The organism is Streptomyces sp. NPDC093109 (assembly GCF_040701725.1).
Classification (GTDB): domain Bacteria; phylum Actinomycetota; class Actinomycetes; order Streptomycetales; family Streptomycetaceae; genus Streptomyces.
This window is the reverse complement of sequence record NZ_JBFBEZ010000021.1, coordinates 1-57,671: the sequence shown is the minus strand read 5'-3', so window position 1 is coordinate 57,671 and position 57,671 is coordinate 1. Positions and strand designations below refer to the sequence as shown.

The window sequence follows — 57,671 nt, the reverse complement described above, 5'->3', positions numbered from 1 at the left end:
CTGGAACAACACCGACTACGACGCGCTGCGCGGACAGCCGCCGTACTCGCACCACGCGTTCGAGATGCACTTCGGTCTTACGGACAGCGCCGGCGCCCCCAAACCCCAGCTGCGCGAGGTGCGTTCGTTCGCCGAGCTGCTGGAGCGGGTGGACTTCGGGCGCTGCTTCCGGCCGGACACCGGCACCGCGCTGGTCGTCTCGTCGTATCTGGACACGCTGTACCCGTTCACCCGGGCCGAGGACCGGTCGTATGTGGAGCGCACCGGCCGGCAGGCGTGGATCGCGGCGCGGCTGGCGGACGCGCCGGCGGCCGTGGTGCGGGAGAGCGACGGGATCGCGGACGGCCACCGGCTCTATCTGCTGCCGTCGGCGAAGCAGCTGCTGTCGGCGAGCTGGTACCGGCTGGAGGAGCTGGCCCGGGGCGGCGCGACGGTCTATGTGTCGTACTCCCCCGGCGCCCACGAGGAGCAGCGCGGGCCGTGGTACGCGCATCTGGACCAATTCTTCGGTGTGCGGCACCAGTTGGAGTACGGGCTGGTGAATCCGGTCGAGGACGACGAGGTGACGCTGACGTTCGGACGCCCGTTCGGCACGCTCGCGGCGGGCGACACACTGCGGTTCCGTACGGCGGGCACCGAGCACAGCCGGGTCTTCCTGCCGGTGGTGCCGGACGGCGCCGAGGTGCTCGCCACGGACGGCCGGGGCCGCCCGGCGCTGCTGCTGCGCGAGGTGGGCGAGGGCAGTGTGGTGCTCTGCGTCTATCCGCTGGAGCACATGGCGTCCGTGACCCCGCGGGTCAACCCGGAGGATACGGTCGCGCTGTACGACGCGCTGGCCGCGCACGCGGGGGTGGACCGTCCGGTGACGGTGGCGGACCCCCGGGTGGCGGTCGATCTGCTGGAGCACGCGGACGGGCACCGGTTCGTCTGGCTGGTGAGCCAGGGCCGGGAGGAGGTACGGGTGAGGCCGGCCGTAGCGGCCGGGCTGCTGCTGACCGGGCTGGACGGCACGCCGGCCGACGAGGTGGTGCTGGAGCCGTACGGGGTGCGGGTGCTGCGGCTGGAGCGGCGGTAGCGGGATCCCCGGCGGAGCACCGCCGGGGATCCCTGGCCGGGCCGTCCGCTCAGGAGGCGGCCGGGCTCACCGCCGGTGCCGGGTCGCGGGTGTACCGCAGTGTGCCTGCGGTGGCGAGCGCGAGGACCATCAGCAGGGCGCTGACCCACAGCGGTGCCCGGAAGCCGTACCCTCCGGCGATCGCGAGCCCGCCGAGCCAGGGGCCGAGCGCGCCGCCCACGTTGAACGCGGCGGTGGCGAACGCGCCGGCCATGACCGGGGCGCCGGGGGCCCGGTGGAAGACCCGGGAGATCAGAGCGGTTCCGGTGCCGAACGCGAGCATCCCCTGGACGAGGACACAGCCGACCGCCGCGACCGGATTCCCGGCGGTCAGCGCGAACACGCCCCAGCCGACGGCGAGCGCGGCCGTGCCCGCCACGATGATCCGGTCGGGGCGGGCGGCCCCGCCGGTGATCCGGCCGGCGAGGGTGACCCCGATGAACGAGCCCACGCCGAACAGGGCGAGGATGCCGGGCACCTGGCCCGCGCCGACTCCGGTGACCCGGGTGACCAGCGGTTCGAGGTAGGAGAACGCGCAGAACGTGGCGCCCTGGACGAACGCCATCATCAGCAGCGTCAGCAGCAGCCGGGGAGCGGCCAGCGCGCGCAGTTCGCCGCGCACCCCCGGGCCGGCGGGCGCCGACCGCCCGCGGGGCAGCACCCGCGCGAGGGCAAGCAGCGCCGGTACGGAGACCAGCGCGACGGCCCAGAACGCGGCCCGCCACCCCCACCGCTCCCCCAGCATCGCCCCGGCGGGCACTCCGGCGACACAGGCGAGCGTGACACCGCCGACCACGACCGAGGTGGCGCGGGCCCGGGCCGCGGGCTCGACCATGCCGAGTGCGGTGGCGAGCGCGACGGCCCAGAACCCGGCGTTGGCGAGCGCGCCGACGACGCGGGTCGCGAGCAGGACCCCGTAGCTGGTGGTGAGGGCGCCGGCGACATGGACGGCGATGAACACACCGAGGAAGGCCAGCAGCGCGCGGCGGCGCGGCCAGCGGCTGCCGAGGGCCGCCATCAGCGGCGCGCCGACGACCATCCCGACGGCGAACGCCGAGGTGAGCAGCCCGGCGGCCGGGATGGACACGTCCAGGTCGCGGGCGATGCCGGACAGCAGTCCGGACAGCATGAACTCCGAGGTGCCCTGGGCGAAGACCGCCAGCCCGAGCACGTATACAGCGAATGGCATGAAGAGACCCCAAGTCCCGTGGGACGTCCGAGTGGCAGGACAGTGCGCGCGGTACGGGGTGGGGAGGCGTGCCGGGCCCGCCGGGCGCGCGAAGGCGCCCGGCGGCAACACGGCGGAGTGTCCGGAGAGTTCACGGACGGAGCAGGAGCCCGACGCGGAGGGCGTCGGTCCTGGGAACCCACCCCGGGCGGTCCGGCGACGGCCGTACCACGAGGCTCACCGCGGCCGTGGCGGCGCGCGGTGTCGGCTCAGCGGTGGTGCGGCCACCGGCGGACGGCCGGTGGCCGGCGTCTGTCGGCTTCGGGGGTGGTCATGATCGCCGAACGTATCAGCGGGGAGCGCGCCCGCGCCACCCGTTTACGCGGGCACCGCGCGGACCGCGCGTTCGACGGCGTCCGTGAAGTGGCGCAGCCCGTCGGTGCTGTAGGCGATGAAGAGGTTGGGCTCGATGAGTTCCAGCTCCATGAGGACCGGGGAGCCGTCGTCGGCGAGCGCCATGTCGACCCGGGCGACGAGCGGCCGGTCCTGGCCCGGGATCGCGTCCAGCGCCGCGGTGGCCAGTGCGGTCTCGGCGGGGGTCGGCCGGTGCGTCCGGAGGTCGGGGTGGGCGACCCTGGCGTTGTCGACGACCCCGATGTCGGTGAGGACGGGCCCCTTGCGCAGGGCATGGCTGAGGACACCGCCGAAGAAGACGAGGGCGCGCTCCCCCTCGGCGATCCTGGGGAGGTAGGGCTGCACCATCACGGTCGCCCCCGCGGCGTGCAGCGCGGCGACATGCCGCCGCGCCGCGCCGGTGGGACCTTCGGCGTACCGGGCGGTGTCGCGGGCGCCGGAGGAGACCGTCGGCTTGACCACGTACTCCCCGCGCCCGGGCAGGGCGATGGCGTCGCCGGGCGCGAGGAACGTGGTCGGCACGGTCGGGACACCGCGGTCCGCGAGGTCCCCGAGATAGCGCTTGTCGATGTTCCAGCGTATGAGGCCGGCCGCGTTGTGGAGCCGGGTCACGGCGCCGACCCGGTCCGCCCAGGAGAGGTACGCGGCCGAGCGGTCGCCGTAGTTCCAGGTGGACCGGATCACCACGCAGTCGGCGGCCGACCAGTCGTATCCCTCGGCGTCCCACGGCACGGCGGTGGCGTCCAGGCCGCGGGCGCGCAGCGCGTCCACCATGAGGGGGAGATCGATGTCGTACTCGATCCCCACCGCCGCCGTGGCCAGGACCACGCGTCCCCGTCGCACCGCACGCATCGCCATCTCCTTCGTCATCTCCCTCGCCCGCCATGACACGGGTGCACACACGAGTGCCGAGCGTATGCCTTCCCGATCATGGACATGAAGCGAGTTGTCGCGGCCCGGGGAGGTCCCGGCGCAGCGCGGGGGCGATGTCGCTCTGGAAGAGTTCCAGCGTCTCCCGGTGCTGATCGGCGGTCAGCCCGGCGCGGTCGGCCTGGAGATGGGTCACCTGGTGGCCGAACCGTTCGTGGTAGCGGTGGACCTTGTCGATGATCTGCTGGGGACTGCCGATGAGGGCGGAGCTGCGCTCGACGAAGTCCTCCAGCGTGGGGAAGACCGGTTCCAGGCCCATCCGGGTCTGGAGCGCGAGCCGGGCCTCGAAGAGCGGCCGGAAGGTGCGGAGCGCCTCCTGCGAGGTGCGGGCCGCGTAGAAGCCCGCGGTGCCGGCGCCCACGACGGCCGCCGCCGGGTCGTGGCCGTAGTGTGCCCAGCGCTCCCGGTAGTGGCGGATGAGTGCGGCGTACGGCTCGATCGGGTTCGTGACATTGGCGGAGAAGATGGGGTCGCCCCACTTGGCGGCGAGGTCGACGGACCGTTCGCTGGTGGCGCTGCCGTGCCAGACGCGGACCGGGCGCTGGAGGGGGCGCGGCCAGACCTCGGCGTTCACCAGCGGCGGGCGGAACCGGCCCGACCAGGTCACCTTCTCCTCGCGCCACAGCCGGCGGAAGAGTTCGTAGCTCTCGATGTTGCGGTCCCACTGGTCCTCGGGCGTGACGTCGAACAGGTCGCGCTGGGCGGCGCCGTTGCCCTTGCCGATGATGAGTTCGAGGCGCCCGCCGGAGAGGTGGTCGAGGGTCGCGTAGTCCTCGTAGGCGCGCACCGGGTCGAGGAGGCTGAGGGTCGTCACGGCGGTGAAGAGCCGGATGGTGGAGGTGCGCGCGGCGATGTGGCTGAGGACGACGGGCGGCGAGGAGGAGATGAAGGGGCGCTCGTGGCGCTCGCCGACTCCGTAGCCGTCGAAGCCCAGCTCCTCGGCGAGGACGGCGTTGTCGACGACTTCGCGGAGCCGGTCGGTGGTCGAGGCACTCTCGCCGGTGACCGGGTCGGGGACATGGGTGATGAGGGTGATCAGCAGGAACTTCATGCGGGTGTACGTCCTTCCGCCGGGTGGCGTACGGGGGTGGAGCCGGGAATCGCGTCGAGCAGCTGCCGGGTGTAGGCGTGCCGCGGGGTGTCGAACACCTCGGCGGCCGTGCCGGATTCGACGATCCGGCCGGCGCGCATCACGGCGATCCGGTCCGCGACGGCCCGTACGACGCCGAGGTCGTGGGAGATGAACAGATAGCTCAGGCCCAGCTCCCGCTGGAGGTCGGCCAGGAGGTCGAGGACCTGGGCCTGGGTGGAGACGTCCAGCGCGGAGACTGGCTCGTCGCAGACCACCAGATCGGGGCGGAGCGCGAGGGCGCGGGCGATGGCGACGCGCTGGCGCTGGCCGCCGGAGAGTTCGGCGGGGCGGCGGGTGGCGTGGCCGGCGGGGAGGCCGACCTGCTCCAGGAGTTCGGCCGCGCGGGCGCGGTGGGCGCGGTGGCGGGAGCGGGAACGGTGGAAGAGGTCGCGGGCTCTGCCGGGCTCCGTGTCGCCGTCACCGTCGCCCGGGAAGGCCCGCAGGGGCTCGGTGATGATGTCCTCGACGCTCAGCCGGGGACTGAGTGAGCTGTACGGGTTCTGCTGGACGAGCTGGAACCGGCGGCGCAGCAGGCGCAGTTCCTCGCGGCCGGCGCTGTGGAGGGGCACGCCGTCGAAGGTGATCCGGCCGCCGGTCGGCCGCTCCAGGGCCATCACCAGGCGGGCGGTGGTCGACTTGCCGGAGCCGGACTCACCGACGACGGCGAAGGTCTCGCCGCGTCCGATGCGGAAGCCGACGCCGTCGACCGCGCGGAACCGGAAGGGGGAGCCGTCTGGGCGCCGGGAGTCGAACTCCTTGACCAGATCGACGGCCTCGACCAGGTGCTGTCCGGACGGGTCCTGGCCGGCGGACTTCACCGGCGGCGCCGCCGGGCGGGGGCGCGCCGGGGAGGTACGCGCCGGGGTGGTGCGGCGGCCCGGGATGCTGCCGACGAGCAGCCGGGTGTACGGGTCGACCGGGTCGGTGAGGACCTGTGCGGCCGGCCCCTGTTCGACCACGGTGCCCCGGGAGAGGACGACGATGTGCTGGGCCCGGTCGGCGGCGACGGCCAGATCGTGGGTGACGAGCAGGACCGCCGTGCCCGACGCGCGCCGCAGGGCGTCCAGATGGTCGAGGACCTGGCGCTGGACGGTGACGTCGAGGGCGCTGGTGGGTTCGTCGGCGACGATCAGCCGGGGCGAGCAGGCCCGGGCGATACCGATGAGCACCCGCTGCCGCATGCCGCCGGAGAGTTCGTGCGGGTACTGGCGGGCGCGGCGGGCCGGTTCGTCGAGGCCGGCGTCGCCGAGGATCTCCACGGCGCGGGTGCCGGCCCCGGCGCGGGTGGCGAGGCCGTGGACGCGCAGGGCCTCGGCGATCTGCCGGCCCACGCGCTGGGTGGGGTCGAGGGAGACGGTCGGGTCCTGCGGTACGTAGCCGATGTCCCGGCCGCGCAGGGCCCGCAGGGCGCGGCGCGGCAGCCCGAGCAGATCGGTGCCCTCGAAGGCGGCGGTGCCGGATTCGACGCGGGCGCCCGGTGGCAGCAGGCCCAGGACGGCGAGCGCGGTGGTGCTCTTGCCGGAGCCCGACTCGCCGACCAGGGCGACGACCTGCCCGGCGGGGACGTCGAAGCCGACATCCCGAACAGCGGTGTGGCGGGGGCCGGCACCGGGTCCGTACGACACGGTGAGGCCGCGCACGGACAGGGCGGGCGAGTCCACCGCAGGCTCCGGGCCCGGACTCGGACTCGGACTCGGGGGGCTGGTCATGGCTGCCTCCGCTCACGGGAGATGCGGTTGACGGAGAGGACGACGGCGACCACGACGAGACCCGGGACGGTGGTGAGCCACCACGCGGTCTCCAGATAGTCCCGGCCGCCCGCGACGAGGGCGCCCCACTCGGGCTGGGGCGGGGGTTCGCCGTAGCCGAGGAAGCTGAGTCCCGCGATGGACAGGAGCGAGGTGCCGAACTCGATGGTGGCCAGTACGACGGCGGGGCGGCGGGCGTTGGGGACGACATGGCGGAGCAGGACCGTGCCCGGCCGTACGCCGCCGGCGCGCGCCGCCTCGACGTACCCCGTGCCGCGTACCCGCAGCACCTCGCTCCGTACGGTTCTGGCGAAGCCGGCGACACCGGCGATGCCGACGGCGACGGCGACCTTGACGGAGCCGTGGCCCAGGACGGTGATGATGGCCATGGAGAGCAGCAGACTGGGAATGGCCAGCAGCACATCGCAGAGCCGCATCACGAGATCGTCGAGGATCCCGCCGAAGTAGCCCGCGAGCAGGCCGAGCAGCGAGCCGACGACGACGGACAGGGTGACGGCGACGGCCACCCCGTTCAGGGAGAGCCAGGCGCCGTACACGACGCGCGCGTACAGGTCCCGGCCGAGGTGGTCCGTGCCGAAGACATGTCCCGCGCCGGGCGGCAGCAGCTTGTCGCCGGGGTCGCCGACGAGTGGATCGGCCGAGGTGAACAGGGTGGGCGCGAGGGCCCACAGCAGGACGAGGGCCACCACCGCCCAGGCGAGGGCGAGCCCCGGGGCCGGCGCGCGGCGCGGCAGGAGGCGGCGGAGCGGGAACCGGCGCGGGCGGGCCCCGCCGGGTGCGGGAGTGGAAGCGGCCGGCGCCGGTGTGCCGGGGGCGGCCGGGGCCTGCGTACGGACGCTCACGCCGTCACCGCCCGCAGCCGGATCCGGGGGTCGAGCACACCGTAGAGCAGATCCACGGCGAGGCTGACGGTCACGAAGACCAGCGCCGAGAGCAGCACGATGCCCTGGACGACCGGGACATCGCGGGCGGAGACGGCGAGTTCGGCGGTCTGGCCGAGTCCGCGCCGGGAGAAGACGGTCTCGGTGAGCACCGCGCCGCCCAGCAGCTGGGCGACCCAGACGCCGACCGTGGTGAGCGTGGGCAGCGCCGCGTTGCGCAGCACATGCCGGGTGAACAGACGCACCGTGCCCACTCCTTTCGCGCGCAGCACCTGCACGTAGGGCTCGTCGAGGGTGGCGGCCAGCGAGGCGGAGAGCACCTGGGCCGTGACCGCCGCCAGCGGGACGGCCAGGGTGAACGCCGGCAGGACGAGTGTGTCGAGGCCCTCGTCGCCGAAGGCCGGGAAGAGTCCCCAGCGGAAGGAGAGGAACTGGAGCAGGATCAGCCCGATCCAGAACGTCGGCATGGCGACCCCCAGCGCGGGCAGCGCCTGGAGCGGGCCGCGCAGCCAGGGGGCGTGGACCGTCCGGATGAGTACGGCGAGGCCGACGCCGAGGAGGACGCCAAGCACCAGACCGGCGCCGGCCAGCACGAGTGTGGGCGGCAGGGAGCCGCTCAGCACGTCGGCGACGGGGATCCGCTGCTGGAGCGAGTCGCCGAGGTCCAGGTGGAGCAGCTTCCACAGCTGGTCGCCGTACTGGACGAGGGCGGGCCGGTCGGTGCCGAACTCGGCGCGCAGTGCGGCGATTTGTTCCTTCGGCATGGTCTGCGCGGCCTCCTGGCCGAGCATCATCTCCACCGGGTCGCCGGGGACGATGTAGAGCAGCAGGAACGTTCCGGTGAACGCCGCCCACAGCACGAGGGCGGCGGACACCAGACGTCGTCCGAGGTAGCGGACCATCAGCGGGCCAGCGCCGCGTCGTACAGCAGGATCCGGGAGGCGGAGTCGTAGCGGACGCCGCTCACCCGGTCCGCGATCCCGACGACCTGGGTGAGCTGGCTGAACGGGAAGGCGTAGCTCTGCTCGATGAGGATCTTCTGCGCCTCGGCGGCCAGTTCGTGGCGCTTGGCGGGATCGGTGGTGCGCCGTCCCTGGTCGTACAGCTTCTCCAGCTCGGCGGCCTTGGGCGCGCCGGTGGTGAGCCAGTCCAGGTTGGTCGCCCGGGTGGAGAACATCGAACGCAGGATGTCGGGGTCGGGGCGGCTCACCGAGGTGGAGCGCAGGTCGTAGTCGCCCTTCGGGGAGAGCGCCTGGTACTCGGCGGCGGTGACCTGATTGAGCCTCAGATCGATTCCTGCGCCGCGCAGTTGCTGCTGGACGGCCTCGATCACGTTGGGCTGGTAGAAGTAGAGCAGGCTGACCGCCAGCTTCTTGCCGTCCTTGACGCGGATCCCGTCGGAGCCGGTCTTCCAGCCGGCGCCGTCCAGCAGCTTCTTCGCCTCGGCGGTGTCGGTGGCGAGCAGGGCCGAGGTGTCGGTGAAGCCCGGGGTGGTGGCGCCGAGGATGCTCGTGGCCACTCCGTACGACGGGGAGAGCACCGAGTCGGCGATCTGCTTCCGGTCGACGGCGAGCTGGAACGCCCGCCTGACCGTGGGGTCCTGGAGCGGCCCCGACCGCTTGAGGTTGGGGGCGGCGCCGATGACGATGCCCGGGTTGACCCGGCTGAGCAGGGTGAACCCCGCGTCCTCCAGAGGCTTCTCGTCCTGCGGCAGCAGGGTCGTCGCGATGTCCACCTGGCGGGACTTGAGACTGCCGGAGCGCACACCGGGTTCGGTCACGACGTTGTAGGTGACCGTGGAGAGATGGGCGGCGCCGGAGTGTTCGGCCAGCTCGGAGGGCCAGGCGTACTCCGCGCGCCGGGTGAGGGTGACGCTGGAGTTGGGCGCGTAGGCGGTGAAGGTGAACGGGCCCGAGCCGATCAGGCCCTTGCCGGTGCAGCGGTCGGCGAGGGAGGTGCTGAGGCTCGCCGGGGAGAGCAGTCCGAGGGTGGGCGAGGCGACGGCCATCAGGAACTGGGCGTTGGGCTCCTTGAAGCGGACGGTGAGGTTACGGGCGTCCTTGACATCGGTGCCCGCGTAGCCGAGGAGGTACTGCGCGCCGAAGGGCGACTTGGCGCCGGCGGCGACCACCGCGTCGAAGTTGGCCTTGACCGCGGCGGCGTCGACGGGGCTGCCGTCGGAGAAGGTGGCGCCCTCGCGCAGGTGGAAGGTGAAGCTCTTGGCGTCGGGGGCGGCCTTCCAGGTGTCGGCGAGCCAGCCGGTGAATTCGCCGGTCCTGGGGTCCTGGTCGAGGAGGGAGTCGACGAGCTGACGGTAGATGACGGCGCTGGCGATCAGGGTGGCCTGCTGGGGGTCGAGGCAGACCGGGTCGGCGTCGATGGCGATCTTCAGGGCGCCGCCCTCGGCGGGCTTGCCGGCGCCGGCGCCCTTTCCGCTGCCTCCGCCGTCGCCGGAGGAGGAGCAGGAGACCAGCAGGGTGGAGGCGAGGGCGGCGGCGACGGTGACCGCGCCGGCTCTGCGCAGGCGGGCGGTGAGGAAGGGCATGGCAAGGGTCCTTTCGGCGGGTCCGGGCGGTCCGGACGTCCGTGAAGGGGGTGCGGTGCGGGAAGGTGCGAGGGGCGGCGGTACGGGGGCGCGCGTCAGAGGGCGTCGGGCCCGGCCGGCTCTGCCTGCTCGGCGCGGAGCACGCGGCGCAGTTCGTCGGTGTTGTCGTACGAGAAGCCGCGGGTGCCCGCCTCGATCTCGCCCAGCAGCCGGCCCAGCGCCGTGCCGGCCGTCAGCGGGACGCCGTGGCGGGCGGCGAGGGCGGGGAAGGGGTCGGGGTGGCCGGGGGCGGGGTGTTCGCGGGGGCGGTGGCGGACGGCGAGGTCGCGGAAGACGCCGCTGCGGTCCTTGGGCTGGGTGCGCAGCCACGCCACGAGCCGGTCCAGCGCGGCCTCGCGCACCTCGGCGCTCGCCGCGTCGCCGAAGGCGTACGGCTCGTACGCGTCGAACGCCTCCAGCGCGATGCCGGCGCGGACGGCGGTCTCGGTGCTCTCGCGGGCGACGGCGGCGGCGAGGTCCCGGTAGCGGTCGACGGTCCCGGCGATGGGCGCGTCCACCAGGGTGGTGACGCCGAGGATCGCGCCGAAGCCGCGCTTGGCCCAGCGGTAGCCCGCCAGGTTCGCGGTGGCTGTGACCGGTCCGTACGCCCGCAGGTGGGCGGCGAGTTCGAGGACGCGGCCGTCGGGCGCGCCGCCGTCGGGCAGGCCGACGGCGAGGGCGCCGGGGCCGCCGTCACGGATGATCCCGGGTTCGAGGTAGTCGGCGAAGATATTGACGAAGACGCCCAAGGTGCGCTCGGGGCCCACGTGCTGGGCGATGACGGGTTCGTTGGGGCCGTTCTGCGCGGAGGCGATCCAGCCGTCGGGCGCGAGGCGCGGCGCGGCCCAGGCGGCGGCGGCCTCGGTGTGCTGGGACTTGGTGGCGAGGATGACCCGGCGCAGTCCGGTCGGATGGGCGGGGGCGTCGTCGGGTGTGTGGGCGGCGGCGATGTCCGTACGGTCGTCCGTGCCGTCCGGGCGCCGTACGCGCAGTCCGTTCGCGCGCAGGGCGGCGACATGGGCGGTGTCGGTGTCGATCAGGGTGACGTGGTGGCCTGCCCGGGCGAGGGCGAAGCCGAGGGTGGCGCCGATCGCTCCGGCGCCGACGACGGTGTAGTCGGTGGGATAGGGGGTCGGGTACGGGCCTGGGTGGCTCATGAGGTTCCTTCGTCGAGGAGGGGCCGGGGGTCCCGCTGCCAGTCCGTCGGGGCCGGCCAGTGCTGGGGCAGCGCCGTCGTACCGGCCGAGGAGCCGCCGTCCACCGGGAGATCGGCCCCGGTGATCCAGGCGGCGCCGTCCCCGAGCAGGAAGCGGACGGCGGACGCGATGTGCGCGGGGTCGGCCGGTCCCGGCAGCAGGGAGCCGGAGACGGCGGCGGCGTACGCGGGGGTGACGGGGTTGACGGGGCTCGCGACGGCGACGAAGCCGGGCGAGACGGAGTTGACCCGGATGCCGTGCCCGCCGAGTTCGACGGCGGCGGCCTTGGTGGCCATCACCAGCGCCGCCTTGGAGGTGGCGTAGTGCGCGGCGCCGGGGCGGGCCCGGCGGGCGGCGCCCGAGGCGATGTTGACGACGGCCGGGGTGCGTCCGGCGGCCACGGCGTGCCGGGCGAGCCGCTGGGTGGCCAGCAGCGCGGCCCGTACGTTGATGTGCTGGACCCGGTCCCAGCTCGCGGCGGTCAGCTCGGCGAAGGGGATCGCCGGGTAGATCCCGGCCGCGTTGACCAGGCCGTCCACGGGGGCCGCCGCCCAGGCGCGGTCGACGGCCCCGGCCGGGAAGTCCGGGTCCGCGAGGTCTCCGGCGAGCGCGGTGACGGGGACGCCGTACCGCTCGCGCAGGGCGTCGAGGGTGGTGCGCAGGGCGTCGGCGCGCAGATCGACGCCGGTGATCCGCCAGCCGTGCGAGGCCAGTTCGGCCGCGACGGCGGCGCCGATCCCGGAGGCGGCGCCCGTGACGACCGCGTGCGGGGGTGCCTGCCGGGGTGCTGCTGCCGTACCGCTGCCGCTCATCGGGCGCTCTCCAGGACGTGGGCCGCTATCTGCTGGTGCGTCGCGAACCACACCGGTCCCGACGCGGTGATGTGCCGGAGGAGCTCGTCCAGGAGCCAGGCCCGGGACCGGTGGCCGGAGATGGCGGGGTGCAGGGTGAGCTGGAAGAGCCCGCCGTCGGCGCGGGCGCCGTCGAACTCGTCCGTCCAGATCCGCAGCACCTCGCGCGGCGGGGTGTACGGGCGCAGTCCTGCGTAGCGGGCCATCGCGAAGTAGGGCGCGTCGTCGCGGATCCACTCGACGGGGATCTCGACGATGCCGGTGGGTTCGCCGGCGGCGAGCAGTTCGTACGGTTCGTCGGCGGCCATCAGCGAGGAGTCGTACGCGAAGCCGAGTTCGCGGATGATCCCCAGGGTGTGGTGGGAGAAGTCCCAGGACGGGGTGCGGATGCCGGTGGGCCGGACGCCCGCGAGCCGTTCGAGGGTGTCCAGGCTGCGCAGGGTGAGGTCGCGTTCGTCGGTGTGTCCGAGGTGGGTGTTGCGTTCGTGGATCCAGCCGTGCACACCGATCTCGTGTCCGGCGGCGCGGTAGGCGGTGATCTCCGCCGGGTGCAGCAGCGCGGACACGGCCGGGACGAAGAAGGTGGCGGGGACGCGGTGGCGCTCCAGCAGGGCGAGCAGCCGGGGTACGGCGACGCGGGCGCCGTACTCACCGGCGGCGAGCAGGCCGGGGCTGGTGTGTCCGTCGCGCAGGGCCGGGGTCTCGTGGTCGCTGTCGAAGGAGATCGCCACGGCGACGGCGGCGCCGCCGGGCCAGTGGCTCGGGGTGAGGTCGCGCCCGGCGCGCACGCGTCCGACGGCTTCGCGCCAGACGGACTCGTCCCACTGCCAGGGTTCGGGTGCCTGATCGGTGCTCATCGCCTGTCGTCTCCCTCTTCCACGGAACCGTGTGAGCCGTGTGAGCCGTCGGATCCGTCGGGGCCCGCCAGGAAGGACCGCACGGTGTCCTCCAGCGCGAGCGTGGTCAGCCGCAGGCTCTCGACGTCCACGTGTTCGTCGTCGCCGTGGAAGAGCTTGCGCGTCCGGCCGATGTCCCAGTCGGGCCCGTACAGACCGAAGCCGTACGCGACTCCCCCGGCGTCCCGCACGAAGCGGGCGTCGGTGCCGCCTGCGGTGAGGGTCGGCAGCGGCTGTGCGCCGGGGACCTGTCTGCGGATCGCGTCGCCGATCGCCCCGTAGAGCCGGCCGGCGGGCGACTGCGAGGCGGTGCGCCGGCCGAGCGGTTCGATCTCGACCGAACCGGCCAGATCGACCAGGGCGGCGCGGAGTTCGGCGTCGGCCTCCGCCTCGTCCTGGCCGGGGAGGCCGCGGATGTCGATGTCGACGACGGCGCTGCCGGGGATGACGTTGAGCTTGTCGCCGGCCGTGATGACCGTGGGGGCGAAGGTGAGGTGGGTGAGGGCGTGGGCGAAACGGGCCGCGTCGCCGAGGTGGTGGAGGTGGTCGTCCAGGGTGGCCGGGTCGAGCAGTCCTGCGGTGACCTCGGGCGGCAGCCCGGCGGCGCTCACGTAGTCGTGCCAGCGCTCGTCGGTACGGGCGGCCGGCCGGTGCGCGGCGACGCGGAGCGCGGCCTCGGCGGCGAGCAGCACGGCGTTGCGCGCGCCCCAGGGCATGGAGCCGTGTCCTGAGCTGCCCCGGACCCGGAGCCGGCGCGGGAAGGAGCTCTTCTCGCCCACCGTGACGGTGACGGCCCGGGGTCCGACGCGGGCGCCCGCGCTCTCGGTGAGGGCGTGGTCCCAGGGGATGAGTCCGGGGCGGTGCTCGGCGATCCAGCCCGCGCCGAACCGGCTGCCCGCCTCCTCGTCGGCCACCGCGGCGAAGACCAGGTCGCCGGCGAGCCGTCGGGGCGAGCGGGCGACGGCCCGGGTGACGACCGCCATCGCGGCGGTCAGGTTGAGCATGTCGATGGCGCCGCGGCCCCAGACGACGCCGTCGCGGACCTCGCCGGAGAACGGGTCGCGGGACCAGTTGCGGGCGTCGGCCGGTACGACGTCGGTGTGGCCGAGCAGGGTGAGGGCGGGGACGCGCGGGTCGTACCCCGGCACCCGGAAGACCGTGCTGACCCGGCCGGGGAGGGGTTCGACGCTCGCCACCTCCACCGCCGCGCCGGAGAGGTACTCGGCGAGGGTGGCGGCGTTGCGGACCTCGCCGCCGGAGTCCGGACGCCCGTCGTTGACACAGGCGTTGCGGATCAGCGCCGAGAGCAGGTCGACCGTGTCCTGCGGGGGTGCGGCGGGTTGCCGTTCGGGGCTCATGACGCCTCATCCTGAGCGCGTATCCACACGGGTTCAAGCGGATACATATGTAAACTGTGTGAACTCGCGTGCGCCCGTACGCGTTCATGACGGCCCGCTCGGCATGATGGGGCGGGTGAGGAGGCATCTCGATGAGTCCACGACTGCCGGCGGGCCGGACCGCGGCGGACCCGGCCACCGCCACCGCGGCGCGCGCGTCCACCGCGGCTCCGGAGCGCGAGCCCGCCGCGGACTCCGGGGCGCAGCAGTACCGGCAGTTGCGCAAGGACCTGGTCAGTGGCGCGATCGACCCCGGATCCCTGCTGCTGGAGACCACACTCAGCGCCCGGTACGGGGTGTCGCGCACCCCCATCAGGGACGCGCTCGGCCGGCTGGAACAGGACGGTCTGGTGGAGCGGGTGGCACGCGGCTACCGTGTGCGGGTCGCCACCGCCGAGGACATCCTGGAGATCTACGAGGCCCGGATCTCGCTGGAGGCGACGGCGGCGGGCTCGGCGGCGCTGCGCCGCACCGAGCTGGATCTGGCCCGGCTGACCCACCATCACCAGCGGCTGCTGGAGGCGACCGAGGTCACGGACGTCACGTCGGTCAACGCGTGTTTCCACGAGGCGCTCTGGCTCGCGGGCCACAACGCGACCGTCGCGGGGCTGCTGGACCGGCTGGTGACCCAGATGCGGCTGTTCGACCGGGCGCCGACCGCCGCCCCCGAGAACCGCGAACTCACCCACGAGGAACACGAACGCATCCTGCGCGCCGTGCGCGAGCACGACCCGGAGGCGGCGCGCCGCGAGGTCGCCGCGCATCTGGGCCGCAACCGCGACGTACGGCTCGCGGGGCTGGCCCGGCATCCGCTCTGACGGTCCGCCGGCTCCCGTGCCGCGCGGGCACGGCAGCAGCACATCCATCGAACCCTGTACGGAAGAGGCTCCCGGCGTGACCGACATCCCCGCCACCCCGACCACCCCCACGGCGTCCGAGGCATCCGGCACCGCGCCTGTCACCCTCCTGCACGGCCCCGGCGACGAGCAGCTGCTCGTCGGCGTACGCCACTTCGACCGGCCGTTCCTGTTCAGCGTCGCGCTGGAGCAGGGGGCGGGCTCCAGCGATCTGTGGCTGGACCGCGGCCGGATCGGCAAGGTGCGGGTGGCGGAGTTCCGCAGGCTGGCCGGGCGCGTGCTGCTGGTCCTGCGCAACAAGCACTTCCTGGCCGGCGGGGATCCGGCGGCGGCGCGGGCCGGCGCGGAGTCCTTCGCGCAGTCCGTGGTGTGGAGCGCGCCGGTGCTGCGCGAGGAGGCGGACGGCGTGGCCGTCGTGGACGCGACCGGGCTGGTGCTCGGCGACCACGACCGGGTGGCCGAGCACCTGGCGGAGCGGGAGCAGGGCGCGTACGAGGTCGACGAGGCGGCGAGTTTCCCGCTGGCCGACCGGTCCCGTACCGGCCCGTCGGGGACGCGGCTCGCCGCGCTGGTCACCTTCCGCGGCCCCGGCCTGGGCGCGGCGCTGCGGACGGTGGCGCCCGATCCGCGCGCGCTGAGCCTCGTCCAGCATCTGCGGTTCACCCCGCTGCCCGAGCCCGCGCTGCCGGCCCGCCGCTACCACCCGGGCTCCGGCGGTTACGGGATCGGGCACGAGGACCACGCGCTGGTGGGGACCGGGAACCGGCAGGTGAAGCTCCAGCCCCGGTTCCGGACGGCGGAGCCGGTCGTCTTCCAGGTCGACCCCGCGATTCCGGAGCCGCTGCGCACGGCGGTCGTGGAGGGCGGCAACTGGTGGCGGGAGGCGTTCGCGGCGGCCGGGCTGCCCGACGCGTACCGGGTGGAGGTGGGTGGTCCCGGCTTCGATCCGTACGCGCCGGGGGTCAACTCGGTGGTGTGGGTGCACCGGGCGGGGCGCGGCTGGTCGCACGGGCAGGGGCTCACCGACCCGCGGACCGGGGAGATCGTCACCGGGCGGGTACGGCTGGGCTCGCAACGCGCCGACCAGGTGCGCGCGCTGGGCGAGTCGCTGCTCGCGCCGTACGGCAGGCCCGACGAGGCGGAGCGGCTGGCGGCCGTGGAGAAGCTGGTGCTGGACCGGCTGCGGCAGCTGGCCGCGCACGAGATCGGCCACGCGCTCGGCTTCATGCACAACTACGCGAGCACGGTCCATCCGAAGCCCTCGGTGATGGACTATCCCGCCGCGCGGGTGCGGGTCACCGGCGACGGCGCGCTGGATCTGTCGCAGGCGTACGCCACCGGGCTCGGGCCCTGGGACCTGTTCCTGGTGGCCCACGCGTACGGGGAGTTCCCGGACCGCGAGGAGGACGAGGCGCTGGCCGAACTGCGGTCGCGGGCACGGGAGTCGGGCCTGGTGTACGTGACCGACGAGGACGGCCACGGCCCGGACGCGGCCCACGCCGACGGGGTCCCGTGGGTCACGGCGGGCGGTGCGTTCGACGCGCTGGCGGAGGTTCTCGCGGTCCGGGACATCGCCCTGGCGGGGTTCTCGCGCGGGGTCCTGCCGCCCGGCCGGCAGACCGGCGAGCTGGAGGAGCGCGCCACACTGCTGCATCTGCTGCACCGCCACGAGGCCACGGCGGTGGCCCGGCTCGTGGGCGGCGTGCGGTACGCGTACGGGGTGGCCGGTGAGGCCGGGACGGGTACGGTGCCGGTCGCCGCGGCGGACCAGCGCCGCGCGCTGGAGCGGCTGGCCGAGCTGCTGCGGGCCGAGCGGCTGGCGCTGCCCGTATCGGTGCTGGAGGCGCTGACACCGCCCGCGATCCGCTACGAACGGACCGCGCAGTACCCGGACTCCCGGGCCGGCCGGGTCTTCGATCCGTTCACCGCGGTGGCCGCCGCCGCGTCCCTCGTCGCCGGACAGCTGCTGCACCCGGCCCGGCTCAACCGGCTGGCGTGGCAGCACGCGGCCGATCCGGGGATCCCCGGGGTGACCGCGCTCCTCGACGCGCTGCTGACCGCCACCTGGCACCGCCCCGACGCGGTGCCGGCCGCCGTACCGGCCGGCGGGGCCGTCCAGCGGACGTCCGACTGGGTGGTGCTGCGGCATCTGCTGGCGGCCGTCGGGGACGACGCGACGCACCCGCCGGTCCGCGCCGAACTCCGCTCCGCCCTGCGGGATCTGGCCGCCAGGATCGGCTCGGGCGACGCCCAGGAGCGCGAGGCCGCCGAGCAGATCACCGCGTACCTCACCGATCCGGCGTCGGTACGACTCGACCCGCTGCCGCGGATCCCGCCGGGGGCGCCGAACTGACCGTAACCGGGCCGGAGTTGTCCGGTCAGGGGCCGGGCGGGGCGCGAACCCGGCCGGGGCGCACGGCCGTTGTCAGTCCGCCGGGGTGAACCGGCCCCGGACCTCGGCCGCGAGGCCGGATCCTGTGGCCGTCGCCGCGTAGCGGTCGTCCTTGGCGTCCCGGTCGCCCTCGGCGTGGTCGTACTGGGCGGCGAAGACGTGTTCGCCGGCCGGTACGGTGACCCCGTCCCTGAGCGTCCACCGGTAGACGAGCGTGCCGTCACCGCCGGTGGTCACGGAGGCGGTGAAGTCCTCCTCGGGCAGCGACCGCCAGGATCCGGTGTCCTTCACCCCGCCGGTCGCGGCGATCCGCAGCTCGACGGTGAGCGCGGTCAGCGCGCGTTCCGTGGAGACCGTGACGTTGTTCTGCGCCCAGAAGGCGTTGCTGTTCGGGTCGACGGTGCCGTCCGACCGCAGATAGCCGTCCCGGTCGCCCGGGTCCTGCGGCGCGGCCGGCGGCGAGGTGTCCTTCGCGGGCGGCGCGCCGGTACGGTCCGCCCCGGCGGTCGGGGTCGCCCGGTCCCGGCTGTCCGTGGGGGTCGGGTCCGGGCTGGGGGCTGCCGGGGGCTCCGCCTTCGTGCGCGAGGGCGTGGGGCTCGCGGCCGGGGCGGACGGCGACCGTACGGGATCGGGGCTGGTGGCCACGGTCAGCGGCCCCTCGCCGTCGCCGCCGGAGACGAGCGCGAACGTGCCCGCGCCGAGCGCGCCGACCACGGCTGCCGTCACCGCGGCCACCCGGAGCCAGGGTGCGGGCGGGGGCACGGCCGGGCGGGCCGACGCGGTCCCGGGGGCCGTCATGCCCCGCTCGATCCGCGCCAGCATCCGCTCCCGGTCCGGGGCGTGTTCGCGCGCCGTCTCCCGCAGCCTCTTGCCGAGGTCGTCCATCAGCCCGTCCCTTCCGTACGGTCGGCGGCCACCGTACGGCCGGCCGCCACGGTACGTTCCGCGGCCACCGTCGCGTGCACCCGTTCGGCGGTCTCGGTGGCGCCGGGGCCCAGCAGGCGCCCCAGCTCCGCCATCCCCCGCGAGGTCTGGCTCTTGACCGTACCGACCGTGATGCCCAGGGCGAGCGCCGTGTCCCGTTCCGAGAGATCCAGCGCGTGCCGCAGCACCACGCAGGCCCGTTTGCGGAACGGCAGCCGCCGCAGGGCCGCCTGGACGTCCAGGACGGCGGGTACGTCGGGGCCGTCGTACCGTTCTGCGCGCTGGGACCAGAAGAGCGAGACCCGCCGGCGCTCCCGTACGGCGCTGCGGATCTGGGAGCGGGCCAGATTCGCCACCACGCCGCGGGCGTACGCGACGGGGTGGTCGGCGGCCCTGACCCGGTCCCAGCGGCGCCACATCGCGAGCAGCGCGTCGGAGGCCAGGTCGTCGGCCGTGCTGGCGTCGCCGGTCAGCAGACAGGCCAGCCGGGAGAGTTCGGCGTAGTGGCGCTCGAAGAAGGCGTGGAACTCGGCAGCGGTGGCGTCGTCGACGATTGTGTCCACGGAGCCGCTCCTTGTCTGTTCTCACCCGCACCGGTCGTCCCACCGTCGCGAGGAGCGTGAGCGTAGCAGTGTGTACGGGGGGAGCAGTGTCCGGGGACCGCTGCTCCGGGTACCGGGGGGCGAATGCCGGACAGGCGTGGCGGGCCCGGAGTCCGGTCCCGCCACGCCCTGTTCGTCCCGCTCACCGTGTGCCGGTGTGTTCCGGTCCGGCCACCGGACGTGTCACCGGTGCGCGAACCAGCCCGCCGCCGGTGTCAGCCTGTTGTCGTAGCCGAACAGCGCCTGGTTCTCCCAGGCGTTGCCCGCGGTGGCGTCGTCCGGGTCCCAGCCGCTGCCCTTCACGGCCGTCCACGCGGGCTCCCAGTAGACGATTCCCAGGCCCCGGCCGCCGGGGACCGCCTCGACGACGTTCATCACATCGCGGAGGTTGGCCGCCTGCCCGGCCGGCGTGGCCGGGTAACCCGCCGCCAGCTGGGAGGAGTTGGCGATGACGTTCTCATGGGAGTCATGGTTGGCCAGCGTGTGCGCGTACGAGGTCTCGGCGACCAGCACCGGCTTGCCGTAGCGCGCGGCCACATCGTCCAGATTGACCTGGAGGCTGGAGAGCGGGCCGTGCCAGTAGCTGTAGTACGAGAGCGCGATCACATCGAACGGCACGGAGCGCGCCACCGCCTGGTCGAACCACCAGCGGGTGCCGCTGTTGTCACCGCCCTCGGCGAGGTGCAGGGCGACCTGGGTGGAGGAGGAGACGGCCTTGGCCGCCTGGGCGCCGGAGGTGAGCAGACCGGCGAGCTGGGTCCAGTTGTTGATCGAGCCCTCGGGCAGGAGCATGCCGCTGTTGATCTCGTTGCCGATCTGGACCATGTCGGCGGTGGTGCCCTGTGCCTTGAGCGCGTTGAGAACGTCGTAGGTGTGGTCGTAGACGTCGGTACGCAGCTGGCTGTAGGTGTGTCCGGACCATGCGGCCGGCTTGATCTGGTGGCCCGGGTCGGCCCAGCGGTCCGAGTAGTGGAAGTCGATCAGGACCTTCATGCCCTCGGCCTTGGCCCGCTTGGCCATGGCCAGGACGCGCGCCTTGTTGTTGTAGCCGTCGGCGGGGTTGACCCAGACCTTGAGCCGGACGTAGTTCATGCCGGCGTTGCGGAGCAGGTTCACCGCGTTGCCGCTCGCGCCGGTCGCGCTCTGGTACGTGGCGCCGAACGCCTCGTTCTTGGGGAGGGTGGAGAGGTCACCGCCCTTGATGGCCAGGCCGGTCGAGCCCGCGGCGAAGGTCAGGTCGTCGAAGTTGGCCCACTCCCCCGCGTGCGCGTCGGAGTTGAGGCTGACGGTGCAGTTGCCGCCGCTCACCCGGATCGAGGTGACGATACGGATCCACTGGCCGTTGGGGGTGACCGGCAGGTCCGTGCGCTGTTCGGCGCTGCCGCAGTTGCGCAGGGCGATGTAGGCGGAGTTCTGGCCTCCGCTGGAGCGGACCCGGGCGCTGAGGGTGTAGTTGCCGTCGGTGAGCCCGGTGAGGGCCTGGTACGTCTCGACCTTGTACGCCGAGGCCGACCAGTGGCTGAGCCGGCGGCTGCCGCTGTAGCCGCCGCTCTCCGAGTAGGAGGCGGCGTTCTGCCCGGTGGCCGAGTAGGTGCTCCAGCCGGCCGGGGTGGCCGTGCCGGTGGCGTCGGCCTCGAAGCCGGGGTTGGTGAGGGTGGCGGCGGCGTGCGCCTGCTGCGCGGGGAGCGCGGTGAGGAGCAGTGCGCCCAGCGCGGTGATCGCGGCGGCTCTGAGGGGGGTGTGCCAGGAGCGTGGTGCGAGATGCATCGTCGATGTCCCTTCGACCGGATGCTGCGGGTGGGGGTGGCGCGGTCGTACGGATGGTGCGGTACTGCGGTGGTGCGGTACTGCGGTGGTGCGGTTGAGCGGCGCGGGGGGTGGATCTGGGGGGGGCGGACCGTACGACCCGGCTCGGCTCGGGCCGTACGGTCCTGGGGTGCCGTGCGGCCGGGACGGCCGGCGGCGGCTCGGGGATCTCAGCCGTCGAGGCGCACGACGCGAACCGATCCCGCCGGGACGCCGAGCCTGCCCGCGGCCCGTTCTCCGGTGAGGAGTTCGGTTCCGTGGGCGGGCAGCGGCACCTTGGCGTCGGCGGTGGTGTGGTTGATGGCGAAGAGGTACGAGCCGTGCTCCCCGGTCCGGCGCACCACCTCGACATCGCGCGGCAGATCGGCGCGCGGGGCGATCCCGGCGTCGTCCGCGGCGGCGCCGAGGACCGTGTCGAGGGCGCCGGCGTCCAGGCGCGTCGAGATGTACCAGGCGGTGCCCTTGCCGAGGCGGTGGCGGGTGACGGCGGGCCGGTCGGCGGCCAGACCGTCGGCGTACGTCCAGACCGTCTCGGCGCCGGCCGGGACGACGAACTCGCTCCACACGTCGCCGGTCAGCTCCGAGCCGTCGGCGGCGGTGAGCCGGACGCGCTCGCCCTCGCCGAGGGGCGAGAACTCCTCGACGCTCAGCCCGAGGACGTCGCGCAGCGGGCCCGGGTAGGCGCCGGGGTGGACGGCGTCGTGCTCGTCGACGATGCCGGAGAAGTACGAGACGACGAGGGTGCCGCCGTTCTCGACGTACGTCCGCAGATTGCGGCCGGCGGCCTCGGTGGCGAGGTAGAGGGCGGGTACGACGACGAGCGGGTGGGCCGAGAGATCGGCCTCGGGGTGCGCGAAGTCAATGGTCAGGTGCCGGTCGTAGAGCGCCTCGTAGAAGGTGTCGGCGCGCTCGCGGGCGTCGTGGTCCTCGCTCGGCCGCCAGTCGAGCCGCTGCGCCCACCAGGAGTGCCAGTCCCAGACCATCGCGGCGTCGGCGACCGTCCGCGTACCGCGCACCGTCGCCAGGCTGTCGAGGGAGGCGCCGAGTCCGACGACCTCGCGCCAGACGCGGCTGTCGGTGCCGGCGTGCGGGACCATCGCCGAGTGGAACTTCTCGGCGCCGCGCCGGGACTGGCGCCACTGGAAGAAGAGCGCGCCCTCGGAGCCGCGCGCGACATGGCTGAGGCTGTTCCTGGCCATCTGGCCGGGTGCCTTGGCGGGGTTGCGCGGCTGCCAGTTGACGCCGCTGGTGGAGTGTTCGAGCAGCAGCCAGGGCGCGCCGCCGGCCACGGAGCGGGTGAGGTCGGCGGCCATGGCGAGGTTGACGTGGGTGCGCCGGCCGTCGGTGATGAGGTAGTGGTCGTTGGTGACGAGGTCCACCTCGCGTCCCCAGGCCCAGTAGTCGACCGATTCGCACTGGCTGAGGGCGGTCATGAAGTTGGTGGTGACGGGGATGCCGGGCGCCAGTTCGTGGAGCAGGTCGCGCTCCCGTACGAAGTTCTCCCGCATGGTGGCGTCGGCGAAGCGGGCGTAGTCGAGGAGCTGCGCCGGGTTGCCGACGGTGGGGGTGGCGCGGGGCGGCTCGATCTCCTCGAAGGAGCCGTAGCGCTGCCCCCAGAAGGCCGTGCCCCAGGCCGCGTTGACCGCCTCGACGGTCCCGTGGGCGGCGGTCAGCCAGCGGCGGAAGTGGGCGGCGCAGCTCTCGCAGTAGCAGGCGCTGACGGGGACGCCGTACTCATTGTGGACATGCCACATGGCGAGCGCCGGGTGGTCCGCGTAGCGGCGGGCGAGCTGTTCGGTGATGGCGGAGGAGGCCTCGCGGTACGGCGTCGAGCTGTGACAGATCGCGCCGCGCGAGCCGAAGGCCAGTCGGTTGCCCTCCCTGGTGACGGGGAGCGCGTCGGGGTGCGCGCGGTAGAACCAGGCGGGCGGGGCGACGGTGGGGGTGCCGAGGTCGACACGGATCCCGTGCTCGTGGAGCAGGTCTAGGACCCGGTCGAGCCATCCGAAGTCGTAGCGGCCCGGTTCGGGTTCGAGCAGGGCCCACGAGAAGATGCCGACGCTGACCAGGTTCACTCCGGCCTCACGCATGAGGCGGACGTCCTCCTGCCAGACGCTCTCGGGCCACTGTTCGGGGTTGTAGTCCCCGCCGAACGCGAGCCCGCTCAGGCCCTGGGGTGCGGTGTCCGGCATGGATTTGCCTCCTGTGCTGCATGCAGCGGTGAGTACCTGGTGTGGGAACGTGCACACACATCGGCGGCGACGCAGATCCAACATAACCGCACAGGAACAACCATTGACAAGTGTCCGGAAAGTTTCTCTACTGTGAACGCTCACAGAGCATGGCCGGTCTGCCGCATCCATGTCGGAGACCTTCGTCAGGGGAGTAACACCATGCATTTCACGACGCGACGGCGCCTCGTGGCCACGTCCCTCACCATCGCGCTCGGCGCGAGCGGACTCGCGGCCTGCGGTTCGGGTGACAGCGACGGCGACTCGGAGGCGAGCGGACCCGTCTCGCTCACCTACTGGGCCTGGGCACCCGGTATGGACAAGGTCGCCGACATCTGGAACGCGACCGAGGGCAAGAAGGACCAAATCACGGTCACGGTCAAGAAGCAGGCGTCGGGCGACGACCTGGTGACCAAGATCATCACCGCGGCCAAGGCGAAGAAGGCCCCCGACCTGGTGCAGGCCGAGTACCAGGCGCTGCCCACCCTGGTCAGCAACGATGTCCTGGCGGACATATCCGGCGAGGTCAAGAGCGCCGAGAGCCAGTTCGCCCCCGGCGTCTGGCAGCAGACCACGCTCGGTACGGACGCGGTGTACGCGGTCCCGCAGGACTCCGGGCCGATGATGTTCTACTACCGCCAGGACCTCTTCAAGAAGTACGGGCTCACCGTCCCCACCACCTGGGACGAGTTCGCGGAGACCGCCCGCGCCCTGAAGAAGAAGGACCCGGCCAAGGCGCTCACCACGTTCTCCAGCAACGACTCCGGCCTGTTCGCCGGGCTCGCCCAGCAGGCCGGCGCCCAGTGGTGGACCACCAAGGGCCAGACCTGGCAGGTCGGTATCGACGACGCGGCCTCGAAGAAGGTCGCGGAGTTCTGGGGCGGCCTGGTCAAGGACGGCTCCATCGACAACCAGCCCATGTACACCCCGTCCTGGAACAAGGCGATCAACACGGGCAAGCAGATCGCCTGGGTCAGCGCCGTCTGGGCTCCCGGCACCCTGTCCACCGCCGCGCCGGACACCAAGGACAAGTGGGCCATGGCGCCGCTGCCGCAGTGGACCAAGGGCGAGCAGAAGACCGGCAGTTGGGGCGGTTCGTCCACCGCCGTCACCAACGACTCGGCGCACAAGAAGGCCGCCGCGAAGTTCGCCGCCTGGCTGAACACGGACAGCAAGGCGCTGGCCGCGCTGGTCAAGGAGGGCGGGATCTACCCGGCCGCCACCGCCGCGCAGACGGGCGGCGCGCTGAGCACCGCGCCCGAGTTCTTCTCGAACCAGCCCGACTTCTACACCACGGCAGCCGAGATCGCGAAGACCACCGCGCCCTCCGCGTGGGGCCCGAACGTGAACGTCGCGTACACCACCTTCCGTGACGCCTTCTCGGAAGCCGCCAAGAACAAGTCGGACTTCACCGCCGCGCTCACCAAGATGCAGCGCGACACGGTCGACGACCTCAAGAAGCAGGGCTTCGAGGTCACCGGGTGATGGCCACCGACCCGAGCCCGGCGGGCGGCTCCGGCCGCGCGCCGGGCGCCGCCCGCGGCACCACCGACGCTCCCCGCCGTACGACCGTGAAGCCCGGCGCCGGCACCCGGCGGGTGCGCAGCGCGCCGTACCTCTTCCTGCTGCCCGCCGTCGCCCTGTTCGCGCTCTTCTTCGCCCTGCCCATCGGTTACGCGCTCTATCTGAGCCTGCGCAAGGTGCAGGTCAAGGGCCTGGGTCTGGGCAAGGGCGCGCGCACCGAGGTCTGGGCGGGCCTGTCCAACTACACCGACGCGCTCTCCGACTCCGAACTCCTCTCCAGCGCCCTGCGGGTGCTGGGGTACGGGGCGATCGTGGTGCCCTGCATGCTCGGGCTCGCGCTCGTACTGGCGCTGATGCTGGACGCGGAGCGCACCCGGCTGAGCGGCTTCTCCCGGCTCGCGATCTTCCTGCCGTACGCCGTTCCCGGCGTGATCGCGGCGCTGATGTGGGGCTTCCTCTATCTGCCCGACGTCAGCCCGTTCTACTACCTGCTCGACAAGGCCGGTCTGCCGCAGCCGAATCTGCTGGACGGCGGACCGCTCTATCTCGCGCTGGCCAATATCGCGCTGTGGGGCGGCACCGGCTTCAACATGATCGTGATCTACACGTCGCTGCGCTCGATCCCCGCCGAGATCTACGAGGCGGCCCGGCTCGACGGCGCCTCGCAGCTCCAGACCGCGCTGCGGATCAAGATCCCGATCGTGGCGCCCTCGCTGGTGCTGACGTTCTTCTTCTCGATCATCGCGACGCTCCAGGTGTTCAGTGAGCCCACCACCCTCAAGCCGCTGACCAACTCGCTCAACACCACCTGGTCCCCGCTGATGAAGGTGTATCAGGACGCCTTCATCAGGAACGACATCTACTCCGCGGCCGCCACCTCCGTGGTGATCGCCGTCATCACCCTTGTGCTGTCCTTCGGCTTCCTCAAGACCGTGGGCTCCCGTTCGAACCAGGGAGAGACCCCGTGACCGCTGTCACCACCCGCCGGGGCACCCCCGCGGCCGGTACCACCCCCGGCACGGCGCAGGGGCCGCCGCCGCGAGCCCGGGACGGGCGCCGTATCGCCTGGGTGCCGACCGTGGCGCTGCTGATCGGCGCCGCGTACTGCCTGCTCCCCGTGGCCTGGATCGTGGTGGCCTCCACCAAGTCCGGCCGGGAGCTCTTCTCCACCTTCACCTTCCTGCCCGGCACGGGCTTCGCCGGGAACATCGCCGACCTGTCCGCGTACCGCGACGGGGTGTACTGGCGCTGGATGCTCAACTCGCTCTTCTACGCGGGCCTCGGCGCCCTGCTGTCGACGGCCGTCTCCGCGCTCAGCGGCTACGCGCTCGCCATCTACCGCTTCCGTGGCCGCGAGACCCTCTTCAACGTGCTGCTCGCCGGCGTACTGATGCCGCCGGTGATCCTCGCCGTACCGCAGTACCTGCTGATGGCGAAGGCCGACATGGCCGACAGCTATCTCTCCGTCCTGCTCCCGCTGATCCTCTCCCCGTACGGGGTCTATCTGGCGCGGATCTACGCGGCGGCGGCCGTGCCGCCCGATGTGGTCGAGGCGGGCCGGATGGACGGCGGCGGCGAGTGGCGGATCTTCCGCTCGGTGGCACTGCCGATGATGCTGCCGGGGCTGGTGACGGTCTTCCTGTTCCAGTTCGTCGCCGTGTGGAACAACTTCCTGCTCCCCTACATCATGCTCGGGGACGACCAGAAGTTCCCCGTCACCCTCGGCCTCTACACCCTCCTCCAGCAGGGCTCCAACACCCCGGCGCTCTACACCCTGGTGATCACCGGCGCGCTGCTCGCTGTCGTGCCGCTGATCGCGCTGTTCCTGGTCATCCAGCGGTTCTGGAGTCTGGATCTGCTGTCCGGGGCCGTAAAGTCCTGACGCGACAGGCACGATCATGAGAGAACGACAGGTATGAGCCGCACGGACAGCAACGGCCGGCGACGGCCGCCCACGATCCACGACGTGGCACGGGAGGCGGGCGTCTCCCGGGGCACCGTCTCGCGTGTCCTCAACGGCGGCCACTATGTGAGTCCGGCGGCGGAGGAGGCGGTCAACGCCGCCATCCGCAAGACCGGTTATGTCGTCAACCGGCACGCGCGCAGTCTCATCACGGGCCGGTCCGACTCGGTGGCGTTCCTGCTCACCGAGCCGCAGGAGCGGTTCTTCGAGGACCCCAACTTCAATGTGCTGCTGCGGGGCTGCACCCAGGCGCTGGCCGCCCACGACATCCCGCTGCTGCTGATGATCGCGGGGACCAGGGACGAACGGCGCAGGATCGCCCGGTACATCACCTCGGGCCATGTGGACGGGGTGCTGCTGGTGTCCAGCCACTCCGGCGAGCCGGTCGCCGAGCAGCTGCGCGCCGCGCGGGTGCCGCTGGTGGCCTGCGGCAAGCCCCTCGGGCAGAGCTCGAAGGTCAGCTACGTCTCGGCCGACGACCGGGACGGCGCCCGCGAGATGGTGCGCCATCTGGTACGGACCGGACGCCGCCGGATCGCCACGGTGACCGGCCCGCTGGACACCCCGGGCGGCACCGAACGGCTCGCGGGCTACCGCGAGATCCTCGCCGAGTCCGGCATCGAGGCGGACGAACGGCTGATCGCCTCCGGCGACTACAGCCGGGCGAGCGGAGAGTCGTGCGCCGCGGAGCTGCTGCGGCGCGCGCCGGATCTCGACGCGGTGTTCGTCGCGTCCGACCTGATGGCGCAGGGCGTGCTCACCGCGCTCGGGGACGCGGGCCGCCGCGTCCCCGAGGATGTCGCGGTGGGCGGCTTCGACGACTCCCCGGCGGCGCTGGACACCAGGCCGGCGCTGACGACGATCCGTCAGCCGTGGGACCGGATCAGCGCGGAGATGGTACGGGTGCTGCTGGCGCAGATCGGCGGCGAGGAGACGTCCACGGTGACGCTTCCGACGGAGCTGGTGATCCGCGACTCGGCGTGAGCGCGGCCGGGGGGCGTGAGCGCGGCACGGGTCGTGCGCCCGGCCTGCGGGGTGAGCGTGGCACGGGCCGGACGGGCCGGAGGGAGCCCGTCCGGCCCGTTCCCGTCCGGGCACCCCCTACGCTGGCCGGATGAGCACCGAGTTGCGGGACAGGCTGCGGGAGATCCAGGACGCCCTCGGCGTCATCGACAGCACCGAGGGCGTCGAGGGCGTCCTGGGCGTCGGACAAGCCGGCGGCCTCGGCGCGTACGCGGAGACGATCGAGCGCTGCGCGGCCGAGCTGACGGCCGGCGGCGAGGAGCCCGGCGAGGCGGCCGAGCGGCTCGTGGGCGCGGCCAAGGCGGTGCGCCGGGCGGCGAAGGCGGCCGAGAGGTACCAGGTCAACCCGCTCACCCGGGACTTCTCCCGGGGACGGTTCGCGCTCGCCACCGGGCAGGCGCGGGTCAGGCTCGGCAGGGCGATCGACGTACTGGACGGGGTGCCGGACACGGTGCCGGACCCTTCGTAGGACCGCCCGCGGGGCCCGTCAGGGCCGTTCCGGCAGTGGATGGCCGCAACGGCCGCAGAAACGCGCGTCGTTCTCCTGGGACAGCCGGCCGCAATCGGCGCAGACCCGGTCGAGCCGGCAGGGCGGTTCGCCGCCCCCGGCCGAGCGGATGCCGGAGACCGACAGTCCTGGCCGGCGCGGGTGCGCGGTCAGATAGACCAGCCCGTTGTCGCCGGCGCGCAGGGAGCGGCGGGAGGTTCTGGGCAGCCAGACGACCGCGTGCGGGCCGAGGGGCTGCCGGCCCGCCGGGGTGCCGAGCCAGCCGTCGCCGTCGAGGACGATCAGCAGGACATCGAGGACATCGTCGCTGTGCTCGGCCACTCCGCCGCCGGGCACCATCCTGATCACGTTGGCGTCCAGTCCCCGTCCCGGTTCGGCGAGTTTCCACAGGGCCCCCTGCCGCTCCGCGGCCGGTCCGGCGAGCTGCGCGTCCAGGGTGGTGAGGACAGTGGCGGTAGCGGGCGGCGTCATGGACGCGTGCCTCCAGAAAATGTGCGGTGGACTACCTGTCGATCCTATGGCCCCGGGCACGCTCCGGTTCGCCACGGACGGCGCGTCGGAGCCCCTTCCAGCACAGCGGAACACATGAAGAGGTATTCATGTATTAGTGGATATACGATGACCTCATGGGACACGGAGTCGACGAACGCGCCACACCCACCGGTCATCTCGACGCGGACTCCGCGGCCACCATCGCCGCCACGCTCCAGGCCCTCGCCACCCCGTCACGGCTGATGATCCTCACCCGGCTGCGGCAGAGCCCCTGCGGCGTGACCGAGTTGGCCGAGGCCGTCGGCATGGAACAGTCGGCGGTCTCCCACCAACTGCGCCTGCTGCGCGCGCTGGGGCTGGTCACCGGGTCCCGGCAGGGCCGGCGGATCGTGTACAGCCTCTACGACAGCCATGTCGCGCAACTCCTCGACGAGGCCGTCTACCACATCGAGCACCTGCGGCTGGGCGCCCGCGATCTGCCCGCGCCCGCGGAGGAGTAGCCCGACACGTCGCGTTGTCGCGTCATTACGGGAATCACACCGCCCCGATCCGGAATAGTGCGGACAGACCGGCATTTCGTGATCGGAGTCCGCCATCCCGCCCGCACCGCAGCTCTCCCCGCCCGCCGTCCAGGACCGCGTCACGGCGCCGCGCCGGGGCGACCGCCCCCACCGCCCCGGCCGCCCCCTCGCGCGCACCCTCGTGTGCGCCCTCGCGCCGTTCGGTCTGGCGCTGGCCCTCGGACTGTGGGGCATCGGCCGCCGCGACACCCTGTGGGGCGACGAGGCGGTGTCGTACGAGGTGGCACACCGGAGCCTGCCGGAGATCTGGCGCACGCTGGGCCATATCGACGCGGTCCACGGTCTCTACTACCTGTGTCTGCACGGGGTGTTCGGGGTGTGGGACGGCGGACTGGCCGCGCTGCGGCTGCCGTCGGTCCTCGCGGTGGCGGCGGGCGCGGCCGGGGTCGCGCTGGTCGGCCGGCGGCTCGTGGGTCCACGGGCCGGGCTGCTGGCCGGGCTGGTGTTCCCCCTGCTCCCGCCCGTACAGCGGTACGCGCAGGAGGGCCGTTCGTACGCGCTGGTGTGCGGTCTGGCGGTCTGGACGACATGGCTGCTGCTGACGGCGCTGGGCCGGCCCGAGCGGCGCGCGCGGTGGGTCGCGTACGCCGCGGTGATACTGACGGCCTGTCTGCTCCACGAGTTCGCGGTGCTGACGCTGCTCGCCCACGGGGTGACGGTGTTCCGGTCCGGGCCCGCGCGGCCGGTCGTGCGCGCGTGGTGCGGGGCGGCGGGGGCGGTGTGCGCCGGGATGCTGCCGCTCGCGGTGTTCAGCACCACGCAGTCGGCGCAGGTCGGCTGGATCGGGGCGCCCGATGTCCAGCACGTCCTGGAGTTCGCGGCGGCGGTGGCACTCGGACTGGTGTGCGCGCGGACGGTGGGACGCGGCGCGGACAGCACTCCCCACACTGCCGGCACTCCCAACACCCCCGGCGCGGCGTCGCCGGTCCGGCTCGGGGCGCTCGCGCTGCCGTTGCTGATCCTGCCGACCGTGCTGCTGATCGCGCTGACCCCGGTGCGACCGCTGTACGTCGACCGCTACGTCCTCTCGTACACCGTCGCGCTGGCGCTGCTCGCCGGTGCCGGGCTGGACGCGGTCTGGCGTGCTCCGCGCACAAGGGCGCACGCGTACACGGTGACGGCGGGGGCGGCGCTGCTCGCCGTGCTCGCGCTGGTCCCGGTGGGGGTGTATCTGCGGACACCGCAGAGCCGGCAGAACGACGCCACCGCCATCGCCCGCGCGGTACGGGAGAGCGCCGCGCCGGGCGACGGGCTGCTGTTCATGCCCGCGCGGCGGCGGGTGTGGACGCTGGCACGGCCGGCGGAGTTCCGCGGGCTGACCGATCTGGCGCTCGACCGCTCCCCCGTCGCCTCGGACACCCTGCACGGTACGGAGCTGACGCCCGACGCCGTACGGCAGCGCATGCGGACCGCCCGGCGGATCGTCGCCGTCCATGACGTGCCCGGTCAGCCGCTGGAGGCGACCGACCGGGAACGCGTCAAACGGGCGGTCCTCCGGGCGGAGTTCGAGGTGTGCGGCACCCGCCGGGTGACCCGGGCGCAGATCACGCTCTACGCCCGGCCGGGCCACTGCTGACCCGCGTACCTCGGGGCAACCCGCCCGTGCGGTGGGTTACTTCGCGTACAGCAGGGTGCCGAAACCCAACTGGTCGAAGCCGCCGCTGTTCGGCCCGTAGTCCCCGCCGCCGCCCTCGGGACGGACACTCTCGGCCATGGCGGTGATGTACGGGACGGAGAGACCCCGGCGCCTGGCGTAGTGGTAGTGGAGGATGTCCCACACCGGCCTGACCTGGCCCCGGCTGTCGGCCGAGATGGCGGTGTGTTCCTGGTAGGCGCAGTTCTGCCCGGTGCCCCAGGTGTACTTGGTCCAGGGGACGTCCTGGCCGAGGTTGTACTTGGCGACGTACTGGGCGGCCTTCATGAAGCGGTTGCTGTCATAGCCGTACAGGTCATCGCCCTGGCTCCAGGCCATCTCGCAGAACGCGCCCATCTGGCCCATGCCCATCATGGTGTGCCCCTGGTCGCGGCCGGATTCCTGCCACTGGGCGAGGCCCTGGCTCTCGTACACGAAGGGGACGGCCTTCTGGATCGCCCCGTTGCCCGCGCCGTTCTTGAAGTAGTTGACGGCCTGGTCGTACTTGGCGGCGTCGTCGTTGAGGATGCCGATGGCGAGGACCGAGTTCATGTTGCACAGATCCCAGTTCGCCCAGTAGTTGGTGATGCAGGCGTCGTTGTGACCGGTGAGGAACTGGTTGTTGAGCGGGTAGAAGACGTTCACCATCATCTGCCGGAAGCGGTCGAGGTTGAACCCCGCGTAGCCGCGCATCAGTTCGGCGGCGTTGGCGAACTGGTAGCCGTAGATGCCGGCCGCCAGGAAGCGGTCGGCGTTGCCGGTCAGTGTGGTGAGCGTCGCCGACCAGGCGTTGAGGATGTCCCGGGCGGTGTCGCCGTGCGCGGTGGTGCCGGCGATCTGCCAGCGCAGCGCGTTCTGATAGGCGGCGTGGATGTCGTTGTAGAGCGTCCCGTAGTTCTCGCCGGTGCCGCCCCGGACAACGGTGGCCTGGGGATTCGCCTTCCAGCCCGCCTGGGCGTGCGAGTTGGCGATCAGCCGGTTCCAGCCGGCCAGCCAGGGGTCGTTGCCTGCCGCCACGCGGACCTTGGCGCGGTTGAGTTCGCCGTACGCGTGCAGGGCGCCGGGGTGGACGAAGGTGGCGGGGGCGGCTTCCGCGGAGCCGGCCAGCGCGGAGCCGACGAGGCCGCCGGTCGCGCCGGCGAGGGCGAGCCCGCCCGCGGCCTTCAGGATGCCGCGGCGGCTCGGGGCGGTGCGTGGTGTGGAGGTGGAGTTGGTGGTGCGGCTCATGGAGATCTCACTCCCGTTGATGACCGTCGGTGGGGGGACGGGGAGGGGCATGGGGATGGGGTGGGGATGGGGGATGGAAACCGGTACCCATGTTGCGGGGAGATGCCACCCATGTCTCGGACCCGGACCGCATACGAAATTTTCGCTCGCCCCGCGCGCCTTCGTCCGCCGCCATGAAGTGGGACGGATCCGTCCGCCGCCATGGAGTGGGACGGATCCCTTCCCCGGCCCGCAGGGCCTCCTGTTAGGCTCGCCTAACTTGACCGGGGGAGGCTCAGTGAGGGCACTTCAGCTGCACGGTGGTGACGCGCTCCGCGCGAAGGCCCGCCCGGCGTGACGACGGGTATACCGGTGGAGTCGCCGCGGACCGTCCCGCGTCCGGTCCGCGGCCGGCGGGCGCTCGCCCTGGGGCTGGTGGCCGCCGCGCTGCTGCTGGTGGCCGTGGTCTGGGGCAGCCTTCTCTTCGGTGCGGGTGAGGTCACGGCGGGCGAGGTGCTGCGCGGCCTGTTCGCCTTCGATCCGTCCGCCAAGGGGCAGTTGATCGTGCGGGAGGAACGGGTCCCGCGTACGGTCGCCGGTCTGCTGACGGGCGCGGCGCTCGGGCCGGCCGGGGCCGTGATGCAGGGCGTCGCGCGCAATCCGCTGGCGGACCCCGGCATTCTGGGGGTCAACGCGGGCGCGGCGGTGGCCGTGGTGTTCGGGATCGGGGTGCTCGGTCTGGGCGAGCCGGACCAGTACCTCTGGTTCGGGTTCGCCGGCGCGCTCCTGGCGGCCGTCCTCGTCTACAGCATCGGCTCGCTGGGCCGGGAGGGCGCCACACCGGTGAAGCTCGCGCTGGCCGGGGCGGCGACGAGCGCCGTCCTCGGGTCACTGACCACCGCGATGATGCTCAAGGACCGGATGCTGTTCGACCGGTTCCGGTTCTGGAAGGTCGGTTCGTTCTCGGGCCGGGAACCCGAACTGCTGTGGCAGGCACTGCCGTTCATCGCCCTGGGGGTAGTGATCGCGCTGGCGCTCGGTCCGCGGCTCAACGCACTGTCGCTGGGCGACGACCTCGCGCGGGCGCTGGGACAGCGGGTCGGCCTGGCCCGGCTGGGTTCTGCCGCGGTGGTGGTGCTGCTGTGCGGCGCGGCCACCGCGGTCGCCGGGCCCATCGGGTTCGTCGGGCTCGTCGTGGCGCACAGCGCCCGGATGCTGACCGGCCCCGACTACCGCTGGATCCTGCCGTACAGCCTGCTGCTGGCGCCGATCCTGGTCCTGGTCTCGGACATCCTGGGCCGGGTGATCATCGACCCGGGTGAGGTGCAGGTCGGGATCGTGACCGCGGTCGTCGGCGCCGTACCGTTCGTGGTCCTGGTCCGTCGTCGCAAGCTGGTTGAGCTGTGAGGGCCGGAGGGGAGGCGAGCGCCCCCGCACCACCGGCAACGTCCGACGAACGGCTGGCCGCCGCCGTACGGGAGGTCGTACGGGCGCGGCGGGCCGGCCGGGCCCGTGCCACCGCGGTCACCCTGGTGCTGCTGGCGGCCGTGTTTGTGGCGCTGTGCGCGGCGCTGTCGTACGGCGACCTGATGATCCCGGCCCGCGATGTGATCGCCACGCTGGCGGGCGGCGGCGACACCGGTTCACGGTTCGTCGTTCTCGAACTGCGGCTGCCCCGGGCGCTGATCGGGCTGCTGGTCGGTGCCGCCTTCGGACTGTCGGGGGCCGTGTTCCAGACGCTGCTGCGCAATCCGCTGGCGAGTCCGGATGTGATCGGGATCAGTGCGGGTGCGAGCGCGGCGGCGGTACTGGCCGGGGTGACGTTCGGCGCGAGCGGTTACGCGCTCTCCGCCTCGGCCGTCGCCGGGGCCCTGCTGACCGCGGGCGCGATCTACGCGCTGGCGTGGCGCGAGGGGGTCGTCGGCTACCGGCTCGTCCTGGTCGGCGTCGGGGTGGGCGCGGCGCTCTCCAGCATGATCTCGCACCTGCTGACGAGTTCGGACGCGGCGGTCGCGCAGAGCGCGCTGGCGTGGCTGACGGGAAGCCTCAACGGCCGGTCCTGGGATCAGCTGTGGCCGCTGGCGGTTTCGCTGCTCCTGCTCGTCCCGGCGACGTTCGTCGCGGCGCGGTCGCTGCGGACGCTGCAACTGGGCGACGAGACGGCGAAGGGGCTCGGCACCCGGGTGGAGCGCGGGCGGCCGGTGCTGATCGGCTGCGCGGTGGCGCTGGCCGGGGTGGCGACGGGGGCTGCCGGCCCGGTGACGTTCGTGGCGTTCGTGGCGGCGCCGATCGCCCGGCGGCTGGTGCCGCGTCAGGGCGCGGCCCTGGTGCCCGCCGCGCTGACGGGAGCGCTGATCGTACTGGTGGCGGACTTCGCCGCACAGCATCTGCTGGGGTCCACCCAGTTCCCGGTGGGTGTGGTGACGAGTGTGATCGGCGCGCCCTATCTGCTGTGGCTGCTGGCCGGCGCGAACCGGGTGGGCAGGGGCGGATGAACGCGGGAACGCCACGACGGAACGGAAGGATCTGCGCATGAGTGCGGAGCACACGCTCCAGGCGCGTGACGTCAGGCTCGGCTACGACGGCCGCGAGGTCGTCAGCGGGCTGAGCGTCGACATACCGCCGGGCGGGATCACCATGATCGTCGGCCCGAACGCGTGCGGGAAGTCGACGCTACTGCGGTCGATGGCGCGGCTGCTGACACCGTCAGCGGGCAGTGTGCTGCTCGACGGCAAATCGGTGCACGCGATGCCGACGAAGGAGGTCGCGGCGGTCCTCGGCATCCTGCCGCAGAGCCCGGTGGCGCCGGACGGGATCACGGTGAGCGATCTGGTGGGCCGGGGCCGCTATCCGCACCAGGGGTGGTTCCGGCGCTGGACGGCGGAGGACGACACGGCCGTGGCGCAGGCGCTGCTGGCCACCGATGTGCTGGAGCTGGCGGCGCGGCCCGTGGACGAACTCTCCGGCGGTCAGCGGCAGCGGGTGTGGATCGCGATGGCGCTGTCCCAGCGTACGGACATCCTGCTGCTGGACGAGCCGACCACCTTCCTCGACATCAGCCATCAGCTCGATGTGCTGGATCTGCTGACGGATCTGAACCGGGAGTACGGCTCGACGATCGTGGCGGTGCTGCACGATCTCAATCTGGCCTGCCGGTACGCCGACCATCTGATCGCGATGAAGGACGGGCGGATCGTGGCGGAGGGTGCCGCGGCGGACATCGTGACGGCGTCGCTGGTCACCGAGGTGTTCGGGATGCGCTGCTCGGTCACCGAGGACCCCGCCTCCGGGACGCCGATGATCGTACCGATGGGGCGCCATCACCTCACCCGTACCCCGCGGTGAACCGGTACGCGCGGGAGATGACCGCCCGGGGCCCGGCCCTCGCCGCCGACGGCACACCCACCGGAAGCCTGCGCATCGTCGGTCCGGCCGATCGGGCCGCCGCCCGCGCGGTGCCGCCCGACCGGGACGAGCTGATCGCCCACGGTCCGCTGCTGTCCGACAACGGCGCCACCTGGCTGGGCACGGCGGCGCCGGTCCTGGCGCCGTCCCCGGACGCGGCACGCGCCGTCCTGGCCCAGGACCGGTACGCGGACATCGAGGTACACACCTGGCAGTTCTGCGGGCGGCCGTCGTGACCCACCGGCATACGCCGGCCGAACGCACCGTGGTGCGCGACGGTGTACGCGTCTCCTGCCGCGACTGGGGCGACGGGGGTGGGTCGGGGCCACCCGTCGTCCTGCTGCACGGACTGGCGGGCCACGCGGGCGAGTGGGACGCAACAGCCCGGCTTCTGGCGCCCCGGCACCGGGTCGTCGCCGTGGACCAGCGCGGCCACGGCGCCGCCGAGCGGCACCCGCACGACGTCTCGCGCGCCGCGTACGTCGCCGACGCCGTCGCGGTCATCGGCCAACTGGGCCTCCGGCGGCCGGTCCTGATCGGCCAGTCGCTCGGCGGCCACACGGCCATGCTCACCGCCGCCGCGCACCCCGGTCTCGTCGCCGCGCTCGTACTCCTCGAGGCCGGACCCGGCGCACCGGATCCGGATACGCCCGCCCGGATCGGCGGATGGCTCGACTCGTGGCCGACGCCCTTTCCGTCGAGGGAAGCCGCCGTGGAGTTCCTGGGCGGCGGGCGCGTGGGCGAGGGCTGGGCGGCCGGGCTCGAAGAGAACGACGGCGGATGGTGGCCGCGGTTCGACCGCGACGTGATGGTCCGGTCCCTGGCCGAGAACGCCGGGCGTTCCTCCTGGGACGAGTGGGCGAGTATCGCGTGCCCGGTCCTGGTCGTCCTCGGCCAGCACGGCATCATTCCCCCGCGGGAGGCCGAGGACATGCTCCTGCGACGGCCGGGAACGGTGGCCGTGAGCATCCCGGGGACGGGACACGATGTCCATCTCGAACGGCCCGACAAGCTGGCGCAGATCCTCCGGGGGTTCCTTCGGGGGTTCCATCGGGAGATCACCGACCGTCCCGGTCCAACCACCGTCGGATGACTTAGGCGAGGTTAACCTCACCCTCATGTCATCGCGAAGAACTCCCTCCCTCTCGCCGGGACATGTCTCCCGGCGGGGCCCCCGGACGTTGTGGGCCGTGTTCACGGCGCTCACCGTCGGAATCCTCACCGCCTGCGGCACATCGTCCTCGGACGACACCCCGTCGTCGGACGCCACCACCGGCTCCGGTGCCGCGAGCGGCGCCTTCCCCGTCAAGGTCCCGACCAAGTTCGGTGACATCACCGTCTCCGAGCGGCCCACCCGGGTCGTCGCGCTGGGCTGGGGCGACGCGGAGGCGGCGCTGGCGCTCGGCGTTCAGCCCGTCGGGGCCAGCGACTGGCTGGCGTTCGGCGGTGACGGCGTCGGGCCGTGGGCCGAGGGGCTCTACCGGAAGAGCCCGCAGCTCATCGGCACGCTGGAGCCCGAGTTCGAGAAGATAGCGGCGCTCCGGCCCGATCTGATCCTCGACACCAAGTCCAGCGGCGCCCAGGAGCGTTACGACACCCTGAGCAAGATCGCCCCCACCATCGGAGTGCCGAAGGGGGGCGACCAGTACAAGATCTCGTGGGAGCGGCAGACCGAGATGATCTCGGCCGCGCTCGGCATTCCCGACCAGGGCGCGAAGCTCATCGCCGACACGGACAAGAAGTTCGCTGAGTCGAACGCCGCACACCCCGAGTTCAAGGGGAAGACGATCACGGTGGGCTCCCGGACCGCCGGCGAGTGGGGCGCCTATGTGCACGGCACGGGCCGGGTCGACTTCGTGGAACGCCTCGGGTTCAGGAACAACCCGGCGGTCGACGCGAAGGCCGGTGACTCGTTCTACATCGCGGTCTCCCGCGAGAACCTCGACCTGCTGGACGCCGATCTCACCGTCATGGCCCCGATCGGGATCGCCGCGGCGAAGATCTCGGACGATCCGCTGTACCGGGCCGTGCCCTCGGTGAAGGCGGGCCGCTCCGTGGTGTTCGACGACGAGACGCTCAGCTCGGCGTTCGCGACGGACTCGGTCCTCTCGGTGGCGTACGCCCTGGAGAAGGTCGTACCGCTGTTCGCCGCTCCGCTGAAGTAGCCCCGCCCCTCCGGCCACCGGGACCGGCCCGGGCGGACCGAGCGGGGCGGCGGAGCGGTCACGGCCGCGGCGGACACCCCTGGTGGGTGTCCGCCGCGGCTGCCGTTCCCCCGCCGTGCGCCTCAGGCACTGCTCGGCTTGGCACCGCGGATCCGGCGCCGTATCGCGGGCCCGAAGCGTACCGCCGCGCGCTTCTCTATGCCCGAGATCCGCTGCTCGGTGGCCGCCAGCTGCTTCTGCATCTTGGCGACCTGCTTCTGGAGTTCCTTGTTGGTCTTCGTGAGGGTGGTGATGTGGCGGTCGGCCACCTTCTTGTTCTCCACGAGCTGTTCGCGCAGCCGGCTGATGCGGTAGCGCAGGGCGCCGTCGTCGGAGCCGTCCCACACCTCGACCGAGGACGGCAGGTCCATGGCGCTCTGGCGGGCGTCGTAGGCGGCGCCGCCGTCGCCGTGGCTGAAGACGTTCTCCAGGGAGTTCTTGTCGAGGAAGTCCTTGAAGCGCCCGAAGCGCTCCTTGTGCCCGTCGGCCAGCCCGCTGAAGTCCGCCTGCTCGTACAGCTCCTCGGGGTGGACGTCCCCGGGCAGCCCGGCGAGCATCCGGTGCGGTATGCCGAAGTAGCGGCAGAGTTCCAGGGTGCGGGAGTCGTGCGCCAGCACCACGGCGGGCGTGCCGGCGAGCAGCGCCGCGATATTGCCGTGGATCCGGGTGCCGTACGAGAAGTCCTGCTCGGCCAGCTCGTCCATCCAGGTCCGCGGCTCCAGCGGGACCCTGACCTTGTTCTCCTGGAGCAGCGGGTGGGTCAGCCGGCGCGGGAGTACGTCGTGGACGCCGGAGGCGGCCGAGGTGTCGCCCCAGAAGAGCGTCTCCGCGTCGACGAGGTTCTGCGCGTAGTACGTGAGGTGGGGGAAGCGCTCGTGGGCGTGGCGCGCGAGCCCGGCGAGGTCACCCACCCGTATCGCCTGGGCCGAGAGGTTGATGGCGATCCGCGAGTCGGCGTCGAACGTGCCGGGATCGCGGAGGGTGGGGAACGTGTCGCCGTACAGGAACATCGACGGGCAGCCGATGGTCTCCACTTCGTGGAATCCGAGTTCGCGCAGGTACGACGCGGTGAGTTCGCCGCGCACGCCGACGGATGCCGATCTCTCCAGCACGGCGCGCATGAACCGCTTGACGGACGGCTCGATCGCCTTGAGCCGCTCGGTGTCGTAGTCGTCGCCGGCCTGTGCGCCGACGCCCAGGACCACCACCGGGATGGTGAGCTGCTCGATGAGGTTGGAGAGCCGGTCCAGCGAGGGGCTGAACGTGGGACGGAAGGCGTTGGCGAGCGGCACGACGAAGACGTCGTACTCCTCGTTGATCTGCTGCGCGCGTTCCGCCGAGGCGACGGTCCTGAGCCCGTTGGACGTCACTTCGGTGCGGTCCGTGAGCAGGATCTTGTGCGCGGCGTCACTGAAGAGCAGATTGCCCGAGTTCGTGCCGATCAGATCCTGTTGTATGAACTCCTCACGCGTGGCGACACGGAACGGGCTCTTCCCCGAGCGGATGAGTATGCGCTTCATGGCCTTCTCTCGATCGCGCGGCCCGAACTGCTGATGAAGCCGCGGTGTTGTCATGCTCCTCGCCATAAAAACCCCAGGAGGGAACCACATGGTGCGTGGATCCCTCTTAATGAAGTTTTGGGTATACGCAAGGAAAACCTTCACCGCACCTTAACCAAGCCCCACACGCCCCGTACATCCCGGGGGCCTTGTCTTTTGCGCTCGGCGCGCGGCAAACCACCTGGTCGGCCCCGTACGGCTGACATTTCTGAGTTTTCGATGAAGGTGTGCGCGAACGGGATCAGCACACGGCGTTCAGGACGCGGCGGTGAGGGCCTGGATGCCGTGGAGTTGGGTCATGACATCGCGCAGCGACCGGCAGGCGCTCGGCACCGGGGGCAGCGTGAGCGCCGGCGCGGCGCGCCCGTCCTCCAGTGCGTCGGCCATCGCGGAGAGCGCCCCCGTGACCTCTCGTATCTCGGCGGCCGGGGGCCGTGGAACACCCTGCTCGACCCGTACGGCACACGCCGTGGCGGCGTCGACGACGCGCTCGGCGAGCGCCATGACCGCGAGCCAGTCGTGGCGGTGGGTGCGGTGGGGGCCAGGCAGTTCGGCGGCGGCGGTCTCGACGGCGGCCCGCGCCTCGGCGAGCGCGCGGTAGGCGGCGTGCCGCAGCGCGCTGCCGACGGCGTCGGGGGCGGCGGCTTCGGGGGCGTCGGTCTCCGGGGCGTCGGTCTCCGGTGCTACGGCGCGAAGGACGGCGGGCGCGGTGCCGGCCGGGGGCGGCGCGTCGAGTACGTACCGCAGATACCGCTCCGTGTGGCGCAGCGCGACGGCGAACCGGTGGCCGACCCGTATCCGGGGGTCCGTGAGGTGCGGCAGATGACCGACGAGCAGCACGATGCCGCAGGCGAGCGCGGTGTCGAGCAGCCGGGCACCGGTCGCCTCGGTGTCCCCGCCCGCGGAGACGAAGGACAGGACGAGCAAGGTGATCACCGCGGTCTGGAAGCCGAAGTGGCGGGTGGCGGCGACGGGGATCAGCGCGCCGGCCACCACGACGAGCGCGAGCAGCCCGCCCGTACCGCCGAGCAGGGTCGTGGCGAGGGTGAAGACAAGGACGCCGGTGGCGGTGCCCGCGACACGGTTGACCACGCGTGAGAAGAGCGGCCCCAGGTCGGGCTTGACGAGGAACGCGGCGGTGGCGGGGAGCCAGTACCAGTGGGTCTGGTGGAGGCTGAGGGCGACGGCGGCGCTCGCCGCGACGCAGAGCGCCACGCGCAGTCCGTTCTCGCGCCGGGCGGGCGCGAAGAGCCGCCCGAGCCGGTTCCGCGCGCGCAGCACCGGACGCAGTGCCGAGCGGAGTGCCGGACGGAGACCCGCCCGGGGCTTCGTCCCCGGCCTCGTCCCGGGTTCCGTAAGCGAGTTCGGCCGCCGGGACGCACGGCCCGCGGCCAGGTCCGGTGCGCGGCCCGGCGTCGTACGGTCGAAGGTGACCGCGGCGGCCAGCAGCGCCCGGTCGAAGGCGCCCCGCTGGACGGTGTCGGAGGCGGGGCTGGCGAGGGCGCCCGGGGCGGTGTCTGCGCGTACGGCGGCGGCGAGCCGGCGCGGGCCCTCGGCCACCTGGCGCGGCAGTGGGCGGCCCTCCCACAGCAGCGCGATCCCCGCCTCGCACAGGGCCGTCGCGGCGCCGAACCGCTCGGTGATCCGGCGGGCGCGCTCCGCGCCGCGCCCGCCCGCGCGGTGTGGCCAGGACAGCAGGCGCATCAGGCGCAGGGATTCGTCCGCACGCTGCTGGGCGGTGACGAGCCTGGCCCTGGCGCCCTCCGCGCCCGGGCCGCCCACGGCGCTCAGCGCCTCGGCGAGCGCGTCGAAGACCGCGGCGACGGCCTCGCGTTCCCCGTCCCCGCGGATGTCACGGCGCAGGCTGGGGGCGCGCAGCAGGAAGCGGAGCAGCAGCAGCCAGGCGGCGCCGCCGAGGAAGCAGGCCGCCTTGAGCCAGGCGGGCCCCGGCAGCGGCATCCCGGCCCCGATGGCCGCGGTGACCAGCGACTGCATGGCCGCCGCCGACCACACGGGACCGGACACACTCAGCGCGCCGGAGAGCCAGCCGACCGCGAAGAGCGCGGGCACGGCGGCCCAGCGGCTGCCCGAGTCGGCGAGCAGCCCACCGCACAACAGTCCGAAAGCACCTGCGGCGGCGGGCAGTCCGATGTGCACCACCCCGGTACGGCGGGTGCCGGGACGGTCATTGACACCGGCGAGCATCGCGCCGAGGGCGGCGAGGATCCCAGGACCCAGGTGTCCGGTCACCACTCCGAGCGCGAGCAGGGGGCCCGCGCTCAGCGCGCCCCGGAGCACGGCGGTCCACGGGATGGGCGCGGAACGCCAGCTCAGCGGGTGCAGCAGCCAGGCGGGCGCGGTACGCCCGGCGGTACGCGACGAGCGGGGAACACGCGGAGCGGGCACGGGACTCCTGTACGACCGGTCGGGGTGAACGGGGAGGACGACCGGCGGGCAGCGGCGACCGCACACTCCCGAAGGTAACAGCACCGCCGCTCTTCCGAGGCCGCCGCTGACTCGCGTACGGCTGCCGGAACACCCCGAAAGCGCCTTCCGCGCGGCCCTCTTCGGGGCACCCCGGTGTCGTTGGAAGGGTCCGTGAAGCCTTCCCGTCACAACAAGACACACCGCAGGGCCTAGGCTGCGTTACAGCGGCCACCGACAGAGACACGTCCGGTGGCGCGGAACGAGAGGGCGACATCATGACATCCGCATCCACCACACCAGGCAGCGTCGAGGCGACGACGGCGCTTCTGCGCGCCGAACTCCCGGAGTTGGAGGCACACCAGCAGTCGCTGGAGAAGGAACTGTCCACCGTCACGGAGCGGTTGGAGTCCGTACGCACCGCGCTCACCGCGCTGACGGCGCTGGCCGTCACCCCGGTCGCGCCGGTCACCCCGGCAGCGGCGGTCACCGCGTTCGTGCCGGAGCCGGCGGTGTCGCCGGAGGCGACGCCCGCCGTGGAGAAGCAGGCTCCGTCCGCGGAGACCGGCGACGCGGCGGAGCCGACGTCCCGTCCGGCGAAGAAGGCCGCTCCTGCGAAGCCCGCCAAGGCGGCCAAGGCGGCCAGGACCGTCAAGGCGGCCAAGACGGCCGACGCGGCCAAGCCCGCCAAGGCCGCGAAGCCCGCCAAGGCCACGCCGGCCGCCGCCGCCAAGAGCGCGTCCGCCCCGGCGGCCGACGACGAGAAGAGCGGTGGGCTCACCGAGCAGATCCTCGCGGTGCTGGCCAACGCCGGCGGCACGCCGGTGCGCGCCCGCGACGTGGCGCGGGAGCTGGGCCGCGATGCCACTCCCGGCAGCATCAACGCGGTCCGCAGCACGCTGGACCGGCTGGTCGGCAGCTCCAGGGCCGAGCGGGCCGGCCGCGGCCTCTACGGGCCTTCCAGCAGCTGAGGCCGGGGCTCCGGGCCCTGCGGCCGCCACCACCGCGGCACAGCACAACAGGCGGATGCCCGCCAGGCCGTGTGGCCCGTCCGAGGGTCGCACGGTCCGGCGGGCACACCGGCCACGGCGGCCGGGCGCGCGGGTCGCCCGGTCACCGGGTCACTTCCGGGTCACTTCCGGGTCACTTGACGAAGTCCTCGACGACCTTCGGCGGCCAGGTACCGACGGTGAGAACTCCCATGGAGTAGGCGCGGGAGACCAGGGCCGCCCGGTTGGGCACGCGGAGCTTCCTGAGCAGGCCGGTGACGTGGTACTCGACGCCCTGTCTGCTCAGATAGAGCCGGGCCGCCAGCGGAATCGTGGACAGTCCCGACGCGATGCCCTCCAGGATCCGCGCGTCGATCTCGGTGAGGATCTTCTTCTGGTGCGTCAGCACGCCCGCGTCCTCGGTGCTGTCCGAGGAGCGCATGAGGACGAGGATCGCGGCCACGTCGGAGGTCTCCCCGCTCACCGCCGCCGCCGAGAGCGTACCGGCGAAGGCCGCGTCCTCGGGGCCCACCACCACGACGTGCGAGGCGAACCGCTGTCTCTTCCCCTCCACCAGGCGGGAGAACTGGCGCATCAGCGGCTGCTGCACACTGGGATGCACCAGATCGCGGAAGTTGCGGCCGCAGACACCGGCCGACGAGTCGCCGAAGCGGCGGAAGAACTCCTCGTTCGCCTGCTGGATGGTCAGAGCCGGGTCGAGCGAGGCCATGCACAGCCCCGGCCGGTCGAAGTGCTGGGCGTCTCCGAGCCCATCCTGGTCGGGCTCGAGGTCGCCGGCGGTGACCTGCGCCGAGTCTGCGAGTGCGGCAATCGCCACGGAACAGCCGTCCTTTCGGGGGTCCCCCGATTGATGGGATGAGTGCGACAACTCGATGGTCGGGAAATCTCTGGAATCCGGACCCGCCGCATCCGGTCAGCCCGGTTCGGCCCGGCCCACGGTGAGTCACCTATCCGGCTGATGTCTTCCGTCGGACTCATCGAGTTACGTGATCGAGGCTAGGTAACTTCACACGTGCGCGTCAATGAAACCCCTGCTCACAGGGTTAATGCTGTGGTCGACAAGGCGTCAGGTTCGGTCCGCAGCACACCGTGTGGCGCGGTGACGGACCGGAGGTCGCCGGTCCCGTCGAAGGGCGGCACACATCCTGAAAGGGTGTTCGAGATTTCACCGGTATTTCCGCTGGATTGCTCATCGCCCCAACCGAACCAGCCGACCCGGTCGCCTCATGGATCACAGGAGATGTAGCACGCTGTTCATACTCCGCGTCCCCGCGCTATCCGGGCAGCGCCGCCGCCAACTCGCGCCGGCCCGCGATACCGAGCTTCCGGTAGGAATTAGTCAGATGTTTCTCCACCGCCCGTGTGCTGACGCCGAGTTCACCCGCGATCTCGTGGTTGGTGAGACCCCGGTTGACGAGGGAGATCACTCTGCGTTCGCTTCCGGTCAGCACCGCCGTCCGTGGGGCCGCCGCCGTACCGAGGACGTGTTCGGCCCGTTCGGTCAGCCAGGGAGCGCCGCACGCCGCCGCGAGGGTGCCCGCCTCGCGCAGCGCCGCCGCGGCCTCGGGGCCGGTGCCCAGTCGGCGACCCAACAGGACAAGTGTGCGGGCGAGTTCGAGTTCGTACGGTGAACCGCGCAGTACGTCGACGGCCTCGCGGAGCAGGGGGACGCCGCCCCGGCCCAGGTACAGCCGGCCCTTGAGCCGCAGGGCCCGGCCGAGGCCCGCCGGCGCGCCCCAGCCGGCGGCCCACCGGTGCTCCTCCTCGGCGAGCCGCAGCGCGGATTCGGTGTCACCGAGCCGGTGGTGGAGTGCGACGGCGTGCGGACGCCACGGGAAGAGCGCCGAGTTCCGCCAGCCCGCGGCGTCCAGCCTGCGGCCACAGCCGAGCAGGGTGGCCAGGGCCTCGGCCCGCCGGCCGTGCTGCTCGTCCACGGAGGCGCGCAGGATGCACAGCGACGCCGTCAGCGCCAGGCCCGCCGGGTGGTGTCTGCGGGCCCGGTCCAGGATCCGTTCGCTGAGGGCCGGGTCGCGCAGTTCGAGCGCGACGGCGGACAGGACTACGGTGGACACCTCACGCCAGTCGGTGTCGGCGAGCGCCATGGCGCGCTCGACGTACTCGCGCGCCTGCGCGGGTCTGCCCCGCGCGACAAGGACCAGCGCCCACTGCGCGAAGGCGAGCACACCATCGGCGCCGGTCGCGTGCTGCCGGCGGTCGCGCTGCTCGACCGCCGGCCAGGAACCGGCGCTCCGTACGGCCCCGGCGGCGTACAGCGCGATCACGAGCAGGGGCAGTGTCGTGTGGATGCCCGCCGAGGCGGCCGGTTCGCGGTCCAGTACCCGGCGGGCCGTACGCGCGACGGTGTCCGCCCGGAGCTGACCGGTGAGGGTGCCGGAACAGAGCAGGACGGCCAGGAGTTCACGGTCGGCGGCCGAGTCGAGGGGCGGCTCCTCCCCCAGCGCGCGCAGGCGACTCGCCGCCGCGGCCAGCTCGCGCGGGCTCTCGTGGCCGTTGTGCCGCAGCCGGGCCTCCAGCCGGAGCGCCGGCTCCCGGGCCCGCTCGTCCAGCCGGTGCGCCGGTCCGAGCCGGTCGGCGGCCTCCCGCAGCAGCGCCTCGGCCGACGGGGACATCCGGGCGAAGAGGGCGGGCGGGATGCGCAGCGCGGCGACGGCCCGGTCGTACGCGTCGGGCAGCAGGGGCATCGCCTGGATAACGTGGCGTTCACACGCTTCGGGGTCGAACCCCCGCTCGACGGTGGCGAGTTCGACCAGCAGCGCGGCCCGGCCACGGTCCTCGGTGCCGCTCCCACCGGCGTACCCGTCCCCGCGGCCCTCCCCATTGCCCTCCTCGTTCCCCTCCCCATTGCCGTCGCCGCTGCCCTCCCCATTGCCGTCGCCGCCCCGGTGCCGGGCGCGGTGGTCCAGCAGTGCGTGGCGCAGATAGCGGGCGGCGGTGTCCGGTGCGCCCCGGCGCAGCGCGGTGCCCGCGGCGGAGCGCAGCAGCGCGGCGGCCCAGGGCCGGCCGAGGGCGGTGACCGCCATGAGATGGACGGCGACCTGTTCTGCGGGGCAGCCGCTCCGGTGGAGGAGATCCGCCGCGTCGTGGTGCGCGCGCTCGCGCTCGGCGGGGGTTGTCACCGACGCGACGGCATCCTGAACGACACGGTGCGAGAAGCGCGGTTCACACCCGTCGGCGAGCAGCCCGGACGCGCGCAGCGCGTGGTGTGCGGCCCGGTAGCCGGGCTCGTCCAGTCCGGCCAGTCGCGCGACGAGTGCGGGATCAACGGGGTCTACGGGGCCCACCGGGGCGCCGTGGTCCCCGAAGGCGGCGATCGCCACGGCCAGGGCACGTACGGCCGGCGGTTGCGTACGGAGGAATCCCGCCAGCCGGTCGCGGAGTTCGGCGGGGCGCAGGGCGCGCACCCGGTGGCCGCCGTGGTCGTCCTCCATCGGCCGGCCGTCGGCCGCCGGGTCGCGCAGGACCGACATCAGGAACAGCGGGTTGCCACGGGACACTTCGTGGCAGGCACGCGCGTACTCCTCCGGCGCCGGAACGCCGCTCCGTGCCTCGATCAGTGCCCCGACGGCCCGCGGGGACAGGGGCGCGGGCCGCAACCGGTCGCCGGCCGCGCCGGTGATCTCGCGCACCAGCGGGTGGCCGGCGCGCGGGTCGCCGTCGCGGACCGTACAGACGACTACGGCGCGCAGTCCGCCCAGCCGCCGGGTCAGATGGGCGAGCCAGCGCAGCGAGGGGATGTCGGCCCATGGGAGGTCGTCGACCAGGAGGAGCAGACATGCCCGGTCACCGCCGAGTGCGAGGAGCGCGTGCGGGCCGTGCAGAATCGCGGCGGCCGGGGCGTCGGCCGGCCTCGGCATGCCGTGGGCGGGAGTGTCGTGGGCGGGAGTGTCGTGGGCGCTGCCGTGTGTGGCGCCGTCCGGGCCGTACATGGCGCCGTACATGTCGTCGAGCGCGATCGTGCCGTCGGTGTGCGCGCTCCCGCTGTCGAGCAGTTGGCGGACCACGCCGAAGGCGAAGTCCTGTTCGGCGGGGCAGGCCTGGGCACGCAGCACACGGACGTCCGGGGCGGTGATCAGGTGGGGCAGCCGCCGCAGCAGGGCGGTCCGGCCGATACCGAGGGGCCCCGAGACAACGATCACCGACGAGACGCCCCGGCGCGCGTCCCTCAACGCGGCTCGTATCCGGGCCAGTTCGCTCACCCGCTCAAGAAGCATCGGCCGGCCCGCGTTCCGCGGTTCGTACGAGCGCGCGCAATCCGGCGCGGTCGGCGATGCGCAGTTTCCGGTAGGTGTTGCTCAGGCGCAGCTCGACCGTGCGCCGGCTGACACCGAGTGTGGCGGCGATCTCCCGGTTGCCGATGCCCTGTCCCGCGAGGGTCGCGGTGTGCTGTTCGGCGCGGGTGAGTCCGGCCCACTCCCGCGGCGGGACGGACAGCACCGGCGGCGCGTCCGGGGCGGACCACGCCGGCCGCTCGGTGAGCCCATGCACGCGGCGGGCGAGCAGGCTGGCGGGGTGGGCGGCGGTGAAAGCCGTGAGGCCGGCCACGGACCGGGCCGCCGCCCGGTGGTCACCGGACGCCAGCTCCGCGGTGGCGAGCTGGAACAGCCCCCACAGGTAGGAGAGTTGAGCGGGCGTGTCGCGCAATGCCCGGACCGCCGCGCGGGCTACCTCAACACTGGCCGGGTCCATGCTGACGGGGTCCGTACCGGCCTGATCCACGCTGTTCGGGTCCACGCTGTCCTTGTCCCTGTGCCTCTCCGCGCCACCGCCGTCGGCCCGGGGTGTCCGCGCGGTCCACAGCTCTGCGAGGGCGATGGCTCCGGCGCTCCCCCACCGACGTGCGAGGGACCGCTCCTCCTGGCTCAGCCGGGCGGCCTCCGTCCGGTCACCGAGGGCGTGGCACGCCTGGGCCGCCAGCGCGCGCCAGCCCAGCAGCGCGGGGTTGAGCCACCGCCGGCGCAGCAGCCGCCGTCCGCTCTCCGTCGCCAGTTCGCGCGCGTCCGCCCACCGGCCCTCGGCCGCGGCGAGCCGTGCCCTGGCGCAGAGCAGCGCGGCCCACGCGACGCCTTCCTCCGCGCCGAGCGGTGCCGGTTCGGTGGCGAGCGCCCTGGCCCGCTCGATATCGCCGGTCTCGATCGCGGTGGTGACGCGCAGGGCGGCGAGCGCCGGGGCGATCAGCGGATGCCAGCTGGTGGCGGGCAGCGCGCGCAGCGCCGTGTTGATGTCGCGTTCGGCGGCGTCGATCCTGCCCGCGTGCAGATGCAGTGCGGCCCGGACCGTCAGTACGCGCGCGGTGGGGGCCGGGAGCCGCTCCCGGCGGACGGCGGTGAGCAGTGTGTCGAGTTCCGCCGCTGCCTCGTCGCAGTCGTCGGCCAGGGCGAGGGCCCGGCAGGCGGCCAGCCGGGGCATGACCAGGACGGCGCCCGGCGTCCCTCCGGCGAGCGCGGCGCGGGCCAGCGTCCTGGTGGCGGCCAGACCGTCACCGCGCGCGGCGAGCTGCCAGGCCCGTACGGCCGCCTGCGCCGGTGAGGCGGGACGGGCGGGCAGTGGGGGTGTCCCGGGCACCATGGGCTCGCCGCCGTCCCTGACCTCGTCGGCCAGCCAGAACAGCGCGGACAGCCCGTCGCGTACATCGCCGGGCCGTGCGTCGCCGGGCGGCTCACCACCCGGCCACTCGCCGTGGAGCGGTACGGCGGTCAGGGCGTCGGCCGCGGCAAGACGTACCCGGTCACCGCCGCCCCGCGCCAGTGCGACGTCGAGGGCGCGGACCGCCACCCGGCCCGGTCCTGAACCGGCCACCGCACTCATGTCCCCAGCGGCACGCGCGAGTTCGGCCAGTGCCCGGTCCGCCGCCTCCGGGGCCCGTACGGCCTCGGCCGCCGCCAGCCGCAGAGCAAGCACACCGCGCTCGCGGACGTCCAGCGGCTCCTTCAGGGCGCGCGCCAGATACGCGACGGCGAGTTCCCCGCCCTCGGCCCCGGCCCCACCCCCGGCGCGGTGTGCGCCGGCGGCACTCCGCCGCAGTACGGGCACGACCCAGGCCGTGCCGAGCGGTGGCGCGCCCAGCAGGAGCCGGGCCACGGCCGGGTCACCGGCCCGCGCGCGGTGGGCCAGTTCGGCCGCCCGCGCGTGCAGGGCGGCCCGCTCGTCGCCGGGCATGTCCCCCAGCACCCGCGCCCGCACCACCGGCAGGCGGACACGGGCATGCGGCCCGCTGGAGACGGTGAGACCGAGCGTCTCCAGCATGCCGCGCAGCCGCCGGCCGCGCGCCGGGCTCAGCCCCGCCAGGGCCCGTACGAGCGGAAAGCCCAGCAGGTCGCCACAGACCGCCACGGACCGCAGGAGCGCGGTCGCTTCGGCCGGAAGCCCGTCCAGTACGCGAACCGCGTGGTCGCCGAGCGCGGCGGCGGTGACCGCGTAGAACGCGGGCAGCCCGGCGGCGAGCGGCGCGTGGCCGCCGTCGGTGAACCGGCGCAGCACCTCGCACAGCAGGGCGGGGTTGCCCGCCGTGGCCGCCGCCGCGGCGGCGACGAAGCACCGGTCCCCGGCCGTGCCGCAGCACAGCTCCACGGCCGCCGCCACACCGTGCTCGCTCAGCCCGCGCACCACGAGCCGCTTGGTGGTGACCGGGGCCGGCGGCAGCAGGTCCGGCCGCTCCCCGCCGCGCGGCAGGACCGCGCCGTCGCCGGCCAGGACCGCGAGCGGGGTGTCCCGGGTCAGCCGCCGGACGAGGGCATGGAGCCAGTGCAGGGAGGCCGGGTCCAGCCACTGCGACTCCTCGATGACCAGCAGAGTGGGCACGGTGTGCGCGGAGTCCAGCAGCTCGTCGAGGCCCGGCAGGGCGTCGGGCGGGCGGTCGGGCAGGGACCCGTGAAACCGGTCGAGGAGTGGCCCCGGCGCGAACGGCGCGAACGATGTCATCGGCGTATTCGGCGTATTCGGCGTGCGAGCGGAGCTCGGCCCCGTACCGTCCGGAAGTGCCGGTGGCCGCGCCGTCGTCATGAGCTGGACGACCGCCCCGTGGCGCAGCTCCGCCTCGGACGGGGCCGCGCGGGCACGCAGCACACGCAGCCCGCCGTCCTCGGCGCGCCGGGCGGCCCAGCGCAGCAGGGCGTTCTGGGCGTGGCCCGGCCGGCCGGTCAGGGTGACGACGGCGGCGCGTCCCTCACTCAGCGAGCGCAGTACGGAGCTCAACACCGCCTGCTCGGTGCGCCGTTCGAGCAGTGCGATCTCCGGCCCGGGTCCGGAGGAGCGCGCGATCGGGGTCTGGTCGTCCCGGCCGTTCACGTCTGCCGCCTCACTCACATCGATTCAGTGTCCGCGGTGCCTGTGGTGTCTGTCGTACCTGTGGTGTCTGTCGTACCTGTGGTGTCTGTCGTGCCGGGGGAACGCAGCAGAGCACTCAGTTGTGTGCGGCGGCTGACGCCGAGTTTGCGGTAGACGTGTGTCAGATGCGTCTCCACCGTGCGTACGGTGACGAAGAGGGACTCCGCGATCGAACGGTTGCTGACGCCCGCGGCGGCGAGACCCGCCACCCTGCGCTCCGTTCCGGTCAGCATGTCGAGCGGTGAGGTGCTCATCTTCCGCATCCGGCCACCGGCGGTGACCAGCAGTTCGCGGGCGGCTCCGGCAAGGGCGAGGGCGCCGCAGCGCCGGGCCAGAGCGATGGCGGTACGCAGGTGCTCCCGGGCGGCCCGTAGCTCGCCGGCCATCAGCAGGGCCCGGCCGAGGAGGAGTTCGGCTCCGGCGTGCTCCGCCCTGGCCGTGGTCCCGGCCAGCGTCCGTACGGATTCCGTGAGCAGTTCGAGGCCGGGCACTCCCGGCGTGATCACACCTCGGGCGAGTACGGCGAGGCCGCTCGCGCGCGGTGTCTCCCACCGGCGGGCCAGTTCGCCACCGTACGCGGCGAACTCCTCGGCTTCCGCCGCACGGTTCATGAGGGCGAGCACACAGGTGGCCTCCACCCACCAGGGCGGAAAGACCGGGTTGGCGATGCGGGCCTCCTTCACGGAGGCGCCGCACCGCAGGTAGAGGGCGAGCGCCGCCTCCCGGTCACCGACCGCCCACCGGGCGCGGGCGCGGGCCGTCAGATACCAGTGGTACGCGAGGACGAACCGCTCCAGGTCCGCCCGTTCGACGGCGCGAAGCGTCTCCTCGGCGCGCGCGGGCTCGCCGTGCCCGACCAGGGCGGTCGCGAGCGCGATCCGCGGCAGCACGGCGGCGGTGTCCCGTACCCGCCCCCGTAACCGCCCCCGGGCGGGCACCCCCGCTTGTGCCCCTTCTCCGTTCCCGAGGATGCTCCCGAGCGCGGTCCGGGCGTCGGCCAGGGCACCGGGGAACGCGCCTGCCCCGCAGTGCAGGAGAGCCCGGGTCGAGAGCGCGAGCGTGTACGAACGGACGGCGCCGGGCCGGCCTCCGGGCCCGATCAGCCGGTCGAGCGCGGCGAGCGCCTCCGCCGTCTCGTCCGCGAGACCGAGGGCCAGCGACGCGGCGATCAGCGTCCCGCTCTCCGGCGGGTGTCCCGGATCGGCGAGCGCGCGCCGGGCCCGCTCGACCGTACGCTCCACCGACCGGCCCTCCAGGGCGGTCAGCACGCTCATGATCCCGAGAAGCCTGCGCTGCGCGGCGGTGTCCCCGGGCGGCGCGGTCAGCCGGGCGGCCCGGTCCAGGGTGGCGGTGAGGGTCGTACGCTCTTCGGCTCCGGCAATCAGCAGGGCCGCTTCGACGCGTGTACGCAGTTCACGGTCGGCTGGGTCCGGGCCGACGGCGTCCGGGTCGGCCGGGTCCAAGCCCACAGGGTCCGGGTCGGCAGCGTTCTGCCCGTCCGCGGTGAGGTCGGAATCCAGCGCCCGCAGCGCCTCTTCGAGGACGCGTACCCCGGCGGGCGCCTCCCGTACCGCCGGGGCGACCGTACCGAGGCATACGGCCAGCCTCGCCGTCGTACGTGGGTCGGCGGTTCCCGACAGGGCTTCCTCCAGCAGCCGCACGGCCTCGGCGGGGTCGGTCTCCGCCAGGGACTCGGCCAGCCTGACCCGGTGCCGCACGCTGTCGGGCGCCGCCTCCAGCACGCGGTACAGGTACCGTACGGCGGCCTCGGGCACGCCCCTGCGCTCGGCCAGAGTCGCCGCCTCGTCGAGCACATGGACCATCCAGGGCTCCAGGGCCCCTCCGCCCGATCCTCGCGGGGGAACGGGACCCGGCGCCGCGGGCAACAGCATGATCTGGGCCGCGATCTCCTCCACGGGCCGTCCCGCGTCACTGAGCAGCAGCGCCGCCCGCGTGCGGAGGCCGGCGAGCGCGGCGGAGCTCACCGACGCCAGAGCGGCCGCGCGCACGGCGTCACGCAGCGGGCGTGTGGGGTCCGAGGCGCGTGGCCCGCCCCATGCGTCCGCGAGATCCTCAAGGTCCGCGGAATCCACGGAGACTGCGGGATCAGCGGGATCGGCGGGATCCCGATCGGCCACCGGATCCGGTCGGCCGGGCAACGGCAGCTCGGCGCGGCGCAGCAGGAGCGCCCCCTCCTCGGCGCACGACGGGGGTACGCCGGCCAGCGCCCCCACGAGACCGGGGTCCTCCTCACCGAGGACGGCGATCGCCCGGATCACGTCCCGCGTCCAGGGCGGCCGGCCTTCCAGCAGCGCCCCCATGGAGAACGCGACGAGGCGCCGCCCGGCGTCGGTGAGCGCCCGGAGGCCCGCCGGGGAGCGCCACGCGTGGGCGTCCACGGCGCTCATCTCGCCCGTCAGCCGGACGACGGTGCCGGGGTTTCCTCCGGTGACGGCGGCGGCGTGCTCGGCTGCGTACGGTCCGACCGGGGCGTCGAGGAGCCGCTGGAGCAGCTCCTCGACTTCCTCGGCAGTGAGAGGCGGGAGGCGCAGCGTCGCGGAGCCGCGCCGGGCGGTGAGGTCCAGCAGGGCGCCGAGCGCGGCCGGTTCGGCCTCGGCGCGCCACGCGAGCACGACGAGCAGCGGCAGGCCGTCGGCCCGGCGCAGGAGGAAGTCCAGCCAGCGCAGGGAGGGTTCGTCGCAGAGGTGCGCGTCGTCGAGGAGGAGGACGAGGGGGCGGTCCGCCATCAGACGTGCCGCGAGCCGGTACAGCCCGTACCGCACCGGATATCCGTGCGCCGGGTCCTCCTCCGCGCCCCCCGCGTCGTCCAGGGGGCCGTCCAGGAGGTCAAACAGCCGCCGTACACCGCCGTACGCCGCTTCCGTGACCTTCCCGTTCCCGCCGCAGGCGCCGTACAGCGCCGTGACGTTCTGACACGCGTCGCTCGCCTGGAAGGCACGCAGCAGGCTGGTCTTCCCTCTCCCGGCGGGCCCGGAGAGGACCACGAGCCCCGCGCGGCCGGCCCGCGCGGCCTCGGCGTGGCGGCCCAGCACGCGTGACTCATGGACCCGCCCGATCAGCACACCGGATAATCCGGGCGCCTCGACCTGAACCACCATCACGGCTCCCCATGTGTCTCGCGCGGAACGATCGACCTCCGACTCACCCACCAACGGCGTCCACACGCCAAAAGTCATTCACGGGAGAGAAGAACCACCAGAACCGGAGCGAAAGGGCCACACGTCACGCGCCCCTCGCACCCCAACACGCCGGAGCGCGCCGAGGAGCGCACGGAGTTACGAGGAGCGCCGAAGGGACTTCCGGGGGCAGAAAAAGCTCCGGGCGCGCCACAGCGCGCCCGGAGAAGCCGTACAGCGAAGCCGTACAGAGAGGCCGTACGAACGAGGGTTTAGACGGAAACCGTTGACAAATGGTCGCGCAGCAGCGCGATCACCGCGGGGGCCTGCGCGCTCAGATAGAAGTGGCCGCCGGGGAACACCTTCAGGTCGAAGTCCCCGGTGGTGTGACCGCGCCAGTCCTCAGCCTCGTCCAGCGCCGTCTTCGGGTCACTGTCCCCGGTCAGCGCCGTGATCGGGACGCGGACGGAGACCTCCCCGCCGCACCGGTAGGTCTCGATCGCGCGGTAGTCGCTGCGGATCGCCGGGAGGATCATGCGCAGGATCTCCTCGTCGCCGAGGAGTGCCGTGTCCGTGCCGGACATCAGCTTCAGTTCGTCGACGATCCCGTCGTCGGAGCGCAGATGCACGCCCTCGTCGCGGATTCGCGACGGAGCGCGCCGTCCCGAGGCGAAGAGCCGGGTCAGTTCACCGCCGTCGGCCTCGAACCGCCGCGCGACCTCGAAGGCGACCGTCGCACCCATGCTGTGTCCGAAGAAGGCGGTGGGCCGCGCCCCGAGCTGCTTGCGCAGCGCGGCGTACACCTGGTCCGCCATCGTCCCGATGTCGGCGGGGCTGGTCTCCTTGCGCCGGTCCTGGCGGCCGGGATACTGCACCGAATACACCTCGGCCACGGACGACAGCTGCGCGGAGACCGGAAAGTAGAAGGACGCCGAGCCACCCGCGTGGGGGAAACAGAAAAGCTGTACCGGACGGTCCGGTGCCCGATGGAAGCACCGCGCCCAAAGGCTCTCCTCGGTGGACGTCGTCATCGTGTTGCATCCTCCTCATGACAGGTCCGGACGGCCCGGACCCTCCACCGGACCGAACTACCATTCGAACCGGGCCTCTTGACCTGTGGCAGGTTTCGGAGAGGCCGACAGAACCTGCCCCGCCGACGGCCCGGCGAATCACTCCTCCGCGCTCCCCGCCCACATGATCCATCTTCGGAACACCCTGCCGGGTGATGTCCCGCCCATCCGTACGGAATTGATCATTCCGTACGGTACGCCTCATGTCAGGCCGAGTTCGTCGTCGAGGAGCGCGAACACGTCATCGTCCGACGCCGCCGCCAGATCGACCTCCTCGGCCATTCCACCCCCCGCGCCGCTCCCCGTACCGCTGTTCCCCGCGCCCCCTCCCGTCTCTGATCCCAGGGCCGCCCACTTGGTACGCAGCACCTCGATGCGGCCCGCGACATGCTTGAACTCCTGGGGTGCGACGGTCAGCTCCGTGATCGACTTCTCCAGCCGGTCGAGTACGGCGAGCACGGCGTCGGCGCCGGTGGCCTCCTCCGTGATCAGGCGGGAGCGCAGATGCTCCACGACGTCCGCGGCGGTCGGACAGTCGAAGAGCAGGGTCGCGGGCAGCCGGAGCCCGGTGGCCGCGTTGAGCCGGTTGCGGAAGTCCACCGACATGAGCGAGTCGAAGCCCAGCTCCTGGAACTGGCGGGAGGAGCCGATCGCCGCGCCGTCCGCGTGTCCGAGCACCGCGGCAGCCTGGTCCCGTACGAGCGTGAGCAGGACGTCCGCGCGCTCCTCTGCGCTCAGTCCGGCGAGCCGGCGCGTCAACTCCTCGGCCGTTCCGGGGGCTCCGGCGTCCGGGCGGCGAGCGGCGGGCACCCTGGACCGGGCGGGGGCACCCAGGACCCCGCGGAGCAGGGCGGGCGGTTCGCCCTGAGCCCGGAGGGCCGGCAGATCGAGCCGTACGGGCAGAACCAGCGCCCGTACGCCGAGGGCCATCGCCACGTCGAACAGCTCGATGCCGCGTTCAACGGCGAGCGGCGGCATACCGGCGCGCGCGAGCCGCAGCAGGTCGGCCTCGGCCGTGGTCGCGGTCATGCCGCCGGCGGTGCCGCCGGTCCGCTCCCAGGGCCCCCAGGCGAGTGACACGCCCGGCAGGCCCTCGGCGCGCCGCCGCGCCGCCAGGGCGTCCAGGAACGCGTTGCCCGCGGCGTAGTTGCCCTGCCCGGCTCCGCCGAGGACACCGGCCACGGACGAGAACAGCACAAACGCGGAGAGTTCGAGATGCCGTGTCAGCTCATGCAGATGCCAGGCGGCGTCCACCTTGGGACGGAGTACGGTCGCCAGCCGCCGTTCCGTCAGCGATCCGATCACGCCGTCGTCCAGTACACCGGCCGCGTGGACGACCGCCGATACGGGACGGTCGGCGGGCACCGCCGCCAGCACCTCGGCCAGGGCTGCACGGTCCCCGACATCGCACGCCACGGCTGTGGCCTCGGCGCCCAGCGCCCGCAGCTCCGCCAGTAGTCCGTCCGCGCCATCGGCGGCCGGCCCCCGGCGGCTCAGCAGCAGGAGCCGTCGCACCCCGCGTTCGGCGACCAGATGCCGGGCCAGTACCGCGCCCAGACCGCCGGTTCCGCCCGTGATCAGGACGGTGCCGCCGCGCTCCCAGCCGTGGTCGCGGGCGCCGGTGGCGGCGGCCCCCGTATCCGTACCCGTAGCTGTATCCGTACCCGAAGTTGTATCCGTATCCGTATCCGGCTGAAGGGTCCTGTCCGTGGGCGACGGGAGGGGAATCCGCACCAGCCGCGCGGCCCTGAGTACGCCGTCCCGCACCGCCAATTGCGGCTCGTCGGAGGCAAGGGCCTCGGCCAGCCGCGAGAGCCCGCCGGCCTCGACGGATTCGACGGATTCGACGGCTTCGGCAGGGTCGAGGTCCAGCAGCCCGAAGCAGCCCGGATTCTCCGTCATGGCAGACCGCACCAGCCCCCATACGGAAGCCGCCGGCAGATCGGTCACACCACCGCCGTCGGCCACTTCCACAGCACCGCGCGTCACGAATACGAGCCGCGCTCCGGCGAGCCGGACATCGGCCGACCACTGCTGGAGCTGATCCAGTACGCCCGTGCTCAGCACGTGGACGGACGCGGCCACCCCACACTCCGGGCCGCTCGCGACCTGCACCAGGACAACGTCCGGGAGGTCGGCGCCCGGCATCGTGAGCGACGCCAGGTCCGCGTACGTCCGGGCGGTGGTACCGGCGCGGTCCGACAGTGGACCGGCGAGCCCGAACCGGTCCGGTCCGACGACGGCCACCGTCCCGGGCGCCTGCGCGGCAGATCGGGTGTCGACCTCGATCCAGTCCACTCCGAACAGGATGTCACCGCCCGCCGCAGGAGCGCCAAGGCCCAGTTGGTCACTCGATACGGTCCGTACGCGCAGGGAGTCGATGGTGGCGACCGGTCGGCCCGACGGGTCGGCGACGGTCACCGACAGCGCGCCCTCACCCACCGGGGCAATCCGCACCCGAAGCGCCGAAGCACCAGCCGCATGCAACGACACCCCCTCCCACGAGAACGGCAACACACCACCAACACCCTCCCCGGCACCATCACCATCAGAGGCAAGCATCGACGCGTGCAGAGCCGCATCCAACAACGCCGGATGCAGACCAAAACCAGCCGCCGCACCCTCAGCCGACTCCGGCAGACTCACCTCCGCGAAAACCTCACCACCCCGCCGCCACACCCCACGCAACCCACGAAACACCGGTCCATACACAAACCCCACACCCGCAAACCGCTCATAACAACCCCCCACGTCCACCCCAACCGCCCCCACAGGCGGCCACACCCCAGAACCCAACCCCACTCCCGACCCCAGCGCCGCCCCCGCATCCGCAACCGCGCCACCAACCGCCAGCCACCCACTCGCATGCTCCGCCCACGGTTCATCAACCGTGTACTCAGGTCGGGAGAAGACACCGACCGAGCGGCGACCTGCCTCGTCAGGGGCGCCGACCGCCACCTGCACTTGGACCGCACCCGTCTGGGGCAGGATGAACGGTGCGGCGAGGGTCAGCTCCTCAACACGGTCACAGCCCACTTCGTCACCGGCGCGGATCGCCAGCTCCAGCAACGCCGTCCCCGGCAGCAGCACCCGCCCCATCACCACATGGTCGGCCAGCCACGGATGCGATCGAAGCGACAGCAAGCCGGTACACAAGACACCTTGCCCTGAGGCGAGTTCGACCGCTGCCCCCAGCAGCGGGTGTCCGGCGGCGCCCAGCCCGGCGCCCCGCACATCGCCGGCGCCGGGCCCCGTGACCGCCGGCCAGAACCGCGTGCGCTGGAAGGGGTATGTCGGCAACTCCACGCGCCGAGCCCCGCTGCCGGACCCGGCAGCGGCGAAGAAGCCAGCCCAGTCGACGGCGACACCGCGCACATGAAGCTGAGCAAGCGCGGTGAGGACCGACACCTCCTCGTCCCGGCCCTTCCGCAGAACCGGCACCGC

General features: G+C 73.1%; 41 protein-coding genes and 1 pseudogene (1 of these 42 running past the window's edge). 17 read left to right on the top strand and 25 right to left on the bottom strand.

Going from position 1 to position 57,671, the window contains the following annotated elements:
• Window positions 1-1,075: the 3' portion of a cellulase family glycosylhydrolase gene (locus AB0389_RS21100; protein WP_366396964.1), read on the top strand. 857 nt of this gene lie to the left of the window's left edge; only the last 1,075 of its 1,932 coding nucleotides appear in the window; the start codon falls outside the window, past its left edge; it ends in the stop codon at window positions 1,073-1,075.
• 49 nt (window positions 1,076-1,124) lie between these two features.
• Here AB0389_RS21100 and AB0389_RS21095 read toward each other — a convergent pair whose 3' ends face one another.
• From AB0389_RS21095 to AB0389_RS21045, 11 genes are all read right to left on the bottom strand, one after another.
• Window positions 1,125-2,303, bottom strand: coding sequence for a Cmx/CmrA family chloramphenicol efflux MFS transporter (locus AB0389_RS21095; protein WP_366396963.1), 1,179 nt, complete (start codon window positions 2,301-2,303; stop codon window positions 1,125-1,127).
• Between the two features lie 357 nt (window positions 2,304-2,660).
• On the bottom strand, window positions 2,661-3,548 hold the full coding sequence (locus tag AB0389_RS21090) for a hypothetical protein (protein ID WP_366396962.1): 888 nt from the start codon (window positions 3,546-3,548) through the stop codon (window positions 2,661-2,663).
• A gap of 76 nt (window positions 3,549-3,624) precedes the next feature.
• A complete protein-coding gene (locus AB0389_RS21085; RefSeq protein ID WP_366396961.1) occupies window positions 3,625-4,677 on the bottom strand; it encodes an LLM class flavin-dependent oxidoreductase in 1,053 nt (350 codons plus the stop codon).
• Window positions 4,674-6,467, bottom strand: coding sequence for an ABC transporter ATP-binding protein (locus tag AB0389_RS21080; protein WP_366396960.1), 1,794 nt, complete (start codon window positions 6,465-6,467; stop codon window positions 4,674-4,676). Before AB0389_RS21080 ends, AB0389_RS21085 begins: the two co-directional genes overlap by 4 nt.
• Complete coding sequence (locus AB0389_RS21075; protein ID WP_366396959.1) at window positions 6,464-7,369, bottom strand: ABC transporter permease; 906 nt, start codon at window positions 7,367-7,369, stop codon at window positions 6,464-6,466. Before AB0389_RS21075 ends, AB0389_RS21080 begins: the two co-directional genes overlap by 4 nt.
• Complete coding sequence (locus AB0389_RS21070) at window positions 7,366-8,310, bottom strand: ABC transporter permease (protein WP_366396958.1); 945 nt, start codon at window positions 8,308-8,310, stop codon at window positions 7,366-7,368. Before AB0389_RS21070 ends, AB0389_RS21075 begins: the two co-directional genes overlap by 4 nt.
• Window positions 8,310-9,953, bottom strand: coding sequence for an ABC transporter substrate-binding protein (locus AB0389_RS21065; RefSeq protein WP_366396957.1), 1,644 nt, complete (start codon window positions 9,951-9,953; stop codon window positions 8,310-8,312). The genes AB0389_RS21070 and AB0389_RS21065 overlap by 1 nt, the downstream gene beginning before the upstream one ends.
• Window positions 9,954-10,048: 95 nt before the next feature.
• Window positions 10,049-11,149 (bottom strand): 2-dehydropantoate 2-reductase N-terminal domain-containing protein, encoded by a 1,101-nt coding sequence (locus tag AB0389_RS21060; RefSeq protein ID WP_366396956.1) that lies wholly within the window; start codon window positions 11,147-11,149, stop codon window positions 10,049-10,051.
• The gene (locus tag AB0389_RS21055; RefSeq protein ID WP_366396955.1) at window positions 11,146-12,000 is read right to left on the bottom strand and encodes an SDR family oxidoreductase; all 855 of its coding nucleotides are present in this window, start codon (window positions 11,998-12,000) and stop codon (window positions 11,146-11,148) included. The genes AB0389_RS21060 and AB0389_RS21055 overlap by 4 nt, the downstream gene beginning before the upstream one ends.
• Window positions 11,997-12,896, bottom strand: coding sequence for a polysaccharide deacetylase (locus AB0389_RS21050; RefSeq protein WP_366396954.1), 900 nt, complete (start codon window positions 12,894-12,896; stop codon window positions 11,997-11,999). Before AB0389_RS21050 ends, AB0389_RS21055 begins: the two co-directional genes overlap by 4 nt.
• Window positions 12,893-14,293 carry a M20/M25/M40 family metallo-hydrolase gene (locus AB0389_RS21045; protein WP_366396953.1) on the bottom strand — a complete coding sequence of 467 codons (1,401 nt, stop codon included), beginning with the start codon at window positions 14,291-14,293 and terminating at the stop codon, window positions 12,893-12,895. Before AB0389_RS21045 ends, AB0389_RS21050 begins: the two co-directional genes overlap by 4 nt.
• 131 nt (window positions 14,294-14,424) lie before the next feature.
• Between AB0389_RS21045 and AB0389_RS21040 the strand changes: the two genes are divergently transcribed.
• Together AB0389_RS21040 and AB0389_RS21035 are read left to right on the top strand one after the other, a co-directional pair.
• Entirely contained in the window at window positions 14,425-15,150 is a 726-nt protein-coding gene (locus tag AB0389_RS21040; protein ID WP_366396952.1) for a GntR family transcriptional regulator, read from the top strand.
• Between the two features lie 76 nt (window positions 15,151-15,226).
• A complete protein-coding gene (locus tag AB0389_RS21035; RefSeq protein ID WP_366396951.1) occupies window positions 15,227-17,542 on the top strand; it encodes a zinc-dependent metalloprotease in 2,316 nt (771 codons plus the stop codon).
• Between the two features lie 72 nt (window positions 17,543-17,614).
• On the opposite strand, the gene AB0389_RS21030 is transcribed toward AB0389_RS21035, so the two are convergent.
• The 4 genes from AB0389_RS21030 to AB0389_RS21015 all read right to left on the bottom strand — a co-directional run bounded on the left by AB0389_RS21030 (window position 17,615) and on the right by AB0389_RS21015 (window position 23,105).
• On the bottom strand, window positions 17,615-18,466 hold the full coding sequence (locus tag AB0389_RS21030) for a hypothetical protein (protein ID WP_366396950.1): 852 nt from the start codon (window positions 18,464-18,466) through the stop codon (window positions 17,615-17,617).
• Window positions 18,466-19,068, bottom strand: a complete 603-nt coding sequence (locus tag AB0389_RS21025) for a SigE family RNA polymerase sigma factor (RefSeq protein ID WP_366396949.1) — start codon at window positions 19,066-19,068, stop codon at window positions 18,466-18,468. The genes AB0389_RS21030 and AB0389_RS21025 overlap by 1 nt, the downstream gene beginning before the upstream one ends.
• Window positions 19,069-19,290: 222 nt before the next feature.
• A complete protein-coding gene (locus AB0389_RS21020; RefSeq protein ID WP_366396948.1) occupies window positions 19,291-20,874 on the bottom strand; it encodes an arabinogalactan endo-1,4-beta-galactosidase in 1,584 nt (527 codons plus the stop codon).
• A gap of 209 nt (window positions 20,875-21,083) precedes the next feature.
• Complete coding sequence (locus AB0389_RS21015) at window positions 21,084-23,105, bottom strand: beta-galactosidase (protein WP_366396947.1); 2,022 nt, start codon at window positions 23,103-23,105, stop codon at window positions 21,084-21,086.
• A 201-nt stretch (window positions 23,106-23,306) separates the two neighbouring features.
• Between AB0389_RS21015 and AB0389_RS21010 the strand changes: the two genes are divergently transcribed.
• From AB0389_RS21010 to AB0389_RS20990, 5 genes are all read left to right on the top strand, one after another.
• Entirely contained in the window at window positions 23,307-24,629 is a 1,323-nt protein-coding gene (locus tag AB0389_RS21010; RefSeq protein WP_366396946.1) for an extracellular solute-binding protein, read from the top strand.
• Window positions 24,629-25,636, top strand: a complete 1,008-nt coding sequence (locus tag AB0389_RS21005; protein ID WP_366396945.1) for a sugar ABC transporter permease — start codon at window positions 24,629-24,631, stop codon at window positions 25,634-25,636. The genes AB0389_RS21010 and AB0389_RS21005 overlap by 1 nt, the downstream gene beginning before the upstream one ends.
• Window positions 25,633-26,550 carry a carbohydrate ABC transporter permease gene (locus tag AB0389_RS21000; RefSeq protein ID WP_366396944.1) on the top strand — a complete coding sequence of 306 codons (918 nt, stop codon included), beginning with the start codon at window positions 25,633-25,635 and terminating at the stop codon, window positions 26,548-26,550. Before AB0389_RS21005 ends, AB0389_RS21000 begins: the two co-directional genes overlap by 4 nt.
• A gap of 33 nt (window positions 26,551-26,583) precedes the next feature.
• On the top strand, window positions 26,584-27,615 hold the full coding sequence (locus AB0389_RS20995) for a LacI family DNA-binding transcriptional regulator (RefSeq protein ID WP_366396943.1): 1,032 nt from the start codon (window positions 26,584-26,586) through the stop codon (window positions 27,613-27,615).
• Window positions 27,616-27,745: 130 nt separating this feature from the next.
• Window positions 27,746-28,123, top strand: coding sequence for a hypothetical protein (locus AB0389_RS20990; protein WP_366396942.1), 378 nt, complete (start codon window positions 27,746-27,748; stop codon window positions 28,121-28,123).
• An 18-nt stretch (window positions 28,124-28,141) separates the two neighbouring features.
• On the opposite strand, the gene AB0389_RS20985 is transcribed toward AB0389_RS20990, so the two are convergent.
• A complete protein-coding gene (locus AB0389_RS20985) occupies window positions 28,142-28,633 on the bottom strand; it encodes a zinc ribbon domain-containing protein (protein WP_366396941.1) in 492 nt (163 codons plus the stop codon).
• Between the two features lie 155 nt (window positions 28,634-28,788).
• Here AB0389_RS20985 and AB0389_RS20980 point away from each other — a divergent pair, with 155 nt between their 5' ends.
• Complete coding sequence (locus tag AB0389_RS20980; RefSeq protein WP_366396940.1) at window positions 28,789-29,154, top strand: metalloregulator ArsR/SmtB family transcription factor; 366 nt, start codon at window positions 28,789-28,791, stop codon at window positions 29,152-29,154.
• Window positions 29,155-29,356: 202 nt separating this feature from the next.
• Window positions 29,357-30,811, top strand: a complete 1,455-nt coding sequence (locus tag AB0389_RS20975) for a glycosyltransferase family 39 protein (protein ID WP_366396939.1) — start codon at window positions 29,357-29,359, stop codon at window positions 30,809-30,811.
• A 36-nt stretch (window positions 30,812-30,847) separates the two neighbouring features.
• Here the strand turns inward: AB0389_RS20975 and AB0389_RS20970 are convergent, their stop codons facing one another.
• Window positions 30,848-32,095 carry an alginate lyase family protein gene (locus tag AB0389_RS20970; protein ID WP_366396938.1) on the bottom strand — a complete coding sequence of 416 codons (1,248 nt, stop codon included), beginning with the start codon at window positions 32,093-32,095 and terminating at the stop codon, window positions 30,848-30,850.
• 345 nt (window positions 32,096-32,440) lie between these two features.
• Between AB0389_RS20970 and AB0389_RS20965 the strand changes: the two genes are divergently transcribed.
• From AB0389_RS20965 to AB0389_RS20940, 6 genes and pseudogenes are all read left to right on the top strand, one after another.
• A complete protein-coding gene (locus AB0389_RS20965; RefSeq protein WP_366397030.1) occupies window positions 32,441-33,481 on the top strand; it encodes an iron ABC transporter permease in 1,041 nt (346 codons plus the stop codon).
• Window positions 33,478-34,569, top strand: a complete 1,092-nt coding sequence (locus AB0389_RS20960; protein WP_366396937.1) for an iron chelate uptake ABC transporter family permease subunit — start codon at window positions 33,478-33,480, stop codon at window positions 34,567-34,569. The genes AB0389_RS20965 and AB0389_RS20960 overlap by 4 nt, the downstream gene beginning before the upstream one ends.
• Before the next feature lie 37 nt (window positions 34,570-34,606).
• Window positions 34,607-35,419: an ABC transporter ATP-binding protein gene (locus AB0389_RS20955; RefSeq protein WP_366396936.1), complete on the top strand. Its 813-nt coding sequence runs from the start codon at window positions 34,607-34,609 to the stop codon at window positions 35,417-35,419.
• A pseudogene (locus tag AB0389_RS20950) lies at window positions 35,416-35,715 on the top strand (hypothetical protein); the annotation flags it as partial. The gene AB0389_RS20955 and the pseudogene AB0389_RS20950, both read left to right, overlap by 4 nt.
• Window positions 35,712-36,572, top strand: a complete 861-nt coding sequence (locus AB0389_RS20945; protein ID WP_366396935.1) for an alpha/beta hydrolase — start codon at window positions 35,712-35,714, stop codon at window positions 36,570-36,572. The pseudogene AB0389_RS20950 and the gene AB0389_RS20945, both read left to right, overlap by 4 nt.
• Before the next feature lie 25 nt (window positions 36,573-36,597).
• Window positions 36,598-37,644, top strand: coding sequence for an iron-siderophore ABC transporter substrate-binding protein (locus AB0389_RS20940; RefSeq protein ID WP_366396934.1), 1,047 nt, complete (start codon window positions 36,598-36,600; stop codon window positions 37,642-37,644).
• Between the two features lie 122 nt (window positions 37,645-37,766).
• Here AB0389_RS20940 and AB0389_RS20935 read toward each other — a convergent pair whose 3' ends face one another.
• Window positions 37,767-39,203, bottom strand: a complete 1,437-nt coding sequence (locus AB0389_RS20935; RefSeq protein ID WP_366396933.1) for a polysaccharide pyruvyl transferase family protein — start codon at window positions 39,201-39,203, stop codon at window positions 37,767-37,769.
• A gap of 294 nt (window positions 39,204-39,497) precedes the next feature.
• Window positions 39,498-41,648: an FUSC family protein gene (locus tag AB0389_RS20930; RefSeq protein WP_366396932.1), complete on the bottom strand. Its 2,151-nt coding sequence runs from the start codon at window positions 41,646-41,648 to the stop codon at window positions 39,498-39,500.
• 296 nt (window positions 41,649-41,944) lie between these two features.
• On the opposite strand from AB0389_RS20930, the gene AB0389_RS20925 reads away from it, so the two are divergent.
• Window positions 41,945-42,637 carry a hypothetical protein gene (locus AB0389_RS20925; RefSeq protein ID WP_366396931.1) on the top strand — a complete coding sequence of 231 codons (693 nt, stop codon included), beginning with the start codon at window positions 41,945-41,947 and terminating at the stop codon, window positions 42,635-42,637.
• A 172-nt stretch (window positions 42,638-42,809) separates the two neighbouring features.
• Here AB0389_RS20925 and AB0389_RS20920 read toward each other — a convergent pair whose 3' ends face one another.
• The 6 genes from AB0389_RS20920 to AB0389_RS20895 form a co-directional block, all read right to left on the bottom strand.
• The gene (locus AB0389_RS20920) at window positions 42,810-43,385 is read right to left on the bottom strand and encodes a LuxR C-terminal-related transcriptional regulator (protein ID WP_366397029.1); all 576 of its coding nucleotides are present in this window, start codon (window positions 43,383-43,385) and stop codon (window positions 42,810-42,812) included.
• A gap of 565 nt (window positions 43,386-43,950) precedes the next feature.
• Window positions 43,951-46,893 carry an AAA family ATPase gene (locus AB0389_RS20915; RefSeq protein ID WP_366396930.1) on the bottom strand — a complete coding sequence of 981 codons (2,943 nt, stop codon included), beginning with the start codon at window positions 46,891-46,893 and terminating at the stop codon, window positions 43,951-43,953.
• Window positions 46,894-46,897: 4 nt separating this feature from the next.
• Window positions 46,898-49,999, bottom strand: coding sequence for a LuxR family transcriptional regulator (locus tag AB0389_RS20910; protein WP_366396929.1), 3,102 nt, complete (start codon window positions 49,997-49,999; stop codon window positions 46,898-46,900).
• Window positions 49,996-53,139, bottom strand: a complete 3,144-nt coding sequence (locus AB0389_RS20905; protein WP_366396928.1) for an AAA family ATPase — start codon at window positions 53,137-53,139, stop codon at window positions 49,996-49,998. The genes AB0389_RS20910 and AB0389_RS20905 overlap by 4 nt, the downstream gene beginning before the upstream one ends.
• A gap of 290 nt (window positions 53,140-53,429) precedes the next feature.
• Window positions 53,430-54,188 carry an alpha/beta fold hydrolase gene (locus AB0389_RS20900; RefSeq protein WP_366396927.1) on the bottom strand — a complete coding sequence of 253 codons (759 nt, stop codon included), beginning with the start codon at window positions 54,186-54,188 and terminating at the stop codon, window positions 53,430-53,432.
• 240 nt (window positions 54,189-54,428) lie between these two features.
• A complete protein-coding gene (locus AB0389_RS20895) occupies window positions 54,429-57,461 on the bottom strand; it encodes an SDR family NAD(P)-dependent oxidoreductase (RefSeq protein ID WP_366397028.1) in 3,033 nt (1,010 codons plus the stop codon).
• Window positions 57,462-57,671: the final 210 nt, after the last annotated feature.

Excerpts from the sequence above, each read along its gene's own strand:
- AB0389_RS21095 (WP_366396963.1), bottom strand. The coding sequence starts at position 2,303 with ATGCCATTCGCTGTATACGTGCTCGGGCTGGCGGTCTTCGCCCAGGGC.
- AB0389_RS21090 (WP_366396962.1), bottom strand. The coding sequence starts at position 3,548 with ATGCGTGCGGTGCGACGGGGACGCGTGGTCCTGGCCACGGCGGCGGTG.
- AB0389_RS21085 (WP_366396961.1), bottom strand. The coding sequence starts at position 4,677 with ATGAAGTTCCTGCTGATCACCCTCATCACCCATGTCCCCGACCCGGTC.
- AB0389_RS21080 (WP_366396960.1), bottom strand. The coding sequence starts at position 6,467 with ATGACCAGCCCCCCGAGTCCGAGTCCGAGTCCGGGCCCGGAGCCTGCG.
- AB0389_RS21070 (WP_366396958.1), bottom strand. The coding sequence starts at position 8,310 with ATGGTCCGCTACCTCGGACGACGTCTGGTGTCCGCCGCCCTCGTGCTG.
- AB0389_RS21065 (WP_366396957.1), bottom strand. The coding sequence starts at position 9,953 with ATGCCCTTCCTCACCGCCCGCCTGCGCAGAGCCGGCGCGGTCACCGTC.
- AB0389_RS21060 (WP_366396956.1), bottom strand. The coding sequence starts at position 11,149 with ATGAGCCACCCAGGCCCGTACCCGACCCCCTATCCCACCGACTACACC.
- AB0389_RS21055 (WP_366396955.1), bottom strand. The coding sequence starts at position 12,000 with ATGAGCGGCAGCGGTACGGCAGCAGCACCCCGGCAGGCACCCCCGCAC.
- AB0389_RS21050 (WP_366396954.1), bottom strand. The coding sequence starts at position 12,896 with ATGAGCACCGATCAGGCACCCGAACCCTGGCAGTGGGACGAGTCCGTC.
- AB0389_RS21045 (WP_366396953.1), bottom strand. The coding sequence starts at position 14,293 with ATGAGCCCCGAACGGCAACCCGCCGCACCCCCGCAGGACACGGTCGAC.
- AB0389_RS21040 (WP_366396952.1), top strand. The coding sequence starts at position 14,425 with ATGAGTCCACGACTGCCGGCGGGCCGGACCGCGGCGGACCCGGCCACC.
- AB0389_RS21030 (WP_366396950.1), bottom strand. The coding sequence starts at position 18,466 with ATGGACGACCTCGGCAAGAGGCTGCGGGAGACGGCGCGCGAACACGCC.
- AB0389_RS21020 (WP_366396948.1), bottom strand. The coding sequence starts at position 20,874 with ATGCATCTCGCACCACGCTCCTGGCACACCCCCCTCAGAGCCGCCGCG.
- AB0389_RS21015 (WP_366396947.1), bottom strand. The coding sequence starts at position 23,105 with ATGCCGGACACCGCACCCCAGGGCCTGAGCGGGCTCGCGTTCGGCGGG.
- AB0389_RS21010 (WP_366396946.1), top strand. The coding sequence starts at position 23,307 with ATGCATTTCACGACGCGACGGCGCCTCGTGGCCACGTCCCTCACCATC.
- AB0389_RS21005 (WP_366396945.1), top strand. The coding sequence starts at position 24,629 with ATGGCCACCGACCCGAGCCCGGCGGGCGGCTCCGGCCGCGCGCCGGGC.
- AB0389_RS20995 (WP_366396943.1), top strand. The coding sequence starts at position 26,584 with ATGAGCCGCACGGACAGCAACGGCCGGCGACGGCCGCCCACGATCCAC.
- AB0389_RS20990 (WP_366396942.1), top strand. The coding sequence starts at position 27,746 with ATGAGCACCGAGTTGCGGGACAGGCTGCGGGAGATCCAGGACGCCCTC.
- AB0389_RS20985 (WP_366396941.1), bottom strand. The coding sequence starts at position 28,633 with ATGACGCCGCCCGCTACCGCCACTGTCCTCACCACCCTGGACGCGCAG.
- AB0389_RS20980 (WP_366396940.1), top strand. The coding sequence starts at position 28,789 with ATGGGACACGGAGTCGACGAACGCGCCACACCCACCGGTCATCTCGAC.
- AB0389_RS20970 (WP_366396938.1), bottom strand. The coding sequence starts at position 32,095 with ATGAGCCGCACCACCAACTCCACCTCCACACCACGCACCGCCCCGAGC.
- AB0389_RS20955 (WP_366396936.1), top strand. The coding sequence starts at position 34,607 with ATGAGTGCGGAGCACACGCTCCAGGCGCGTGACGTCAGGCTCGGCTAC.
- AB0389_RS20940 (WP_366396934.1), top strand. The coding sequence starts at position 36,598 with ATGTCATCGCGAAGAACTCCCTCCCTCTCGCCGGGACATGTCTCCCGG.
- AB0389_RS20935 (WP_366396933.1), bottom strand. The coding sequence starts at position 39,203 with ATGAAGCGCATACTCATCCGCTCGGGGAAGAGCCCGTTCCGTGTCGCC.
- AB0389_RS20925 (WP_366396931.1), top strand. The coding sequence starts at position 41,945 with ATGACATCCGCATCCACCACACCAGGCAGCGTCGAGGCGACGACGGCG.
- AB0389_RS20920 (WP_366397029.1), bottom strand. The coding sequence starts at position 43,385 with ATGGCCTCGCTCGACCCGGCTCTGACCATCCAGCAGGCGAACGAGGAG.
- AB0389_RS20905 (WP_366396928.1), bottom strand. The coding sequence starts at position 53,139 with ATGGTGGTTCAGGTCGAGGCGCCCGGATTATCCGGTGTGCTGATCGGG.
- AB0389_RS20900 (WP_366396927.1), bottom strand. The coding sequence starts at position 54,188 with ATGACGACGTCCACCGAGGAGAGCCTTTGGGCGCGGTGCTTCCATCGG.